This is a genomic window from Planococcus massiliensis, assembly GCF_000821325.1.
Classification (GTDB): domain Bacteria; phylum Bacillota; class Bacilli; order Bacillales_A; family Planococcaceae; genus Planococcus; species Planococcus ruber.
In genome coordinates this window covers 80,001-137,671 of the sequence record NZ_CCXS01000001.1, presented here as the reverse complement: position 1 = coordinate 137,671, position 57,671 = coordinate 80,001, and the positions used below count along the sequence as shown (strand labels likewise).

The 57,671-nt window shown below is 46.2% G+C and carries 54 protein-coding genes and 1 pseudogene (2 of these 55 cut by a window edge); 9 read left to right on the top strand and 46 right to left on the bottom strand.

The annotated features are described in order from the left end of the window. The 3 genes from BN1080_RS00635 to BN1080_RS00625 form a co-directional block, all read right to left on the bottom strand. Positions 1–425: the start of a malate:quinone oxidoreductase gene (locus BN1080_RS00635; protein ID WP_052649596.1), read on the bottom strand. The gene continues 1,090 nt to the left of window position 1, outside the view; the window shows 425 of its 1,515 coding nt (coding positions 1–425); its start codon is at positions 423–425; the stop codon falls past the left edge of the window. 268 nt (positions 426–693) lie between these two features. After that, on the bottom strand, positions 694–2,259 hold the full coding sequence (locus tag BN1080_RS00630) for a sensor domain-containing diguanylate cyclase (protein WP_052649595.1): 1,566 nt from the start codon (positions 2,257–2,259) through the stop codon (positions 694–696). 247 nt (positions 2,260–2,506) lie between these two features. Beyond that, positions 2,507–3,004, bottom strand: coding sequence for an LURP-one-related/scramblase family protein (locus BN1080_RS00625; RefSeq protein WP_052649594.1), 498 nt, complete (start codon positions 3,002–3,004; stop codon positions 2,507–2,509). Positions 3,005–3,276: 272 nt separating this feature from the next. Here BN1080_RS00625 and BN1080_RS00620 point away from each other — a divergent pair, with 272 nt between their 5' ends. Continuing rightward, positions 3,277–4,191 carry an EamA family transporter gene (locus BN1080_RS00620; protein WP_052649593.1) on the top strand — a complete coding sequence of 305 codons (915 nt, stop codon included), beginning with the start codon at positions 3,277–3,279 and terminating at the stop codon, positions 4,189–4,191. A 118-nt stretch (positions 4,192–4,309) separates the two neighbouring features. After that, a pseudogene (locus tag BN1080_RS00615) lies at positions 4,310–4,879 on the top strand (YdeI/OmpD-associated family protein). Positions 4,880–4,942: 63 nt separating this feature from the next. Here the strand turns inward: BN1080_RS00615 and BN1080_RS00610 are convergent. The 28 genes from BN1080_RS00610 to rpsF all read right to left on the bottom strand — a co-directional run bounded on the left by BN1080_RS00610 (position 4,943) and on the right by rpsF (position 34,390). Further along, positions 4,943–6,136 (bottom strand): DUF4317 domain-containing protein, encoded by a 1,194-nt coding sequence (locus BN1080_RS00610; protein ID WP_052654277.1) that lies wholly within the window; start codon positions 6,134–6,136, stop codon positions 4,943–4,945. A gap of 137 nt (positions 6,137–6,273) precedes the next feature. Next, positions 6,274–6,891: an NAD(P)-dependent oxidoreductase gene (locus BN1080_RS00605; RefSeq protein ID WP_052649592.1), complete on the bottom strand. Its 618-nt coding sequence runs from the start codon at positions 6,889–6,891 to the stop codon at positions 6,274–6,276. A 131-nt stretch (positions 6,892–7,022) separates the two neighbouring features. Beyond that, positions 7,023–7,496, bottom strand: a complete 474-nt coding sequence (locus BN1080_RS00600; protein WP_052649591.1) for a GNAT family N-acetyltransferase — start codon at positions 7,494–7,496, stop codon at positions 7,023–7,025. Positions 7,497–7,556: 60 nt separating this feature from the next. Then, positions 7,557–8,363: a hypothetical protein gene (locus tag BN1080_RS00595; protein WP_052649590.1), complete on the bottom strand. Its 807-nt coding sequence runs from the start codon at positions 8,361–8,363 to the stop codon at positions 7,557–7,559. Positions 8,364–8,400: 37 nt separating this feature from the next. Beyond that, entirely contained in the window at positions 8,401–8,883 is a 483-nt protein-coding gene (locus BN1080_RS00590; protein ID WP_052649589.1) for a nucleoside deaminase, read from the bottom strand. A gap of 46 nt (positions 8,884–8,929) precedes the next feature. Then, positions 8,930–9,421: a GNAT family N-acetyltransferase gene (locus tag BN1080_RS00585; protein WP_199876565.1), complete on the bottom strand. Its 492-nt coding sequence runs from the start codon at positions 9,419–9,421 to the stop codon at positions 8,930–8,932. A 36-nt stretch (positions 9,422–9,457) separates the two neighbouring features. After that, positions 9,458–9,871 carry an NAD(+)--rifampin ADP-ribosyltransferase gene (gene arr / locus BN1080_RS17300; RefSeq protein WP_267882920.1) on the bottom strand — a complete coding sequence of 138 codons (414 nt, stop codon included), beginning with the start codon at positions 9,869–9,871 and terminating at the stop codon, positions 9,458–9,460. A 396-nt stretch (positions 9,872–10,267) separates the two neighbouring features. Continuing rightward, positions 10,268–11,851: a histidine kinase N-terminal 7TM domain-containing diguanylate cyclase gene (locus BN1080_RS00575; protein ID WP_110925533.1), complete on the bottom strand. Its 1,584-nt coding sequence runs from the start codon at positions 11,849–11,851 to the stop codon at positions 10,268–10,270. A gap of 197 nt (positions 11,852–12,048) precedes the next feature. Next, positions 12,049–13,557, bottom strand: coding sequence for a DUF1846 domain-containing protein (locus BN1080_RS00570; RefSeq protein ID WP_052649586.1), 1,509 nt, complete (start codon positions 13,555–13,557; stop codon positions 12,049–12,051). A gap of 257 nt (positions 13,558–13,814) precedes the next feature. Further along, a complete protein-coding gene (locus BN1080_RS00565; RefSeq protein WP_052654273.1) occupies positions 13,815–16,070 on the bottom strand; it encodes an ATP-binding cassette domain-containing protein in 2,256 nt (751 codons plus the stop codon). Between the two features lie 134 nt (positions 16,071–16,204). Further along, positions 16,205–16,684, bottom strand: a complete 480-nt coding sequence (gene rlmH, locus BN1080_RS00560; protein WP_052649585.1) for a 23S rRNA (pseudouridine(1915)-N(3))-methyltransferase RlmH — start codon at positions 16,682–16,684, stop codon at positions 16,205–16,207. A gap of 89 nt (positions 16,685–16,773) precedes the next feature. Further along, positions 16,774–16,938 carry a CxxH/CxxC protein gene (locus BN1080_RS16905; protein ID WP_110925532.1) on the bottom strand — a complete coding sequence of 55 codons (165 nt, stop codon included), beginning with the start codon at positions 16,936–16,938 and terminating at the stop codon, positions 16,774–16,776. A gap of 302 nt (positions 16,939–17,240) precedes the next feature. After that, on the bottom strand, positions 17,241–17,747 hold the full coding sequence (locus tag BN1080_RS00555) for a DinB family protein (RefSeq protein WP_052649584.1): 507 nt from the start codon (positions 17,745–17,747) through the stop codon (positions 17,241–17,243). A 187-nt stretch (positions 17,748–17,934) separates the two neighbouring features. Continuing rightward, positions 17,935–19,137 carry a S1C family serine protease gene (locus BN1080_RS00550; RefSeq protein ID WP_052654271.1) on the bottom strand — a complete coding sequence of 401 codons (1,203 nt, stop codon included), beginning with the start codon at positions 19,135–19,137 and terminating at the stop codon, positions 17,935–17,937. Positions 19,138–19,372: 235 nt separating this feature from the next. Beyond that, positions 19,373–20,161 carry an MBL fold metallo-hydrolase gene (locus BN1080_RS00545; protein ID WP_052649583.1) on the bottom strand — a complete coding sequence of 263 codons (789 nt, stop codon included), beginning with the start codon at positions 20,159–20,161 and terminating at the stop codon, positions 19,373–19,375. Between the two features lie 12 nt (positions 20,162–20,173). Then, complete coding sequence (locus tag BN1080_RS00540) at positions 20,174–20,983, bottom strand: two-component system regulatory protein YycI (protein WP_052649582.1); 810 nt, start codon at positions 20,981–20,983, stop codon at positions 20,174–20,176. Further along, positions 20,970–22,307, bottom strand: a complete 1,338-nt coding sequence (locus tag BN1080_RS00535; protein WP_052649581.1) for a YycH family regulatory protein — start codon at positions 22,305–22,307, stop codon at positions 20,970–20,972. Before BN1080_RS00535 ends, BN1080_RS00540 begins: the two co-directional genes overlap by 14 nt. Next, positions 22,304–24,130 (bottom strand): cell wall metabolism sensor histidine kinase WalK, encoded by a 1,827-nt coding sequence (gene walK / locus BN1080_RS00530; RefSeq protein WP_052649580.1) that lies wholly within the window; start codon positions 24,128–24,130, stop codon positions 22,304–22,306. Before walK ends, BN1080_RS00535 begins: the two co-directional genes overlap by 4 nt. Before the next feature lie 5 nt (positions 24,131–24,135). Then, positions 24,136–24,843: a response regulator YycF gene (gene yycF, locus BN1080_RS00525; protein WP_052649579.1), complete on the bottom strand. Its 708-nt coding sequence runs from the start codon at positions 24,841–24,843 to the stop codon at positions 24,136–24,138. A 214-nt stretch (positions 24,844–25,057) separates the two neighbouring features. After that, complete coding sequence (locus BN1080_RS00520; RefSeq protein ID WP_052649578.1) at positions 25,058–26,485, bottom strand: LysM peptidoglycan-binding domain-containing M23 family metallopeptidase; 1,428 nt, start codon at positions 26,483–26,485, stop codon at positions 25,058–25,060. 389 nt (positions 26,486–26,874) lie between these two features. Beyond that, positions 26,875–28,161: an adenylosuccinate synthase gene (locus tag BN1080_RS00515; protein ID WP_052649577.1), complete on the bottom strand. Its 1,287-nt coding sequence runs from the start codon at positions 28,159–28,161 to the stop codon at positions 26,875–26,877. 133 nt (positions 28,162–28,294) lie between these two features. Next, entirely contained in the window at positions 28,295–29,650 is a 1,356-nt protein-coding gene (gene dnaB / locus BN1080_RS00510; protein WP_052649576.1) for a replicative DNA helicase, read from the bottom strand. A gap of 12 nt (positions 29,651–29,662) precedes the next feature. After that, positions 29,663–30,112, bottom strand: a complete 450-nt coding sequence (gene rplI / locus BN1080_RS00505) for a 50S ribosomal protein L9 (RefSeq protein ID WP_052649575.1) — start codon at positions 30,110–30,112, stop codon at positions 29,663–29,665. Then, positions 30,109–32,085, bottom strand: a complete 1,977-nt coding sequence (locus BN1080_RS00500) for a DHH family phosphoesterase (protein WP_052649574.1) — start codon at positions 32,083–32,085, stop codon at positions 30,109–30,111. The genes rplI and BN1080_RS00500 overlap by 4 nt, the downstream gene beginning before the upstream one ends. A 13-nt stretch (positions 32,086–32,098) precedes the next feature. Then, complete coding sequence (locus BN1080_RS00495; protein WP_052649573.1) at positions 32,099–33,049, bottom strand: YybS family protein; 951 nt, start codon at positions 33,047–33,049, stop codon at positions 32,099–32,101. Between the two features lie 251 nt (positions 33,050–33,300). Further along, entirely contained in the window at positions 33,301–33,537 is a 237-nt protein-coding gene (rpsR, locus tag BN1080_RS00490) for a 30S ribosomal protein S18 (protein WP_052649572.1), read from the bottom strand. 51 nt (positions 33,538–33,588) lie between these two features. After that, on the bottom strand, positions 33,589–34,059 hold the full coding sequence (ssb, locus tag BN1080_RS00485; RefSeq protein ID WP_052649571.1) for a single-stranded DNA-binding protein: 471 nt from the start codon (positions 34,057–34,059) through the stop codon (positions 33,589–33,591). Between the two features lie 43 nt (positions 34,060–34,102). Further along, positions 34,103–34,390, bottom strand: coding sequence for a 30S ribosomal protein S6 (rpsF, locus tag BN1080_RS00480; RefSeq protein ID WP_052649570.1), 288 nt, complete (start codon positions 34,388–34,390; stop codon positions 34,103–34,105). 176 nt (positions 34,391–34,566) lie between these two features. Between rpsF and BN1080_RS00475 the strand changes: the two genes are divergently transcribed. Next, the gene (locus BN1080_RS00475; protein WP_052649569.1) at positions 34,567–35,124 is read left to right on the top strand and encodes a DUF3267 domain-containing protein; all 558 of its coding nucleotides are present in this window, start codon (positions 34,567–34,569) and stop codon (positions 35,122–35,124) included. Positions 35,125–35,141: 17 nt separating this feature from the next. Here BN1080_RS00475 and BN1080_RS00470 read toward each other — a convergent pair whose 3' ends face one another. The 15 genes from BN1080_RS00470 to rpmH form a co-directional block, all read right to left on the bottom strand. Next, positions 35,142–35,513, bottom strand: a complete 372-nt coding sequence (locus BN1080_RS00470) for a gamma-glutamylcyclotransferase family protein (protein ID WP_052649568.1) — start codon at positions 35,511–35,513, stop codon at positions 35,142–35,144. 111 nt (positions 35,514–35,624) lie between these two features. Beyond that, positions 35,625–36,725: a redox-regulated ATPase YchF gene (gene ychF / locus BN1080_RS00465; protein WP_052654269.1), complete on the bottom strand. Its 1,101-nt coding sequence runs from the start codon at positions 36,723–36,725 to the stop codon at positions 35,625–35,627. Positions 36,726–36,838: 113 nt separating this feature from the next. After that, positions 36,839–37,042 (bottom strand): DUF951 domain-containing protein, encoded by a 204-nt coding sequence (locus BN1080_RS00460; protein ID WP_052649567.1) that lies wholly within the window; start codon positions 37,040–37,042, stop codon positions 36,839–36,841. An 18-nt stretch (positions 37,043–37,060) separates the two neighbouring features. Continuing rightward, positions 37,061–37,897 carry a mechanosensitive ion channel family protein gene (locus tag BN1080_RS00455; RefSeq protein WP_407674794.1) on the bottom strand — a complete coding sequence of 279 codons (837 nt, stop codon included), beginning with the start codon at positions 37,895–37,897 and terminating at the stop codon, positions 37,061–37,063. A gap of 131 nt (positions 37,898–38,028) precedes the next feature. Continuing rightward, complete coding sequence (locus BN1080_RS00450) at positions 38,029–38,742, bottom strand: DUF554 domain-containing protein (protein ID WP_052649566.1); 714 nt, start codon at positions 38,740–38,742, stop codon at positions 38,029–38,031. A gap of 131 nt (positions 38,743–38,873) precedes the next feature. Continuing rightward, entirely contained in the window at positions 38,874–39,707 is an 834-nt protein-coding gene (locus BN1080_RS00445; RefSeq protein WP_052649565.1) for a ParB/RepB/Spo0J family partition protein, read from the bottom strand. Continuing rightward, positions 39,700–40,461: a ParA family protein gene (locus tag BN1080_RS00440; protein ID WP_052649564.1), complete on the bottom strand. Its 762-nt coding sequence runs from the start codon at positions 40,459–40,461 to the stop codon at positions 39,700–39,702. The genes BN1080_RS00445 and BN1080_RS00440 overlap by 8 nt, the downstream gene beginning before the upstream one ends. A 169-nt stretch (positions 40,462–40,630) precedes the next feature. Then, positions 40,631–41,485: a nucleoid occlusion protein gene (gene noc, locus BN1080_RS00435; RefSeq protein WP_052649563.1), complete on the bottom strand. Its 855-nt coding sequence runs from the start codon at positions 41,483–41,485 to the stop codon at positions 40,631–40,633. Positions 41,486–41,586: 101 nt separating this feature from the next. Then, entirely contained in the window at positions 41,587–42,300 is a 714-nt protein-coding gene (gene rsmG / locus BN1080_RS00430) for a 16S rRNA (guanine(527)-N(7))-methyltransferase RsmG (protein ID WP_052649562.1), read from the bottom strand. 130 nt (positions 42,301–42,430) lie between these two features. Beyond that, positions 42,431–44,320, bottom strand: coding sequence for a tRNA uridine-5-carboxymethylaminomethyl(34) synthesis enzyme MnmG (gene mnmG, locus BN1080_RS00425; protein ID WP_052649561.1), 1,890 nt, complete (start codon positions 44,318–44,320; stop codon positions 42,431–42,433). Between the two features lie 22 nt (positions 44,321–44,342). Continuing rightward, complete coding sequence (mnmE, locus tag BN1080_RS00420; RefSeq protein WP_052649560.1) at positions 44,343–45,728, bottom strand: tRNA uridine-5-carboxymethylaminomethyl(34) synthesis GTPase MnmE; 1,386 nt, start codon at positions 45,726–45,728, stop codon at positions 44,343–44,345. 371 nt (positions 45,729–46,099) lie between these two features. Beyond that, complete coding sequence (jag, locus tag BN1080_RS00415; protein ID WP_052649559.1) at positions 46,100–46,831, bottom strand: RNA-binding cell elongation regulator Jag/EloR; 732 nt, start codon at positions 46,829–46,831, stop codon at positions 46,100–46,102. Then, entirely contained in the window at positions 46,828–47,607 is a 780-nt protein-coding gene (gene yidC, locus BN1080_RS00410; RefSeq protein WP_052649558.1) for a membrane protein insertase YidC, read from the bottom strand. Before yidC ends, jag begins: the two co-directional genes overlap by 4 nt. Before the next feature lie 61 nt (positions 47,608–47,668). Then, positions 47,669–48,010, bottom strand: coding sequence for a ribonuclease P protein component (gene rnpA, locus BN1080_RS00405; protein WP_052649557.1), 342 nt, complete (start codon positions 48,008–48,010; stop codon positions 47,669–47,671). A 157-nt stretch (positions 48,011–48,167) separates the two neighbouring features. Further along, a complete protein-coding gene (gene rpmH / locus BN1080_RS16900; RefSeq protein WP_006830546.1) occupies positions 48,168–48,305 on the bottom strand; it encodes a 50S ribosomal protein L34 in 138 nt (45 codons plus the stop codon). 489 nt (positions 48,306–48,794) lie between these two features. On the opposite strand from rpmH, the gene dnaA reads away from it, so the two are divergent. The 6 genes from dnaA to gyrA all read left to right on the top strand — a co-directional run. Further along, positions 48,795–50,141: a chromosomal replication initiator protein DnaA gene (dnaA, locus tag BN1080_RS00400; RefSeq protein ID WP_052649556.1), complete on the top strand. Its 1,347-nt coding sequence runs from the start codon at positions 48,795–48,797 to the stop codon at positions 50,139–50,141. A gap of 171 nt (positions 50,142–50,312) precedes the next feature. Further along, positions 50,313–51,449 carry a DNA polymerase III subunit beta gene (dnaN, locus tag BN1080_RS00395; protein ID WP_052649555.1) on the top strand — a complete coding sequence of 379 codons (1,137 nt, stop codon included), beginning with the start codon at positions 50,313–50,315 and terminating at the stop codon, positions 51,447–51,449. Between the two features lie 107 nt (positions 51,450–51,556). Then, entirely contained in the window at positions 51,557–51,796 is a 240-nt protein-coding gene (gene yaaA / locus BN1080_RS00390; protein WP_052649554.1) for a S4 domain-containing protein YaaA, read from the top strand. Continuing rightward, positions 51,786–52,898, top strand: a complete 1,113-nt coding sequence (gene recF, locus BN1080_RS00385; protein WP_052649553.1) for a DNA replication/repair protein RecF — start codon at positions 51,786–51,788, stop codon at positions 52,896–52,898. Before yaaA ends, recF begins: the two co-directional genes overlap by 11 nt. Before the next feature lie 263 nt (positions 52,899–53,161). Further along, positions 53,162–55,090, top strand: a complete 1,929-nt coding sequence (gene gyrB / locus BN1080_RS00380) for a DNA topoisomerase (ATP-hydrolyzing) subunit B (RefSeq protein ID WP_052649552.1) — start codon at positions 53,162–53,164, stop codon at positions 55,088–55,090. 30 nt (positions 55,091–55,120) lie between these two features. Next, on the top strand, positions 55,121–57,671 hold the 5' portion of the coding sequence (gene gyrA, locus BN1080_RS00375; protein WP_052649551.1) for a DNA gyrase subunit A. Its footprint extends 32 nt past the window's final position; only the first 2,551 of its 2,583 coding nucleotides appear in the window; it begins with the start codon at positions 55,121–55,123; its stop codon lies off the right edge, out of view.

Genomic DNA, 57,671 nt, shown 5'->3' with positions numbered 1-57,671 from the left:
AAAAGCGGAATATCAGCCAATGCTTTGAAGCGGTTGTTTAAGAATTTTACGTTGTCTTCCCCTTCTACTAAACTCATATGAGGAATCGATTTAATGAAATCTTCCGGGTTGCTGATCCGGCCATTTTTCACCAGGTAGGACCAGAATTGCCGGGACAGCTGGAACTGTTCATTGATTTTAATTGCTTTGTTGATATCAATGGATCCGTCAGAGTTCTCAGGTGTGTAGTTCAGCTCGCACAATGCGGCGTGGCCTGTACCTGCGTTATTCCATTCGTTGGAGCTTTCAGCCCCTGCGTTTGGAAGCTTCTCAAACACTTGGATCTCCATCTCAGGTGCTACTTCTTTCAGCATTGACCCTAAAGTTGCACTCATGACTCCAGCACCGATTAAAATAACGTCTGTTTTCTTCTGTAGGTTGCCCATTATAACCTTCCTTTTCTAACCGATTATTGCAGAAAACTTGGGGCATCGCTTTCTTGGTGACTAGCGCCGCCAAAGCAACTGCCGATTTCTGCTTTACTATTAACTATATCATACTGGTTCGTAGTTATTTACAATTCAAAACATTACTATTATAAGACATTTCAAGAGAAAAGTCCGTCCAAAAGGCTTCAAATTGCATAAAAATAAAGCCTTTTCCTATTTTCTTTAGGAGAAGGCTTTTGAACTTTTATGGATCTCTGCCGTGCGCCTATACGAGCTGTTCGGCCGCATGGGTTTTGACCTGGTTGCGCCCTTCGTGTTTGGCTGCGTATAAAGCGAGATCCGCTTTGTTTAAGAGCTGATAGAGGGTTTCTCCTTGCATCGCCGAAGCTTCAGCCACGCCGCTGCTGATGGTGACGGAAATCCGGTTCCCATCCACATGTAAAAAGCTGGTTTCCACTTGGCGGCGCAGCCGTTCTGCAACTACGGCCCCTTCCTCCATATTCATCCCGTCTAACGCCAATACAAACTCCTCGCCGCCGTAGCGCGCGAATAACATATTTTTTTTCAATTCCGCTCGGCAAATGTCGACCACATGTTTTAACAGCTGGTCGCCTACTTGATGCCCGTATTTGTCGTTTACTTGTTTAAAATGATCGATGTCAATCAGCATCACCGTGAAAGGAGCTTCCATTTGCTTCGCTTTCGCAAATTGCTGCTCACTTGTTTGGAAGAACGCCCGCCGGTTGAAAATTCCGGTCAGCTCATCGTAATAGGCTTGATGCTCAAGCTTTCGCTGCAAGCTCTTTACTTCCGTAATATCGGTGAAGATGATCAGCAAGCCTTTGTTTTCACTGCCATGCCGCAACGGAGAAATGCGGACTTGGTAAACGCGTTCCAAAAGTCCGTTCTTCAGCTCGATTTCCTGCAGCGACTCTGCGGCTTTTATTTCAAAAGGAAACGCTGTTTCTGATAAGCCTTTCCATACACTTTCAAAATGCATGCCGAACAGCGATGCGTTGAGCGAAGGAAACATCTTTTCAGCCGACTGGTTGAATTCGATGAGATTGAGTGATTCGTTCAGCACAAAAACGCCGTCGCTTATGCTATTGAATATGGCATCTTTGGCAATCGGCATAACCGCAAATAATTGCGAGCGGTTGATCACCCAGAGATAGAGAATGGAAGAAGCGCAAATGACCATCGGCACTGGGTCAATTCCTTCGGGCGTTAAGCCGATCAAATAAATAAATGCAGTGGACATTGGAATCAGCTGGCCGATTGATAAGGCAAAGATTTGTGGACGGTAAGCTTTCGCCGTTTCCCGCCAGCGGAAAATCACGAGCAAGAATGCGGCCAGCATACAGCCGAAGGTATAAATTCCGTGGATAAGGTACCAGAGACCGATTTCCTGATGAACGAAAGGGGCGCCTAGCGAAGGGTCAATTTCAAATACTTTGTAATGAAGATGATGAACATCATTGGTTGCTACCATCAAGACACTGATGGCAGGTATAGCAAGCATCGCTGCAATTCGTTTTTTCGTCAGCTTTATGCCCAAGTAATGCATGACGAACAGCAATCCTAAAGGCGCCGAAGCTGCCATGCCGATATAGAGCAAAATGTTCCAAAGCTTCAATTGCCCAATGGTGTCGGCGGTTAAACTAAAAGCGGAAGCGAAGCAATAGATGGTGATAGAAGCTGTATAGATCATAAAAAAATTAGCGATTTTCTTGTATTGCTGCCTTTTCGCAAAGACATATGCGCCTAAATATAAATTCAATACACCGGATGTGCAGATCAGCGTAATATAGGTCGTTAATTGAGAACTCATCCTATTCCCTTCTTCAAACTTTACATTTTTTCATATAATGTAGCACATGTTCACGTAAAAGTAGATAGAAAGTAGAAGGAAATCCCAAAAAAATTAGCACATTTTTCCTATAATGATGGATTCCGATTTTTTTCTCTAGCGTCCGAGCTCCCGTGCTCCTGCAAACCGGGTGAAGCAAGCGGACTTCGGATTTTTTAAGCCCACTGGCCTAGGGCAAACATTCTTTGCAGCTTTTCCTGCCACATCATTACCCCGCTCCTCCAGCAGCCGCAGCAGACTGGTCCGATTTGACGCAGTCAATGGCCACCACAATGGCAATCACCACTGTTTCCATTTCTTCATCCAGAATCTCTACTTTGTAGCTGTCTCCCCAAGTAAACCATTCCTTGCTGACCTGCCCCACCACTTCTCCGTGTTGCAGGATTTGAAAATTCATATCCCACCAATTGCCTTGAACCTGGATGCCTGTGCCTTCAATCCTATAGCGGGCTTTCAAGAAAGAAAACTCTTTTTGGATTGTCAGCCGTTCCTGCCCGTTCACTTCCACGAAAAACTTCGGCAGGAAGCTGAACGTCTTCTTCGTGATCAGCGCCACTTCCTCTCTTTCCGGGTTCATGAGGCTGAAGGTTTTAGGGATTTTCATAAAGCTGCCTTCCACATAATACACATCGTTTTCTGCTGAATCTTTTACCGTGAATTTGCCGCTCAGGCTGAAGACTTTCTGTTTGATGTAGAACTGTTTCATTGTTGGTCCCCCTCTTATCATCGTGTTTTCTGTGAATGTTCGTACCGTATTCAGGCAATGTGATTCTCCTCTTCTTTAATTCCATACAGCTTTTGAAAATGCCTGCAAGGCGAGAATAACAACCCCAGGAAGTGCGATTCGGAAAGTGTCCCGCTATTTGTCCAAACCATGTCGCCGTCCTCTATTTTTGGGCTCCAAGTGTACTGGAAAACCCTATCTGCCGCTTATCTATGCTAAGATAATCTAATTGTGCTCATGCAGGAGGTTATAGGATGAAATTCAATAAAGGAATTTTATTTATTTTATTAGGTGCTTCATTTTTTGGTTTTACCCCCATCTTTGCCAAAATCGGATTTAGCCATGGATATACGCTTGGCCAAATCAATATTGTTCAAATGATGGTTTCTTTCGTTTTGCTGTGGGGATTTACGCTGATCAAACGGGCCAGTTTCAAAGGGCTTCATGTGAAAAACATTCTTCAAATCATGGCGACCGGCTGTCTGATCGGTTTAACCAGCATTTTTTATTACGGATCGATGCAATATTTGCCGGCTTCGCTGGCTATCATTTTGATGTTCCAATTTGTGTGGGTCGGGATCATTTTGGAATGGATTTTCATGAAGATGAAACCAGCACGCATCACAGTATTATCTATCGTTCTGATTTTATTCGGCGTCTTCTTTGCTTCGAATGTTATCGGCGGTGAGATTCAGAGCCTGCCGATTAAGGGATTGATTCTCGGCATTCTTTCCGCCTTCACCTATGCCGGCTTCATTTTCTGCAGCGGCAAAGTCGCTGTAAAAGTCGATGCCTGGACCCGCAGTTCAATCATGGTTACCGGTTCAGCTATTTTGGTGCTTATTTTGTTCATGGGTGAAATTCCATCGGTTCTGCCGTTAGAGAGGGACTTGTTTGCTTCGGCAGCAGGCGTGTCGTTATTCGGAGCCGTGCTGCCTCCGCTGTTTTACGCGGCCGGCGCTCCGTTGGTTTCCGGAGGTGTAGCAAACATCCTGACTTCCGTTGAACTGCCCATCGCCATTCTGTCAGCGAGCCTCTTTTTGTCTGAATCCGTCGCTCTTTACCAGTGGTTCGGCATCGGCATTATACTGGGCGCGATTGCTTTAAACGAGCTCGGCCCGAACTGGATCCGGAAAAGGCGGCAAAATCGCGCGCCGTCTCGTGAATAAAACTTGAGACGCTGGTCCTTTTCGTTCTTGATTTAACGGGCTCAAATCGATTTAATAGGAAATATATAAGCCAATAGGAACTGAACAGGAATTTCTAAAGCGAAAGGATCTGTCCAAATTGGAGATGGAAAATCTACTCCCTGTTAAAACCCGGCAGGAACTGCGAACTTGGCTGGAAGAGCACGCAGCCACTGAAAAATGCTGCTGGGTGGTCGTCAGCGTCAAAGAGCGGCCGAATACGCTTCTCTATTTAGATGTGGTGGAGGAAGCCCTGTGATTCGGCTGGATTGACAGCACCAAAAAAAGGATCTCGGATACCGAAGTGGCCCAAAGGCTTTCGCCGCGCCAGAAAAAGAGCAACTTCACAGAGTTGAATAAAGAACGTGTCCGACGGCTTGAGAAACTGGGCTTAATGACAGACCAGGGCCGGAGCGCCTTGCCGGATATGCGTCCGGAAGCCTTTGTCATCGATCCGGAAATCCAAGCTCGCTTGAAAGAAGACACACAAGTCTGGCAGCATTTCCTCGACTTTCCGGATGCCTACAAACGAATTCGCATCGACACGATCCAAAGCGTTAAACGCGACCCTGAACTGTTCAATAAACGATTGGCGAAGTTCATCGAAAACACACGGGAAAATAAATTGTACGGCCAGTGGCATGACAATGGGCGTTTGATTGACAGCTAGAAAGAAAAAGGCCCCAAGCTTCTCGGATGAGAAGTTCGGGGTCTGTATTTTTGTAATTTTTCTCTATTCCAGCTGTTCTTCTTCCAGCAGCTTAAAGCCCTCGATCATCGTGTCTTCTTCCACTTCGATCAGGATGCAGCGTTTGCCGTTATAATTGACGCCTTTGACGTAGCGCAAGTCTTGCGGGCTGATTTTGATCTCCGCCACTTTTGTGTTGATCTTGATGGATTTCGATGCATAGCTTGGCACGACATGGCTTGCTTTCATTTCATAGTTTTTGTCTTCCACAACCTGCTGGAAAGCGCGCTCCACTTTTTCAGCGCTCACTTCTTTCACGCCGCTCGCCTTCAGTACCCGCGTCACTTCCACCGTATCCAAAACCGGGATCTCCACCTCTTCTTTCTCCGCTTCTTTTTCCACTTCGAGCATGAGGTTGATTTCATCGTAGAGGCCGGCTAAGGTCCGGGAATTCACTTCTTCGCCGATTACCGCTTTGACGATTTCCTCGAACACCGCTTTGTCTTCTTCCGCCGTGATGATTTCGTCGCCATTCAATACATTTTCGATAAACTGGAAATCGGGTTTATTCGCTTTGCTCGCCGAATAGACGATGTGGTTGACGTCTGCAGCATTATCCGTAAAGCCCGGGAACAGGAAACCGCCGACCGGTGAAGTCAATTTGATGACCGGATCGAGCAGGATGTTCGATTTGAATTCCTTTTTGGCAAAATCAAACACGAGCGAGCTTTTCGGCAATTCGGTCTGGTTCATGCTGCCGAGGATGAACGGCGTCGTGTACACTTCATCGCGCATGTTGATTTCCGTTTCATCCGCTTCGCGTTTCGTCGTCTTGAAATACGTCCCGCGGATAAATGTGATGACCATATCCTTTTCAAACGGCTTTTCTTCAATCATTTTCAGGGCAATGCGCTGCATGTTCTCTTGCCATTCCGCGGCATCTTCCGTCTCAAGCCCTTCATACAATAAGCGCTGCGTATGGTCCGCCTGCCCTTCTTCCTGCGGCAAAAATTTCACTTCAAACAGCTTGGCATCGAGCTTCCCGCCCAATACTTTTTTAAAACTGGCGAGAAACAGCTCTTGCTGCTCCCGGTCAAGCAGCGAAAACGACCGGCTGTCTTCGTGGAAAATTTCCGTCGCTTCCCCTTGGATGTAGACATTGTATATCTCCGCGATTTTTAAGAGGTCCGTATCGAGCTTAAATCGTTTGCGGATATCGGCTATATCTTTATTATTCATTTTCAATTCCAACTCCCTGGTTCATAAAATCCGTATGGTGCAAAAAAAAAGAGCAGCCAAAGCGAAATTCCGGCTTTTGGCGCTCTTTTAGTATACCAATAGTTTGGGTAAATGAATGGCTTCACCTTTTCAGCCTTTTAAGTGGCGATCCCAAACGATGTGTTTTCATAGCTTGGGTCTTTCAGGGCTTTTAAGAGGAAGTGCGCCACATCCGCACGCGGGATGGTTCTGGATTTTTCCGGAACGCCTTCTTTTGCTTCGCGGTAGACGCCTGTAAAATCGCCGTTGGTCAACCCCATTGGACGGGCAATCGTATAGACTAATCCATGCGATTCAATCCAGTCTACAGCCGCCCGGTGGTCGATAAGCGCGTTCTTCAGCATGCCCATCATCAGCTTGCCGTTCATACCCGGAAGCTCATTGTTGATGCCGGCTGAAGCCGTATAGACGATCCGTTTTACGCCGTGCTCTTGCATCCCTGCGACAATGTGCTTCGTCATTTCTTCCAGTTCCGATGATTTCTTCATGCCTTGGCTCGAACCGAGGCAAGACACCACGGCGTCATGTCCGGCAATGGCTGCAGACACTTCTGCCGGTTTAAAGGCATCCCCTTGGACTACCGTCAAGTTTTCATGAGACGTTTTCAATTTTTCCGGAGTCCGGACAAATGCCGTCACTTCCAGTCCGCTTTCCACTGCTTGTTTGACAACCGCTTGCCCGACTCCGCCGGTTGCGCCGAAAACGATGATTTTCATTACAGGTCCCTCCCTTTTCTCGTGTAGTTTATAGCGCCAAATAGCCTGCTCTTATGAATCTTTTGCTCACTCCCATTATACATGCATCTGCCATTTCGATTTTGAAATAAGCGGAGCGGGGCTGCCTCCCCTTATCTGCCTGATTCAAGTTCAACTTCATAACGCCACATTTGTTCATTTTCCTCACGCTTTTTATAACGATACCCACATCGTGGAATGAGTTTTTCCCAATACTTCACTGCAGCATCATTTCGTTTCAATACATGCAAGGTACAGATGCCTGTATGTTTGTTCCAAAACTCTGTGCAGATTCTTTCGCTTATTCCCTTCCCCCTGCTTGTTTGCACCAAAAAAATTTCATCGATAGAACATTCCTTTTCAGAAGAGGAAAATACGGCCATGCCAATCGGCCTCCCGTCTTCTATTATGCAAAACGCCTCCTGGCTTACACCCGTCAGCAATTGGCTTACAGCTTCTGATAAATAATTCCCCTCCCTATCGATTTGTGTTCCGATCCAAGGGTTATGCGCCGAAAGTTCATGGGCATAAAGATTAAACATTTGAATAAAGGCATGTTTCATTTCCGCAGCTTTTGTAAATTCCATAGACTTCTCCTTCAGAACCATTCTTTATCTTACACTTTCAAATTCTTTTATTCCGTCCAGCTAATAATGCAAAACCAGTGCTTCAATCACAATGAACAGCCAGATGCAAAACGAAGCGCCGCAAATAATCAGTTCAAAAAAATGAATGAACAAGACTTTCATCCCGTTTTGCTTGGCTTTGCGAATTCCAAACAGGTCGCCGTTGTTTATGATGTAGATAAAGCCGCTGACGATTAATAGGCTGGAGAGGGAAAAGGCGAAATTCGGCAAATCCGTGGCGTAGCGCGGATCGCCGCTAACTTCCATATAGAAAGGAATGCCAAATTCCTTGCTCAACACAAAACTTCCCACGATCAAGGTAAATAAAATCAGGGAAAGGCTGAACGGATGCCGCCGGTAGTCAATGACATCCAGAAATTTTTTCGTTTTTCCCTTAAAATTCAAATCGTCCGGCCCTTCCACTCGATCGCCTTGCATGACAAAAAGAAAACCGGCCGCTACCATGCCAATGAAAAAATACAGGAAGAACAAGTCGAACACAAGCGACCAACTGGAGAAAGCAGCGAGCACCAGCGTTACGAGTGCGATGCCGATGAATCCGTTCTCCAGCCGTTTCCTATGCCGCTCCCACTGATTGATTACGTCCCGGTTGTCTCTTCTGTCCGTGGGCGGAACTTCGTGGTAAGGGGAAAGGATATTTAAGATGTAGGCGCATACAATCAGGAGCCAGCCGACTCCAAACATTATGGAGAGGGATTTCGGATAAAGGGAAAGAGTATCGTAATGTTTCAGCACCCAATTTCCGCTTAAGGCCACGATTACAGTGCCGATTAGCACGATATAGGAAGAAAAAGTTTTCATGTTCACCCGTAAAAGACGCTCCTTTTGCTATGGATAGTTATTTTCATCCTTTTGCCACGTGAAGCCGGCGGTGAAGTTCACGGACCTGCTCTGCCAGTTCGGGAACCGGCCCTTCCACTTGGGCGTCTCTGATCACTTCTTCAATGGCCAGATTGTAGACAGGCCCCTGCTCCACCCCAAAATCGCGGAGCCAAGTGGCCAATTGCTTCGAAGAACTCGCATAGATGATCTTCCCTAACCCAACCATCCCATGAGCCGCTGAACACATCGGGCAATGCTCCCCCGATGTATAAACAATTGCCTTCCTTCTGTCGTCAGGCGCCATATGGCTGGCAGCCCACCTTGCAATCGCAAACTCCGGATGCTGCGTGTAGTCGCCGCCTGCCACATGATTGTGGTCTTCAAACAGCACTTCCCCCTCAGCTGACACCAATACCGAACCGAATGGCTCGTCCCCTTTTTCTAACGCGGTTTCTGCAAGTTCCACACACCGCCGCAGATGTTTTAAATCCGTTTCAGTTAGCATGTTTGCATCTTCTCCCGTCTCATTCGTTCTATCTAATGACTTTCGGTTAACTGCCGAAGGCTTTAGAGTCTTGGCAATAAACCACTTCCACCTCGTTCGCTTCCACTTTTGAAAACCCCAATTTCTCGAGTAAGCGAATGGAAGCGATATTTTCCGGCGCGGCCCCGGCCCGAATGCTGTAATCACCTTGCTGCCGGATCCAATCAATCAGCGCACGGACAATTTCAGTTGCATATCCCTGTCTTTTGAAGGCCGGGCTCACCGTATAGCCGATCCAGAACGTGTCTGCTTCTTTTTTGAGGTAGACATCTCCAATCAGCTGCTGGTCGGCTTTTCGGATAATCGCAAACTGCGCCCCGCTTTCCATAGACGAGTCTGCCAATAGCGCTTCTTCATATTCTTTCTTTGTACGGCCTTTGAAATATTGATATTTCATCCATTCGGAATTGTTGCGATAGGACATGAAATCATCCAGATCATCCGCATGAAATGGACGGACAAAGCATCTTTCTGAGTTGAACAACGGTGCTGTCTCCACTTTTCGAACCTCCTCGCCGCATTAACTGACAACCGCTCAGTTGATAATCTCCCCTGATTTCTTCGCAGAACCTTCCCGCATCCTTTGCAGTTGAGCGGCGGGCAATGCTGTCCATTCCGTCTCTTCTCCAATGATTCGCAGCGGTTCTTTCGAGCGGTACGAACGCGTTAAGTTTCCAGGGAATTTTTTGTCCGTTACATTGGGGTCATTTTCAAATTCGCCTGTCGGTTCCACTCGGTAAACGCGCTCTTTTCCGTCCCCTGCCGCAAGTGCCGCTGCAAGGCCAGCTCCGTCAGCATTCGCTGCGAAATAAATATGGTTCATCTTCAGCCCGTCTATATAATTGGAATTGCCGCCCGGCGTCAATAAATCACCGACTGCCAAATCCGCTTTCGTTCCGTGATAAAACGGGCCCGTATCTGTTGGCGGCCCTTCAAATGATTTGGCCAATTCTTCCTGTCTTTTTGCGCTTTCCAGATCACCCAACTCCCTCTGGCATTCGGCAATGGTTCGGTATAGCGTGGAATACGCGCTTTTGACGTTCCCATCGTTGATTGCCTGTGCACATTGCAAGGATTTTTCCGTCCACTCCAATTTTTCGGCAGGGTTCTGTTGGACACGGCCGAAGTGGTAAGCTGCGATAAACCGTTCAAAGTCATCAGTGGCTTCCTTCCAGGCTTGCATAAAAATTTCGGCGGCTGCTTCTTTGTTGCCGCTGTCTTCCTGAGCCATTCCCTTCATGCAAAGCTGCACGACGGCGTTCGCCGGACTGAATTTTGTCTCCATAGAAGTTCCCTCCAAATAAAATATGAGTTCATACGAGCCGATTCCGGAAACTGGATGTTTTTATACATAGAATGCTTTTGTCTTCTTTTTATCCTTATACATGCGCGTATCGCACGTATGGTAGAGATGCTCATAATCATTGCCGTCTTCTTCCACAAAAGCTGCGCCAATACTCGGGACCACTTCAATTTCGATTCCGTCTTGCCTGAATAAGTTCTCTTGAAAAGCGGAGCGCACCTCATGGATTTGCTTCATAAATGTTTCTTTGGATGCTATATGCTCAAAAAACATGATGAATTCATCGCCCCCTAAACGGGCAAGGATGCTGGGCTCCGGCAATTGTTCACGCCAGCAATTGGCTGTAAACATCAGCACATGATCTCCTGTCAGGTGGCCATATACATCATTGATTTCTTTAAAAAAGTTTAAATCACATAGCACCATTGCGGCATTTGCTTTGCCGGGCTGAGCCAGTTTTCGTTTTACTTCCTCTTCAAAATAAGTGCGATTGTATAACCCTGTCAAAACATCATGGTGGGCCAAATATTCAAATTGCTTTGATTGTTCGAGCAGACTTTTCTCATACTTTATAGATTCCGTTATGTCATGAAGGATAAACATTTTGCCTATCGGCTGATGATTGCTTCCCTCCACATATGAAAAGTGAACCGTATAATACTTATCCTTCAGTTGCATGGATTGGGCAGCTGCACTGGTTTTCGTTGAGCGCTCAATAAATTGGACGAGGGATGGGAATTGGGACAGCACTTCTGCAGCCGGGTGGCCAATCAACTTCTTGTCCGGCAATTGGGCTAACAATCTTTTGGCAGATTTATTATAGAGTTTTAGCTGATTGTCCGTATCAAAAATAACGACCGCATCGTTAATGGATTCAAAAACTTTTTTCATGGCCAGCGGAGAAAGCTTCAGCAAATTAAATCGGTTAATTCCCCATAAGTAAAACAAAGAAGAAATGACAAGCCCAAAAGGAGAAATATCGATTGGCACTTTGACCGCGCCAATGGAATGGATGAACGGCACACCAAATACAAATAATGAGCCGATCATCATCAAGGCTGCCTGCTTTTTCCTTTCTTTATTCGACTTCAAATACAAGTTAACCAGCAAACCGAGGCCGATTAAATGGTAGCTGTACATGCAGCCGATATGGATGTAAAACAACGGTCCCCTGTCGAGATCGATCAGCGGAAATCCGAGGGAATTGTCCAAGCCGGCACTCCTATAAAACAAATGGTGCCATTCGTTTGTAAAATGGGCACTTAATGTGTAAATCGGGCCAAGAAGCCACAATGCGAGCCATTTTTTCTTCAAAAATCGGCGATTTCCAGTGAATTGCAAGACCATCACGATCCAAACGAACGGAGCGAAAGCGATGCCAAAATATTGAATGTGGATCCAAAACATCATGTGCTCCACGGTCGTACTTAAAAGCTGAAAAGCGTAGCCAAAGGTATAGAAAAAAGCAGCCATGACACCTAAGCCATAACTAATGGAAATAGGGGTGGCTCTATTTTGCCATGCGTAATGGAGCAGCACCATGTAGCAAAAAGTGAAGAGAAATAAAATGGATGAAAGGATAAAATTAAGGCTGATAATGTGAATTCCCCCGATAATGTCTTTCAATAGCTTCTGCAGATGACTGGGAAAGGATGCAAATTGAAATTTAGTTTTGGTCTATCTAATCGTAATATTAGCATGCAGTTTCTTATTTACACTATCCTTTCTTTTCTTAGCGGTTGAAATTTTCAAAATAAATAACATTAAAAAAAGGCGTCGAGAAAGTTTCTCGACAGCCTGAAGAAGCGATGATTTTTTAAACTTTAGTTGTAATACAAGTTCTCAGTCGGATAGACCGGATCATTGGTGATGTCGATGCCAAGCTTCTTAAAGGTTTGTTCATTTTCTCTATTCAATATCACCGTGGAATGCGCTTGCGTGTCTTTTAAGTTTGGCAATTGCTTATAAGCGAGCTCCGAAGTCGGATTGGTGACGGCACTGATCGCCAGTGCAATCAGCACTTCATTGGCGCTCAATGTCGGGACGCGGCTGTTCAAGTCCTCTGTTTTCAACCGTTGAATCGTTTGCAGAATCATCGGCGACAACAAATCAATTTCATCAGAGATATTGGTCAGTTTCTTCAACCCGTTTAAAATTGCGGCTGCCGAAGCATCCATCAACGTGGTCGTCCGGCCCGTGATCATCTCGCCGTTCGGCAGTTCAAGCGCAATGACGGCTTGTAAATTCGTGCTGTCCAGCTGTGCTTGGATGGCTTTCGCATAATTGCGGGCTGGCAATACCGGTGCCCGGTCCTCTTTCTTTAAACCGGTCTCTTCCAGAATCACTTGCATGTGGCGGACACTGTCCTCATTGGCAAGCCCTTTTTTATAGTCGTTCTCTACGACGAAGCTGCGCCGAATGATTTCCTGCTTGGCCGCTTCCTGGACAACGTTATCATCGGTGATGCCCGATTTCAGGCGATTCACGCCCATATCCGTCGGTGAGCTGTAAACAGACGCTTTGCCGGTAATCCGTTCGATAATCCGTTTGATGACCGGAAACGTCTCAATATCACGATTGTAATTGACCGCTACTTTTTCATATGCTTCAAAGTGGTAATTATCAATCATGTTTACGTCTTTCAAATCGACCGTAGCGGCTTCATAAGCGATGTTGACCGGGTGCTTTAACGGCAAGTTCCAAACGGGGAACGTTTCAAACTTGGCATAGCCGACTTCATTCCCCAGCTTGTTCTCGTGGTACATTTGGTTAAGGCACGTGGCAAGCTTTCCGCTGCCCGGGCCCGGGGCCGTCACGACCACGATCGGCTTGGTCGTCTCAATATAAGGATTCGTCGCAAACCCTTCTTCTCCAAGGACCGCGTCCACGTTTGTCGGATACCCTTCGATTTCGCGGTGAATGCAGACGTTGATGCCGTTTCTCTCAAGCTTTGTCATAAACACTTTAACGGTTGGCTGCCCTTGGTAGCGCGTGATCAAGACACTGTTGACCGAAATGCCGTAAGCCCGGTATTCATCAATTAAGCGCAAAACGTCTTGGTCATACGTGATGCCATAATCTTCACGGACTTTGTTCCGTTCGATGTCTCCAGCGTAGACACAGATGATGATTTCCGCATTTTCCTTCAATGTGTGCAAAAGTTTGATTTTGGCATCTTCATCGAATCCGGGCAAGACACGCTTCGCGTGCTTGTCGCCGATCAATTTTCCGCCAAATTCCAAATAAAGTTTATCATACTGCTGCACCCGTTCCAGGATGTAAGCTGATTGTTCCTGCAAATATTTCTCCGAATCAAATCCAATGTTTTTCATTAATTTCCGTCCCGCCTTCTCTGCTTCAAGCTTTCTCTTAATCCAGTATATAAAAACCATCTTAAGAGAAAATCTCAAATAAAAATCCATACTTTATCATTATAAAGCTTTTTTTAAAAAAGAAAAATCGGTTCAATTGTTCATTGACCGGTTATCCTGATAAGCGCAGTTTGCTTGCCATGGATGTATTCGAAGATAATAACGGAATTCAAAACAATGTTCAGCGAATTTAATCAGCAGAAATCTTGGTCCACCGCTCACTCAAACCACTTTGCTGTCGGTGTGGCGGCATTCAGCATTTCCTCCGGCGTTCCTTCGAAAATGACTTCTCCGCCATGTTTTCCTCCGCCCGGTCCAAGTTCAATCACCCAATCACTCGCGGCAATAAAGTCGAGGTTATGCTCAATAATGATGACCGAATTTCCATGATCCACAAGACGTTGAAACAAAGTTACCAGTTTGTCGTTGTCCTGGGCGTGTAAACCGGATGACGGCTCATCCAAAATATAGATTTGCCCTTCTTTTTGAAGATGACTCGCCAATTTCAAGCGCTGCACTTCGCCGCCGCTTAACGAACTCGTCGTCTGCCCGAGAGTTAAATACTCCAGCCCGACATCTCTTAACGTATTGACACGGTTGATGATCTTTGGGCGATCAAAAAAGTCCCTGGCCTCCTCAATCGTCAGCTGCAAAACCTTCACGATATTTCTTCCTTTGTACGTATAGGAAAGAGCTTCGTCCGAATACCTTGTCCCACCGCATGCTTCACAAGTCACCGTTACCGGATCGGCAAAAGCCACATCGGGCTTTGTCACACCTTTTCCGTCACAAACCGGACAGGCGCCTGCCGAGTTGAAGGAGAACAAACCTGCAGGTTGACCTGTTTCGCGGGAAAAAATCGCCCGGATATCATCCATGATGCCCATATACGTCGCAAGTGTCGAGCGACTGGAAAGACCGATCGGCGACTGGCTCACCATAATCGCTTCAGGATATTTTTCAGGAAACGCTTCAAGCATTAACGAACTTTTCCCTGACCCCGAAACGCCGCAAACAGAAACGAGGACATTTTTTGGAATAGCCAATGCTATATTTTTCAAGTTATTCATCGACGCGTGCCTGATAGAAAAAGACGCGTCAAATGAACGGGGATACGAATTGATCTTGAGTGTGTGCTGAAGAGTTGTTGCAGCACGCGAATGTTCCAAATCCCTTTGCGTCCCTTGAAAGATCACTTCCCCGCCGTGCACACCGGCACTTGGACCCATTTCAATGATTTCATCAGCAATCTTCATGACCGATCGATCATGTTCAATCACGATGACCGTATTATGCTGTTCCTTGATTCGCTTCAACATTTGCAGGAGCAAATCCACTTCTCCGGGGTGTAAACTTGCGGTAGGTTCATCGAAAATATACATCATATTATTCAGACTGCTGCCCAAGTGACGCGCAATTTTCACACGCTGGGCCTCTCCTCCAGAAAGTGTCCCCATTTTCCGCGATAAACTTAAATAGCCCAATCCCAGATCAATGAGTTGTCTGATCGAAGGAATGGCCTGGCCAGCAATTGCGGACCCAATTGAATCCTTTATTTTTTCAAGCTCTGCCAATAACTCAGTCAGCTCGAACGCATCATAATCAGCAATATTGAAGCCGTTGATTTTACATGCAAGTACTTGGGGATTCAGCCCGGAGCCTTGGCACACCGGGCATGACGTACGGGAAGTCATCGCCAGGACCTCATCCAGAGAGGTTTGGGCAAGCTTTGAAACGTCCCGGTTAATATACAAGCGCGTAAATCTCGGCAATAATCCATCCCATTCATGGGGCTGCGGACCATTTTTCGTATGGAACGGCGCAAAGATCCGCTCGCCTTCAGGAGGACCATAGACGAATAATTGATAGTCTTTCTCTGAAAAGTCCTTCACCTGGATGTCCGGATCGAACAAGCCTCCCGTAATCATCCATCTTCCTTGCCAGCCAGACGGAGATAACGGTTTGAACTGTACCGCATAATCCCTTAACGATTTCTCAACATCGAGCAATTTGTGGATGTCCGGGGCAACGATTTCCCCGAATCCATTGCACGTTGGACAATGGCCGAATGAACTGCTTCTCGAAAAGTCAGTGGCCGATCCTATCGGTGGGTCGCCGATGCGTGAAAACAGCAGTCGGATCAATGGATCAATATCCATATACGTACCAACCGTCGAGCGGGCATTTCCACTGATCGGCCGTTGTTCAATCACGACGACCGGATTCAAATGCTTCATCAAATCGGCTGGCGGGCGAGCGTACCGGGGCATTTGATTTCTGACGTACATCGAATAATTCATCGTCATTTGCCGCCTGCTTTCCGCCGCAAGCGTATCAAAAACAACCGAGCTCTTTCCTGAACCGGAAACTCCTGTAAATACGGTAATTTGCTTTTTTTTGATAGTGAGATCAATATCTTTCAAGTTGTTCACTTTAAGACCGCGTAAAATGATTTCGTCCTCTGTGTTCGGCATGTAATCATCCTTTCCCATAAATCTCAGGCGCTGATTGCCTGCCAGCATTTTGGCATACTTCTCCGAGAGAACATAGGCAGACATACAGGCTATCCATTACAAAAAAATTATGACTTTCGGGGACCTTTGCAAACTTACTTATGATATGGTTCACCCTTCATAATCCGGAAAGCCCGGTACACCTGCTCCACCAAAATCAGCTTCATCAACTGATGCGGGAACGTCATTTTTGAAAACGACAGCTTCTCATCCGCGCGCTTCAATACTTCATCGTGGAGTCCGAGCGAACCGCCGATGACGAAAACGATCTTGCTGCGGCCGTAAGTCATCAGCGATTCGATGTCTTTGGCGAGCTGTTCGGATGTTTTCATCTTGCCATCGATAGCGAGGGCGATGACATAGGCATCCGGTGAAATTTTCGCCAAGATCCGTTCGCCTTCCTTCTTCTTGACGATTTCCATGTCCGCATCGCTCAATTGCTCCGGCGCTTTTTCATCCGCTACTTCCACTTCATTCACTTTTGCGTAGCTTCCCAGCCGCTTTGTGTATTCTTCAATTCCCGATTTCAAGTATTTCTCTTTCAGTTTTCCCACACTGACAATTGAGATATTCACAACTTATCCCCCTTTACACGATCTTTACAAACAACTTATTAACAGAAGTTATACACATATCCACAGAATTTCCTATATCTTGTGCCCGCTCATTCGTTCGCCACAAGATACGTTGCACCCTCTTCACAGTAGTCGCATTTTGTGGATAACTTTTCGTCATCTGATAATTCTGTAAGAATAGGATAACTTTTTGTTTCCGCCACAAACATGTCTAACGCATGCTCCACGTGGGTTTTGCATGATTTGATCTCCATATTTTCCGCCTCCTTTAAATTCCGAATATTCCACACAGTTATACACAATTCGTTCACGTTTATCCACAAGCTATTTTACCAGAAGAAAACGGTTACTGAAAGCCGGGGTTTTAAATGCCTGTGGATTGTGAATAGATTGGCTTTTCTAAAAAAGTTATCCACATGTTATTTTTATGCTTTCCCGAACGATGCAGAGTATTTTCATTAAAACTCTTTACAAAGATTACAATAGCATTACAAAATTTTATCCGTAAAAAAACCATCTTCCGGTTAAAAATGAAAGATGGCTTCCTAAAACTTTATTAAATTTTTGGCGGCTGCCCGCCAATTGCCGTCCATTCCTCTTTTGACGGACCGTATAATCCTGGAACTTTCAAGCCTGCTTGCCGCATCAATACGGTCATCTGCGCCCGGTGATGAATTTGATGGGTAAAGAGCACTTTCAACACCGTTTCAATCGTCCACATCTCACCGTACATGTCCCGTTCTTCGGTTAAGGTTTCGTCTGTCCATTGGTCGCGAATGGCTCCGATCATCGATTCATTCGTGCGGCGGTATGCATCTGCAATTTCCTTAGCCGTTGCCGGAACCGGTTCTCCGAATTTAGCAGCTTCAAATTGGAGCCCTGTATGCCCAGCCACCATTTCATCAAAAGTCGTCGTCAAATGCCAGGCGAGCCTCCCCAGAGTCCGGTGATCCGCTGTGACTTGCTGGGCAAGCGACGCATCCGTTAAGTTATCCAAAACCTTCTGAGTGCCTTCCGCTTCCGGCTGCCATTCCCGCAAAAATTCATCAATGCTTGCAAACATGGAATCCCTCCAAAAATTTAATGTGTTACTGTGTTTTATTCGGTATGGAGGATTGAATTCCTGCCACACACAAAAGAAACTGTTTTCTCCATTTCTCTGGAGAACTTTTCAGCACCGGCACGGTGATGTAATTAGTTTCGCAATAGCCTAAAAAAGAAGCTGTTGCGAAAACAGCTTCTTTCAAAAATTATAAAGCGGAATTATCCACAAGCTCCAATTCAAAATCCATGAGCTTTCCGTTGCGGTAAGCTTTGACGGCCAACGTATCGCCGATTTTCTTTTCATTGTATAAATGTTTGCGGAGTTCGATAATGTCGCCGACCGCTTCTCCGTCCATTTCGACAATGACGTCAAATTGCTCCATTCCCGCTTTGGCAGCAGCCGATCCTGCCACAACGGAATTCACCACGACACCTTCCGTCACATCTTCCGGCAGTTTCAACGTTTCCTCCCGATAAGTCCTTGGCACTTGCGCCAAATCGAGTAAGGTAACGCCCATTGCCGGACGCACCATTTCCCCATTCGCCTCCAGCGACTCAATCACCGGGCGCGCGGAATTGATCGGAATGGCGAAACCGATCCCTTCTACAGCAGAAGTGGCAATTTTCATCGAGTTGATGCCGATAAGCTGGCCGGCTAAATTCACGAGCGCGCCGCCGCTGTTCCCTGGATTGATCGCTGCATCGGTTTGAAGAACTTCAGCTTGCCAGTCTTCCTGGCCGTCCCCGTCCAAATCCACCGGAACCGCACGATCCGTTCCGGAAACGACGCCTGTCGTCACCGATCCCGAAAAATCAAGGCCGAGCGGATTTCCGATGGCAATAACGGTTTCGCCCTGCTTCAAGACGTCCGAATCGCCGAATTCAGCTACATCCGGCACATTGGCGCCATCCATTTCAAGCACCGCCAAATCGGTCCAAATATCGCTTCCGACCAGGTTCGCTTCCACTTTCGAGCCATCCGAAAGCGTGACTTCAATTCCGTTGGCTCCTTCAATCACGTGATGGTTCGTCACCACGTAAGCGGTCCCGCCTTCATTTTTGTAAATGACGCCTGAACCTGTCCCGACGGCTTGTTCCTGTCCTGGCGTCTGCGACCAGAAATCAGATCCCGCTTGTAGATTCGTAATCCCGACCACCGCATCCGCCACTTCTTCCACGGCTTTCGTAACATCTGTCGTAATTTCCACTGCTGATGACGACTGTTCTGTAGAGCTGTTTGTCTTTACCGCTTCCGACGTGTTCGCCGATTCTTCCTTATTGCCAGGCGCTAAACCGGGCACTGAATAAAACAAAAGCCACACAAGAAGCGCACCGACCGCGACACCCGCTGCTCCTGCAAGGAACGTTCCAGCACGGCTCGGCTTCTGTGGGCTATTATAGTATCCCATGGCGTTCATCCTCTCTTTCTCTCTTCAACTACTCTTTATATAACCTTAGTTTAAGAATCCGAAACGGACAATGCAAGGCTGCAGCAACCTGGATTTGATCATGCTCCAGTTGAATTCAAAATACGCTCGATAACGCTGGAAATACGCACAGTAATTCCCAAAATACGCTCCGTTGCCGACAAAATACGCTCCAAACTAAAAAAGCCGGAAGCATCAAAGCTTCCGGCTCTCCCAATTATACAATCACTAACTCGGTTGGGATATTCGCATCCGTGTGGAGCAGGTCCACATATTCGCCGACGATGATGCCTTTTGACTGCAAGGTCTGTTCAACGCTCATCCGTGCGAGGTCTTTCATATTATTGTCTTTGCTCAGGTGGGACAAGTAAATGCGCGTCGGTTTTTCCGCCATCACTTCACTCATCGCCACAGCGGCATCTTCGTTCGATACGTGGCCGACATCGCTCAGGATGCGCCGTTTGACTGACCACGGGTAACGGCCCATTTGCAGCATCCCGACATCGTGGTTGCTTTCAAAGACAAACGCATCCGATGCCTGAATAATGCCTTTCATGCGGTCGCTGACATAGCCGGTGTCGGTGATCAACGCCAGTTTCCGGCCGTTTTCGTGGAATACGTAGAACATCGGATCCGCCGCATCGTGGGACACTGCAAACGATTCGATATCAATCGAACCGAAGGTTTTCACCGTTTCCATATCAAAATGGAATCGCTGCTCCACCGGAATCGCACCGACCAAGCCGTCCATGGCTTCCCATGTTTTGGCGTTCGCGTAGATCGGCACTTTATGCTTTCTGGCAACAATCCCGAGGCCCTTGATGTGGTCGCTGTGTTCATGCGTCACCAAGATTCCGTCCAGGTTGCTCATGCTTTTGCCGATCGAAGCGAAAAGCTCTTCCATTTTCCGCCCGCTCAACCCCGCATCCACAAGAAATGAATGCTGATCGTTTTCTATATAGATAGCATTGCCGCTTGAGCCGCTTGCTAACACACTAAAACGCATAATAAAAACTCCTTATTCTTCGAGCTCAATCTCATCTTTCTTGACTTCCACTACACCGTCTTTGATGGCATTGACAAAATATTCATCTTTGCTGCCATCTGAAAGCGTAGCCCGAATGCGCCAGGTCGGCAAAAACATCACTGTGTTTTCGGAAACCGTGACATATTCCGTGTAGCCAAGCGCTGCCGAATCAATATGCGTATCCGGCTTTAAAACTTGTCGCTGATAAAGGGTATGGATCGCTTGAAGCGGCGGAATCACTTTCTTCTGCAGCTCCGCTTCTTCCACATTTTCAAACAAGGTCTGTTCATAATGAGTGACTTTCGCATCTTTATTAAAATGCAGCGTCAGCAGCCCATTGTCGCTGTAAAACAACGGCTTCCCGTTCAGCTCTTGGAAAAAGACCGCTTCTTGCTCTTCTTCATCCATTTTCCAGAAGACATAATCGTTCCCCGCATAGATGGTTTCTTCTACAAATTCGGTCAAAACTTCTTCACTCGGGTCTCCGCTGAGTGGCAGCGGTTCGTCGAATGTCACGATTAACGCATTTTCATTCGTCGTGTTCATCTGTAAGTCTACACCCGGAACGTCATTCGCTACAAATAATTTCTTCTTGCCGGTCAAATAGGCTTGGTTTTCCACATTTTCCGGCAGCTCATCGTAGGTGATATTCTCCAGTTCCAGCTTTTCATCAATCGATGGAATCGTCAGCTCTTCCAATCGCTGGCCGGCGTTATACCGTTCCAAATACAGCGAATATAAAAAGATGTTCAAAATAGCAAAGACGATGATAAAGATGGATTTCGTTTTACTCCAATCCAAATTTGCCACCTCCCAGCATTTCTTTTGAAAGGTGATGCCATTTGCCGTCGGCTTTGAAATACCAAGCCGGCTCCAAGCTTAATAGCCGCTCGGGCTCCCGGTCATCACGTCTTAGTTCATAGCCGGGTACAATGTCCGTAATGGTCGCTAAATCCTTTTCATCCAAATGGTTGAACGCCTTCAAAATGGATTCGCCGGCCTCCATCTTCGTCGTGCCGGTTTCTCCCCAGGATTCCAGGATATAAAATGGCCGTTCGTAGCGGAAAATCTGCTCCACTTCCGAATCAATGCCCCAATTCAGCTTTAAATCGGTGGCAAGCGGCCCAAAGACCGGCGCCCCGTCGACAAACAGGCGGTATTCGATCTGCTGGTTCAGCGGCACCATATTGAAATAGCGGTAATCATTCGTCCATCCGCTGTGGCTGTTGATGAAATCCACCGTTTTAAAAATCAAATCGGACGGAATCGCGGGATCGGACGTTTCCGCTTTTGGCTGGACATACGTAATGCTCTTATTTGTATCTTCGACACCCATGATCGCATCCGACTCGTCGCTGTACTCTTTATTGGTGATGGCGCCGGTTGATTGGACGCTGCCCGGGTTTTCAAACAGGCCGTCGACAAACCGCTGCGGCGGGATATCTTCCTGCAAATAGCGGTAAGTCGTTACATCTTTGGCATCTCTTTGGATGTAAATCGGCAATTCTCCAATGTTTTCATTCGTCACATAAGGAGCGTACTCAAATGCGCGCTGGACAATTGTCGATTCGAACCGCTTCAATTGAATGGCCGAAACGCTTCCGGTGTAAATGCGCTTCGATTTGCTGTTCACAAAATACAGGTTAAAGTTATTGCCCTCTATATTGCCCCAATCAATAACGACCCGGTCAAAAGACGCTTCCGGAATGGTCTTGTCCGTGATATCCATCATGTCATCATAGACGGGAAATGGAACAGGTGCCGGATAGTAGAGGACGGCCCGGTTTATATCGTGAAGATAGGCTCTCAATGTTTCAAGCGGCGCATCTTCCACCACAACCGCTAAATCATGGATTTGCCATTGCTCCATCTCGCTCAGCAGCAGCGTGATTTGCTCCTGCTCGCTGGTACCAGTGATGTTTTCATCACTGAACTGATAAAGCACATTGGTTGGCTGGATCACTTGATCCACAATTTTCTTTTCGCCCAACTCCACTTCAACAGCCGAAGTCGTCTCAATTGTTTCAAGTGTCGGGGTAAACGTCCAAATGGTAAAAGTCAGGGCTAAACTCAGGAAAATTAATAAGGCTAAGGCAATGGATTTGATTTGTTCAATATATTTCATTCCCATTCATCTCCATCATCAAGTTCATAAGGCAAGGTGAAATAAATCGTCGTCCCTCTGCCATATTGGCTTTCCGCCCAGATTACGCCGCCGTGCGCATTGATCATCTCTTTTGAAATCGCAAGGCCAAGGCCTGTGCCGCCCATTTCCCGGGAACGCGCGCGGTCGACACGATAGAACCGGTCGAAAATCTTATCGATATTTTCTTTCGGAATGCCCATTCCCTGGTCGCTGATGCGGATCATGATGTATCCATCTTGCTCCATCATGTCAAAACGGACTTTTCCGCCTTCAGGCGAATATTTCAATGCGTTGGAGATGATATTGTCGATTACTTGGGTGAGTTTATCGGGATCGATCTCCACGAAATACTGTTCTTTCGGCAATTGGCGTTCAAAATGGACGTTTTGGGATTTCGACATTTCAAAACGGTCAATGATGCGGTTAAAGAATACATTGAACTCAACCATTTCTTTGTTCAATTCCGTTTCATTGGAATCCATTTTCGAGAGTTTCAGCAAATCGTTGACAAGCCGAATCATCCGCTCGGTTTCCGTTTGGGTGACGTTCAAGAAATTCGGAGCCAAATCCGGATCTTCCCATGCACCGTCTGCCAGTGCTTCCAGGTAGCTTCTCATCGTCGTAAGCGGTGTCCGCAATTCATGCGACACGTTCGCCACAAATTCACGGCGTTCCATATCGATTTTCTCCTGCTCGGTATTGTCATGCAAAACTGCGATAACCCCGTTGACAAAGCCCGTTTCTTTTTGGATGACCGAGAAGCTTGTCCGGAGCAGCGTGCTTTCTTCATACGTGCTGAAATCAAGCGTAATCGCTTCTTTGATATGGATCAAATCTTCAAATGTATATTCAGATTCCAAGTTTAAAACCGACGTAATCGGCCGGTTAATGACCGTTTCACGTGAAACATTGAGCAGGCGAAGGGCTGGATCGTTAATCAGGATGACACGCCCTCTTCTGTCAGTCGACAACACGCCGTCTGTCATATTCGACAGGACCGATGCCAATTTTCTACGTTCACTTTCCGTCGATTGCTGCGACTCCTGCAGCCGGTTCGTCAAATTATTAAAAGCACGGGCCAATTGGCCAATTTCATCTTCTCCGTAAACGCGGACTTTCCGTGAGAAATTGCCTTTTGCCATTGCCTGGGCCTGTCTTCTCATATCGGAAATCGGTTTTGAGATCGTCTGCGCCACTAGGACACCGAGGATTGCCGTGATCGCCATCGAAATAGCGGTTCCAACAGCCAAGATGGAGTTGATTTCGTTCATTTGTTCGTAGACGTTTTCAATATCCGCTTCCATATATAAAGTGCCAAGCACTTCGCCGCCTGCTGTCATAATCGGCAGCGTCCGGATCCAGATGCGCCGTTCGGATTGGCGATTGATTTTCGTCCGGTCGAGCGGCGTTTCGCCGACAATCGACTGCATGACCAATTCATCGGTCGAGCGCTGCCCTACCAAGGATTGATTTTCAATCGCTGAAGAGGCCAGGATCCGATAGCTCGAATCGATGACCCGAATTTCGTCAATATCCTCCGACTGGAATCCGTACAGGACGGAATACAAGCTTTGTTCCAGCGTTAAATCTTCTTCTGACCGGACCTTGATCATTTCTTCCCGGACACTGAACTCCACAATGTTCATACGGTCTTCGATGGAGTCCTTAAAGTTTTTGCTCAATGTCTCTTCCAGTTGCTGCGCGAAATACAAGCCGATAATCTGCATCGCGAGTAAAATGAGCAGAATATAGATCAGCACAAATTTCACGTGAATCGATTTAAAAAATCCTACCTTGTGCATTCAACCTACTCCTGTTCAGGATTCCGCAAGTAATAACCGACTCCTCTGCGGGTGACGATCCAGGCCGGGTGGCTTGGGTTGTCTTCAATTTTTTCACGAAGGCGGCGAATCGTCACATCGACAGTGCGGACATCGCCAAAATAGTCATAGCCCCATACCGTCTGCAATAAATGCTCGCGGGTCATCACTTGGCCAATATGCTTTCCGAGGTAATGCAGCAATTCAAACTCGCGGTGCGTCAATTCGATTGTTTCATCGCGCTTCTGAACCAAATAAGCGTCCGGCTGAATCGTCAAAGAACCCACCTCGATGTCGTTTGAGCTTGGCCCTTCTTCGTCTGCAGGCGTGACATTCTGACGGCGCAAATTTGCTTTTACGCGCGCGATCAATTCACGGGTAGAGAACGGCTTTGTGACATAATCATCCGCTCCCAGTTCAAGTCCAAGCACTTTATCAATTTCCGAGTCTTTCGCCGTCAGCATAATAATCGGAAAATCGAATTTCTTGCGGATTTCCCGGCATACTTCCATGCCGTCACGGTTCGGCAGCATGATATCCAACAGCATCAAATCCGGCTGAATTTCTTCTGCAATCTTGACAGCTTCATCCCCGTCATACGCACAAACGACATTGAAGCCTTCCTTTTTCAAATTAAACTGCAGGATGTCTGCAATCGGCTTCTCATCGTCTACAACCAAAATCGTTTTACTCATCAGTTTTTCTCCCCTTTTTATTCCAGCTTTCGATGGAATTTCCTTCGCTGTACATTCTTTTCTACCCTTTACTTTATCATTGTTGAAGAGGTTTCGCATCTATGACTCCCTCTCCGGTATTCCCCGGGAAATAATGATGGCTGTATTTCCGCTAATTTGGAAACTCCCATAAAACAATAAAAATCGATCCACGGGGGTGGATCGATTCAAACGTTCATTTAATATAATTTAACGGGTTTTTGGTGACGCCTTTATAAGAAACTTCAAAATGCAAATGGAGGCCGGTAGAACGTCCGGTCGAGCCCATGACGCCCAGCTTTTTGCCTTTCGGGACTTTTTCGCCCACTTTGACATCGATGGATGAAAGATGCGCATAGATGGTCTCATAGCCGTTTTTATGGTCTACTACGACGCGGTTGCCAAAAGTTCCGGCCGCTCCGGCTGCTTTTACTACACCGTGGTCGGCACTTTTGATCGCCAGTCCGTCCGGGCGGGCTATGTCGATGCCATTATGCAGACGGCCCCACCGTTCGCCTCTGCCGCTTGAGATATAGCCGCCTTCAGCTGGCCAAGCAAATTTTCCGGTCCCGACACTCGGCAATGGCTTTGTGCCTTCGAGGACGATCCGGTCAACCGGCTCTTTCGCCACAGCTTCTGCTGCCAATGTACGCCCGGTCCTCTTGCCGTTTTCTTCCCGGATTGCATAGGTTAATTGCTTTTCCCCGGCCGCGCCTTTTTCTTTCACTTTTTTCTCGCCGATCAGCACATGCTTGTCTTTTTTCGTGACGGTTTTATTCGGAATGGCTTTTGCCGTCTTTTCTTCACGTTGAACGTACACGGTCACTTTCGGCCCTTCTTCAGCAATCTTTATGGAAGTGCCGGCGTCAAACGCAGCCAAATTCAGATTCGGATTCATTTCCTTCAAATCTTCTACGGTCACATCAAATTTCTCCGCGATCATTTGGGCAGATTCCCCATTTGCCGCTCGGTGGAACCGTTCACCTTTCAGCAAGTAGCTCACGGCTTGGTCCACCGTCATTACTTCCGAAGGATCGACTTGCTGGGAAGTGCCGGAAATTTTCTCGGCAATAGCTAAATCCATTAGCCGGCTTTCGCCGACTCCGATTTCTGCAGGTGCTTTCCCTGTCTCCATCCGCTCTTCCCATTCCGCCAACTCCTCGGGCGATACAAATGCCAGCTTCACTTGCTTAATGGTTTCATTGTAGGCTTCCCGGTCTTTCACATACACTGCCGTCTCATCGCCCGCAGCCAGCCTGAAAGCAGCTGCTTTGATCGGCAACGCTGCCGCTACCCGGTCGAATGCTTCACCATCCCTTGAAATAGGCGAAGCGAAGACTTTCTCCTCGATTACCTTCACGCCACGGTCCACTTGGAGATCTAATTCTTCATAAGACGTTTGTATATGGTCGATTCGCTCTGCTGCTGCGGTTTTCAGCGATGCGCTGTCGCTGACAGCACCTAAGTATTCGCCATTGTTATAAACATGGTAAACGGGTTCTAGCCCGGATTCTTCAATCGGTTTTGCTGAAACGGTAGTAATCCCAAAGCCCGTCACTAATAAAATAGATGCAGCCGCCCATTTCAATTTGATCGATTGGCCGGCTTTCTTTATTTCTTTCATTGTATCGGTTTTCCTCCTGCTTTTATCTGTATAAATTCCTGTACGGTTTCCGCTCTTTTTCGAAGCTTTTACCACTCTAGCACATTCTTATTTTGAAATAACACCAATTGCCTTTTTGTAAAACAGCTGTCGCATTCTTGGCAATAAATTCTAATTACTGGCTATTTTTATGTATTTTTTCGCGCTTTTCCCGCGTTATTAGAAATATTTTCTAATATATTTTTGTCTAAATGATGTTTTATTGTCACAAATGTTACATAGGAGCTCTTTCCAGCCTCGATAAATGTGTACATTTTGTTAAAATAACAAAAAAACGCAAAAAAGAGTTGAAATGGAGATCCACTTCAACTCTTTTATCCTATTTTTTACTTAACAGGCGTTGCCGTTTCTTAGCGCCAAACGCTTGTAACGATATTTGTCTGGTTGCGGTCGGGTCCGACGGAGAAAATCGAAATCTGTACCCCTGTCAACTGGGCAATGCGCTCCAAATAGTGGCGGGCATTGGCTGGAAGTTCATCCAGTGATTTGCATTTCGTTACGTCTTCTGACCAGCCTGGCAGTTCTTCGTAAACCGGTTCGCAATCTGCAAGCATGCGCAAGTTCGCCGGATATTCCGTGATCAATTCGCCCTTATAGCGGTACGCTGTACAAATTTTCACCGTTTCAAGGCCCGTCAATACGTCGATCGAGTTGACCGTCAAATCCGTTAACCCGCTGACGCGGCGTGCGTGGCGCACGACTACGCTGTCGAACCAGCCGATGCGGCGCGGACGGCCTGTAGTCGTCCCGTATTCTTTGCCGACTTCGCGGATCTGCTGTCCGACTTCATCAAAGAGTTCAGTCGGGAACGGACCGTCTCCAACGCGTGACGTATAGGCTTTGCATACGCCAATGACGTGCTGGATCGTAGTCGGTCCAACGCCTGCTCCGATGGTTACACCGCCCGCTACCGGGTTGGAAGAAGTAACAAACGGATAAGTTCCTTGGTCGATATCGAGCATCACGCCTTGAGCGCCTTCGAAAAGAACGCGTCGACCGTCATCGATGGCATCATTCAATACTTTCGACGTATCGGTTACGTATTTGGCAATTTCCTGGCCATATTCGTAGTATTCTTCCAGAATTTCTTCTACTGTAAATCCTTCAGTTTCGTAGAATTTCTCGAACATCCGGTTTTTCTCATTCAAGTTCATGCGCAATTTTTCTTCGAACACGACATGGTCTAAAAGATCCGCCATGCGGATGCCGACACGTGCTGCTTTGTCCATATAAGCAGGTCCGATGCCTTTGCCAGTTGTTCCGATTTTATTCGCTCCGCGGCGCGCTTCTTCCACTTCGTCTTGCTTGATGTGGTAAGGCAAGATCACGTGCGCGCGATTGGAAATGCGCAGATTTTCAGTTGTGACGCCGCGTTCATGCAAAGCTTTCAGCTCTTTTACCAACGCTTTCGGGTCTACAACCATTCCGTTGCCGATCACTGAAATTTTGTCTTTATAAAAGATCCCCGATGGAATCAAATGCAATTTATACGTTTCACCGCCGAAAATGATGGTATGTCCAGCATTGTTTCCGCCTTGGTAACGCGCAATCACTTCTGCGTGCTCAGATAGAAAATCTGTGATTTTCCCTTTTCCTTCGTCTCCCCATTGCGTTCCTACTACTACGACTGATGTCATTGTCCGCACCTCCGTTAGGCCTCTGCCCTATCTCAAACAGTCTCCATTGTAGCAGTGAAATGCCCTTTCGTCAATAAAACCCCAAAGAAAAACGAACAATAGACGAAATTACTCATCTATCGTTCGCTTTTTTCTAGAAATCCGGACCGCCTTCGTGCTGGCTCCAGTCAATGGTCACGAATTTATTGTATTCTTTCACAAATGCCAATTTCACTGTACCGGTCGGGCCGTTACGCTGTTTGGCAATGATGATTTCAATCATGTTCTGGTCTTCGGTTTCTTTATCGTAATAATCTTCCCGGTAAAGGAAGGAAACGATATCGGCATCCTGCTCAATACTTCCGGATTCCCGCAAATCGGACATCATCGGACGTTTGTCTTGCCGCTGCTCAACGCCCCGCGACAGCTGGGACAAAGCGATAACCGGAACTTCCAGTTCACGCGCCAAGCCTTTCAGCGAGCGGGAAATATCCGATACTTCCTGCTGCCGGTTTTCCCCTGATTTGCCGGGGCCCTGGATCAGCTGAAGGTAATCGATCATGATCATGCCAAGGCCGTATTCCTGTTTCAAACGGCGGCATTTGGCGCGGATATCGTTGACCCGGATTCCCGGCGTGTCATCGATAAAGATTCCGGCGTTCGACAAGCTTCCCATCGCCATCGTGAGTTTGCGCCAGTCTTCGTTCTGCAGCGCACCGGTCCGCATAATTTGCGCATCGATGTTTCCTTCTGCACAAAGCATACGCATGACCAGCTGCTCAGCACCCATCTCGAGGCTGAAGATTGCGACGTTCTCATCGGTTTTTGTTGCTACGTTCTGGGCCACATTCAAGGCAAATGCCGTCTTACCGACAGAAGGCCGTGCAGCGACGATAATCAAGTCGTTTCGCTGGAACCCTGCAGTTACCTTATCCAAATCCCGGAAGCCGGTAGGAATGCCTGTAACGTCGCCTTTTCGGGTATGAAGCAATTCGATATTATCATACGTTTTTACGAGTACATCTTTGATGTGGATAAAGTCGCCCGCGTTCTTGCGGTTCGACACTTCCATCATCTTTTTCTCAGCTTCCGACAGCAAGGCTTCCACTTCATCTTCGCGTGTAAACCCGTCTTCCACAATCGAAGTCGCCACCCGTATCAAGCGCCGCAGCAGCGACTTTTCTTCGACGATATGGGCGTAATGCGCCACGTTTGCCGCTGTCGGAACCGCGTTGGCGATCTCTGTCAAATACGACAAGCCGCCAACATCTTCCAGTTCTTTCTTGACCGATAATTCTTCCGTCACGGTCACGACATCAATCGCTTTCCCGTGGTCTGACAAGGTCAGCATCGTCTGGAAAATCTTTTGATGGGCAATGCGGTAAAAATCTTCCGGCATGACAATTTCTGCCACCGTGATCAGCGATTGCGGTTCTAAAAAGATGGCCCCAATAACCGATTGCTCGGCTTCATGGTTATGCGGAGGGACGCGATCCAGTGTTTCGTTCATCGGTTCATCACCTTACGCTTCTTCTGTTACATGGACTTTAAGAGTAGCTGTGACGTCGTGGTGCAATTTTACAGGCACGTTCGTATAGCCAAGTGCACGGATTGCATCATCTAATTCCATTTTGCGCTTATCCACTTTGATGCCATGTTTCTTCTCAAGTTCTGTTGCCACTTGCTTTGTTGTAATCGAACCGAATAAACGGCCGCCTTCCCCTGATTTCGCTTTTAATTCGACGGTCAGGTTTTCAAGTTTTGCTTTCAGCTCTTTTGCTTCCTGCAATTCTTTTTCCGCTTCTTTTTCTTCTTTTTTCTTCTGGCCGGCCAATTGGCTGATTGCTGCCTGGTCGGCTTCTTTCGCTAAGTTGTTTTTCAATAAAAAGTTATGTGCGTAGCCATCCGCCACATTTTTGATCTCGCCTTTTTTGCCTTTTCCTTTAACGTCTTTCAAGAATATCACTTTCATTCCGTTGTGCCTCCTTCAAATTGTTCGGTAATGACTTCTTTTAATTGGGCAACCGCCTCTTCGATCGTCGAGCCGGGGATTTGCGTCGCAGCATTCGTTAAATGCCCGCCGCCTCCCATATTCTCCATGACGACCTGCACGTTTACTTCTCCAAGGGAACGCGCCGAAATGCCAATGCCGCCTTCGCTTCTTTCCGCAACCACGAACGACGCATTGACGTCTTTCATGGTCAGCAGGATGTCCGCAGTCTGGGCAATCAGCACCGGGCTATAGATGCGGCCCGGTTCGCCTTTCGCAATCGCGATGCCGTCTCCGACAAACTCGACAGTCTGGACGATTTTCGCCCGTTCCACGTAAGTATCCAGGTCTTCTTTTAGTAAACGCTGCACCAGCACCGTATCCGCGCCATTCGAGCGCAAATACGAGGCCGCTTCGAACGTTCTTGCCCCGGTACGGAGCGTAAAACTTTTCGTGTCGACGATGATGCCGGCAAGCATGGCCGTCGCTTCAAGCATCGACAGTTTTTCGTATTTCGGCTGATACTCGATCAATTCGGTCACCAGTTCTGCCGTCGAAGACGCATATGGCTCCATATAGACGAGCATCGTATTGGTGATGAATTCCTCGCCGCGGCGATGGTGGTCGATCAAAACAACCCGCTCCATGCGCTGCAGCAGCCGCTCATCAATGACCATCGAAGGTTTGTGCGTATCGACGATGACAAGCAGCGAATTGTCCGTCATATCGGCAAGCGCTTCTTCCGGCGTGATAAAGCGGTCGAACAGATCCGGATCCTGTTCAATTTCTTCCATCAAGCGCATCACGCTGCGGTCGTACTCATTGAAATCCAGAACGATGCGTCCCTGGACTTTATTCATCGCAGCCATTTTCGCAACGCCGACTGCCGCCCCGATGGCATCCATATCCGGCATTTTATGGCCCATGACAAAGACCTGGTCGCTTTCCTGCATCAAATCACGAAGTGCATGGGAAATGACGCGCGCCCGCACCCGTGTACGTTTTTCGACAGGGTTGGTCTTGCCGCCATAAAATTTCACTTTTCCGCTTGGGTGCTTGATCGCCACTTGGTCGCCGCCGCGCCCAAGAACCAGATCAAGCCCGGATTGTGCCATGCTGCCAAGCTCCACTAAAGAAGCCGATCCGGCACCGACTCCGATGCTCAAAGTCAACGCCAAATTATCTTTCGACGTCACTTCCCGGATATTGTCCAGAATCGCGAATTTCGACAGCTCCAGCTCTTTTAGAATGGATTCGTTGAACACGGCCATAAACCGGTCCGAAGAAATGCGCTTCACGAAAATTCCGTGGTCGGCGCCCCATTCATTGATCAGCGATGTGACCAGGCTGTTCAAATTGCTTCGCGTCTGGTCATCCATCCCTTGGGACAATTCATCGTAGTTGTCGATAAAGAGAATCCCAAGAACCGTCCGATCGGCATAATAGAGCGTTTCAATTTCCACTTGTTCGGTGATGTCGAATAAATAGAACAAGCGGTCATCCGCTTTATAATAGACCCGGTATTTCCGTTCGCCCAGCGTAATGATGGTTTCTTTCGCTTCTTCTGATTTTATCATCGTATGGAATTCATCCGATAACGTATAAATCGATTCACCAATTAAGGTGTCGTATTCCAATTCAGTTGTCATATAGGGATTGGCCCATTCAATATCAAAATTTTCATTGACGAGCAAAATCCCGATCGGCATTTCCAGCAGCGCTTCTTCGCCCACTTTTTTGACGCGGTAAGATAGCGTTTCGATATGCTTTTCCGTTTCTTCGTACACTCTTTTTTCTGTCATCCAGGCAGCGGCAAATGCTGCCGCAAAAAGCAGGACAAATCCTCCTGCTGCCCATTCCGACCACAGTGAAATCAGAATTGCGGCTGCGATCCCGAGGATCAGCAGCGCTATAAGCGGATATCGAAGTTTTCTTTTCCTAAAAAAAGCCGACATTCTCTTCAGCTCCTTATTTTCCTTTAAACTCGTGTGCCCGCTTCACCCAGCCCCGGATATCAAATCCAAGGTCCACGATTCCAACGATGCTCGTAAATGATTGCAGCGGAATGGCTAAAATGGTCACGATGACCGTTACCCATTTTGGCCAGCCTTCCTGCTTGATGTAGAAATGGTAGAACGATATCCCTTGCAGGAACAGCAGGAATTGAAGCATAACAGTGGCATTCATCAATACCATATAAGGCATGGTTCCCGGCTGAAATTCGCTGAATGCGGAAACCACGATAACGATTAAGTAATACCATAGGACCGATTTCGGCAATTTCATCTCCCGGAAAGGCGGAAATGCCGGAACTTCAGTTCCAAGCCGCTTCAAAACCGGCAGCAGGAGGAGAAACAGGACCCATGTCCCCATAAATACGCCCAATACCAACCACGTTGGCATTAAGGTTTCCATCGCCAGCAAAAGCTGATTCACGTTTTCATTGTAATCCTCCGGCAGCGTGCCGAAACTTTCCATTAAAGCGCTCGTCTGCTCAAATGAATTTTTCATCTCGGTCATCGCTTCTTCTAAGATATTGATCCCGAGCAGCGCAATGGATGCGACATATTGCACAATGATCGAAATCAAAAGGACAATGCTTGCTCCCATAAACATAAAAAGCTTGCTTTTTCGGTTAAAAATGGACAAACCGATGACCAAGCCGAGCGGGATATGGATCAGTGCTAGCGGCAGCGACAGGAGTCCGCCGACGATAAACGTCAAAATCAGGCAGACGGCTGAGAAAAGCGCAGAAGCTTTGCCGCCGTATTTTGCACTATACCAAGCGATTGGCAGTGCCAGAAATAGCGAACTGACAATCTGTAAAAGAGGCACATAAACAGAAATCGCCAGCAGCACGGTAAAGACTGCGGCCATCATGGCACCCTGTGTAAGTTGTCTTGTTTGTTGATTCTGCATTCGAGTGGTTGTCCCCTTCTTTCGGGTTTATTTCATCCTTGTAATTGTAACATGATTGAAGTGAAGGAACAAAAAACGCCTCTTCCAAAGAAGCGGAAGAGGATGAAAAGAAGAGTCTACTTGATGAGACGAGAAATCGCCAAATAAAAAAAGGCCGGTTTCCCGGCCTTTCTTATCATATGAAAATAGCTTAAAAGGAGAATGTTTTGTCCAGACTCCAACACCTGATCAGGTGCTTCCGCTTTTCTTATTTATTTTTCTTCCGCAACAAACGGTAGAAGTGCCATGATACGAGCGCGTTTGATAGCGATTGTCAACTTGCGTTGCCATTTAGCGCTTGTGCCTGTAACACGACGTGGCAAGATTTTTCCTCTTTCAGAAATGAATTTCTTCAATAGGTCAGTATCTTTATAGTCGATGTACGTAATGTTGTTTGAAGTGAAATAACAAACCTTTTTGCGTTTTTTGCCTCCGCGACGTGGTGCCATATCGAATTACCTCCTTTATACTAAATTTGTGTCCGTCAGTTCAAGCCGTTCTTAGAATGGCAAATCGTCATCCGATACTTCGATCGGGCCGCTGCCGCTTGAGAATGGGTCTTGGTCTACACGGGTATGGTTTTGTTGACTTGGCGATTGGTTCTGCTGATAAGATGGCTGCCCTTGTGAACGATCTGCACCAGCACCAGAATTTTTAGGTTCAAGGAATTGAACACTGTCTGCTACTACTTCAGTCGTGTAAACGCGTTTTCCGTCTTGTCCCTCGTAGCTGCCAGTTTGAATGCGGCCTTCTACACCAGCGAGGCTTCCTTTTTTCAGGAAGTTTGCTGTGTTTTCAGCTTGCTTGCGCCAAACCGTACAATTGATAAAATCCGTTTCCTTCTCACCTTGCGCATTGGAGAACGTCCGGTTTACAGCCAGTGTAAAGCGAGCGACTGCCGCTCCGCTTGGCGTATAGCGAAGGTCAGGATCTTTTGTCAGTCTTCCGACTAAAACAACTCGGTTAATCATCAGAATTCAACCCCCTTTTAGTCAATATTTACAGGTTTACCGCTTACGCTTCTTTGTTGATCGCGATATGACGGATAATGTCTTCGTTAATGTTCGCAAGACGTGTGTATTCGTTGATAGCTTCAGAACCAGCGTTTACTTTTACGATATGGTAGAAACCTTCACGCAAATCGTTGATTTCGTAAGCTAAACGACGTTTACCCCACTCTTTCGACTCGATGATTTCAGCACCGTTAGAAGTAAGGATGTCGTTAAAACGCTCAACTAGAGCTTTTTTCGCTTCCTCTTCAATTGCAGGCTGAATGATATACATTAATTCGTATTCTCTCATCGTGTTTTCACCTCCTCATGGACTTGGGCCCTGCTGTTTCCAGCGGGCAAGGAGCAAGCAATTCATAATATTACTCACATCACTGTATTGTATCACACAGCTATTGCTTCTGCAAGTGTGTTTTCGCATTCCCATAAGCTATAGTGGAGATAGAAAATAATAAAGGAAGTGGTCAAATGGAACCTTCTCGCGTTATCGACATCAACTTGGAAGAGATTGCCCCTAAACTGTTATGGATCAATATTTTGCTGTTGGCTGTTTTTGCCGCTGCTTATCATGTTTTCGCGGAACCTCTGTCTTTTGGCTTTTCTCTTTCCGCTATTCTTTATTTCATCATCGGCTATGCCCTTTTGATTGTGCTGCATGAACTTTTTCATTTAATCGGCTTTCTGCTCTTTGGAAAAGTCTCGTTCGCTTCTTTAAAATACGGGCTCAATTTAAAATTGGGCATCGCTTATGCCACGACCAGCACCCCGCTGCCCAGTTCGGCCATGAGAAAAGCGCTGCTGCTGCCCTTTTGGACGACCGCTGTCCTTCCGACCCTTATCGGCTTTTGGATCGAGAGCCAAACCCTGGTGCTGCTTGGCGCCATGCTGGCTGCCGGAGCGGCCGGCGATTTCATCATGTACCGTGAACTTCTGAAAGAAAAGAAAGATATTTGGGTGCTGGACGATCCGGAACTTCCGCGCCTTCACCTTTATGACAGCAAGCCGATAAACGAAAGCCCCGAGTGAATCACTCAGGGCTTTTGTTATGCATATGCGATTTCCCAGTTGCCTGAAGAAATCTTTGTTTTCAATAAATCCTGTTGTTTTGCCTCGTAAACGACCGCCTCTAGCGTACCGTTTTCTGTTTGGACAGCTATCGCCTTTTTCTCGTAAAGATCGCTTTCTTCGCCCACACAATCCTCTAAAAAGTCGAGGGCCGGCCACAAGACGTCCGGAATATCGTAGACTTCTCCTGCCACCTCATCGTTTCCTACCAAACTAAGGGCTGGATAGCCAAGTCCTGTGTCATAAAGCGCTCCTTTTGCTGATGCATGCTTGGCTACTAAATTCGCTTCTTCCAAATACGCATGATACTTGCCGCCTTGTTTCAATGTTCCGTATACAAATAATAACATTTTGATATGCCTCCCCGAAAAAAAGCCGGATGCGGTTGAGGCATCCGGTTTTTTTTATTTTTATCGCTGCTGCGACCTTGTATTCTCATCATTGGTGTTGAAATTAACTTTTTAAACGTTAAATCTGAACAGCATTACATCGCCGTCTTTTACGATATACTCTTTGCCTTCTTGGCGTACTTTCCCTGCTTCTTTTGCTGAAGCCATCGAACCTAACTCGACTAGATCTTCGTATGCCACTGTTTCAGCGCGAATGAATCCGCGTTCGAAGTCCGAGTGGATGATCCCCGCACATTGCGGTGCTTTCATTCCTTTTTTAAAGGTCCATGCACGCACTTCCTGAACGCCTGCTGTGAAGTAAGTAGCCAGTCCAAGCAAATTATAGGAAGCTTTGATCAATTGATCAAGCCCTGACTCTTGGATGCCGAGCTCTTCCAGGAACATTTCTTTTTCCTCATCTTCCAATTCAGCCATTTCTTCTTCGATTTTCGCACAGACGATGATCACTTCAGAATTTTGTTCTGCTGCGTATTCACGCACTTTTTGAACGTATTCGTTGTCTTCTGCATCTGCGATTTCATCTTCAGAAACGTTGGCTACATAAAGCATCGGCTTCAGCGTCAGCAAGTTCAAGTTCTTCGTGATTTGCAATTCATCGTCGGTAAAGTCGATGGAACGCGCCATCTGCCCTGCTTCAAATGCTTCACGCAGCTTCATCAATACAGGCTCTTCTGCCACCGCATCTTTGTCCCTTTGTTTGACCAGTTTTGCAGCACGCGCAATGCGCTTTTCAATGCTTTCCATATCCGCCAGGATCAATTCCAAATTGATGACTTCAATATCGGAAACCGGATCTACTTTTCCGGATACGTGCGTCACGTTTTCGTCAGCGAAGCAACGGACCACTTGGCAAATGGCATCAACTTCACGAATATGCGAAAGGAATTTATTTCCAAGTCCTTCCCCTTTGCTTGCGCCTTTAACGATTCCGGCAATGTCGGTAAATTCAAATGCGGTTGGGATGGTTTTTTTCGGTACGACTAATTCAGTCAATTTGTCTAAACGTTCGTCCGGAACTTCTACGATTCCGACGTTCGGGTCTATTGTACAAAACGGATAGTTGGCTGCTTCAGCCCCCGCTTTTGTGATAGCGTTAAATAATGTGGATTTCCCCACGTTTGGTAATCCTACAATCCCTGCAGTTAATGCCATAGGATTCACGACCTTTCCTCTATATCAAACGAATTATTTTTATGCAACCATTCCATTATAGGAATGAAACACGAATCTGTCCATTCTTCAAAACTGCATCAAAACCGAGGAACCTATTCCTGTACTTCCGCTTTGACTAAAACCTTTTTCATTTTTTTATTGAACTCGACCCGCGGAATCATCACGCTATGCTGGCAGCCTTCGCATTTAATGCGGATATCTGCGCCCATGCGAATGATTTTCCAAGCGTTGGCCCCGCAAGGATGCCCTTTCTTCATTTCCACTACATCATTTAAGCCAAATTCTTTCATTTCCATCCGTGTTAGTCTCCTTTATTATTTTTTATTAATAACAGAAGGATTGGATTCTTCCGGCGAACGCTGCACCATGACCATCCGTGGATACGGAATCTCTACACCTTTGCGGTCCAGGTATTCTTTCAAATCTCTCCGGATGCCGCGGGAAACGGCAAAATGCTGCATCGGCAGCGTTTCTGCCGTGATGCGCATAATGATTTCTGTTGTCGTAATATTTTGGACGCCGAGCAATTCGGGCGGCTTGATGATCTGCTCGTATTTTTGAGGCAGATCCACAAGAAATTCCTGAATCAATTTTTCCACTTTCGCAATATCCGATTCGTAGGAGATGTTTACATCCACTACGGCAATCGAGTTGTGAATGGAAAAGTTCACAACGTCGGTTACATTGCCATTCGGAAAGATAAACAGCTCTCCCGTGAAGCCTTTTATTTTCGTGGTACGAAGGCCGATTTCTTCAACCGTTCCTTCCGCTTGGCCCACCCGGACATAATCGCCGACTGAAAACTGGTCTTCAAAGATGATGAAAAATCCAGTGATCACATCACGAACCAAGTTCTGTGCGCCAAAACCGATTGCGAGCCCGAGCACCCCGGCCCCGGCAATCAGACCGGTCACATCGATGGTAAAAGCCGACAGCACGGCGATGATCGCCACAAAATAAACAACATAAGCGACCACATTTTCGAGCAATTTCGATAGCGTCTGCTGGCGGCGCTCGTTGTAATGCAGCGGCCCTTTAATCCGCACTGAAAACGTTTTTCGAATCAATGGACGGGCGATTTTCACGACGATCATGGCCGCGATAATGATCAGCATCACTTTAATCGCCACAAACCCGACGCCGACCCACATTGCTTCATCGGTTAATATTTCTTTCACATTTTCCGTAAATGTACTTACTGCACCTACCGGATCCATTGTTTCTAATGGATCTTCAATTTCTTTTGTATCTACTGCCACTGTTTCACCTTCCTTGCAAACAATTATCCTATGTTCATTTTAAACATCACCGTGACAATCAACCCAACAACGACAACACCCGGCAATAGATTTGCCACGCGCATTTTTGTCAGCCCCATCAAATTCAATCCAATGGCGACAATCATGACGCCTCCGGTCGCGGTCATTTCCGTAATGAACATATCCAATGCCGCTTCCGGTACGATCAAACTGATTTGAGTGGCGAATAAAGCGATCAGCCCTTGGTAAACAAATACCGGAATGGCCGCTAAAAGCACGCCGATTCCAAGGGTAGACGCCAGTATAATCGATGTAAAGCCATCTATCAAACCTTTTGATATCAATACGCCATGTTCGTTGCTCAAGCCGCTTTCAAGCGCCCCGATAATGCCCATCGCGCCAATTACAAATATGAGCGTAGCGGTCACAAATCCTTGGGCAATGCTGTCTTTGCTTTCTTTAGCCCCTAGCTTTACTTCGATCCATCGGCCGAAATCGTTTAATTTTCTATCCAGGTTCATCCATTCGCCGATTACCGCACCAAACACCAAACTGATGATGACAACAATGAAGTTTTGGCTTTCCAACCCCATCTGCAGCCCCAATACCACTACAGCCAAGCCAATCACATACATTACCGTTTCTTTCATCTTCTCGGGAATGTTCCGAAGCGCCCTGCCGATCACCGTTCCCACTACGATCAAAATCGCATTTACCAATGTTCCTAAGAGAACCATCGCTTTACTTCCCCTTCCCCGGTGCTATGTAATTTTCAAACGCTTCCTCTTTTTGTCGGGCCTATACGGGAACCTCCGCTTTTCTTCTGACAAAACAGAACCTATTTCCCTTTTCAGGAAATAGGCGCTTGTCAGTTTAAAAGTTCAAGTATGCGTTCCAAGTCTTCTTCAGAGAAAAATTCAATTTCAATTTTTCCTTTGTTTTTTGATTTCTTGATTTGGACATTGGTCCCAAAACGGTCTCTCAATTCGGACTGCTTTTCTTCGATAAATAAATTCTTTTTCTTTTCCACTGTTTCACGTGGAACATCTTCATTCAAGCGCTGCACCAAATTTTCCAATTGGCGCACATTCATGCTTTCTTTTACCACTTTTTCAGCGGTTTCTGAAATGAGCTTTTTCGTCCTTAGCCCGAGCAAGGTCCGGCCATGGCCCATCGTCAATTTCTTATCGGAAATCATTTGGCGGACGGGTTCCGGCAAAGCAAGCAAGCGAACGTGGTTTGCAATGTGCGGACGGCTCTTGCCAAGTCGGAAAGCCAGCTGTTCTTGCGTGAGATTTAAAGCTTCCATCAACTTCTGGTAAGCTTCCGCTTCTTCAATCGGCGTTAAATCTTCCCGTTGAAGGTTTTCTAATATAGCTAATTCCATCATTTGCTGATCATTTAAGTCTTTTACAATCGCTGGAACTTCCTTCATTTTCGCAAGTTTGGCTGCCCGGAACCGTCTTTCTCCTACTACTAATTCAAAATGGGTGCCGACTTTCCGGACCACCACCGGCTGCAGGATGCCGTGCTCTTTGATTGACTCGGACAATTCTTGCAATGCCGCTTCATCGAAAATTTTACGGGGCTGGTATGGGTTCGTCCGTAACTGGCTGATGCTGATCTGAGTGATTTTTTCGGATTCACTCACTGTTTCGCCCGGAAACAATGCATTGATTCCTTTGCCTAGTCCTTTAGCCATTACGAATCACTTCCTTCGCTAATTCTAGATAGACTTCGGCCCCTCTAGATTTCGGATCATAGATGATGATCGGTTCTCCGTGGCTTGGTGCTTCGCTTAACCGTACATTCCGCGGAATGATCGTCCGGTAAACTTTATCCTGGAAATACTTTTTCACTTCTTCAATCACTTGTATCCCTAAATTTGTCCGTGCATCCAGCATCGTCAATAACACGCCTTCGATCATCAAGTCATGATTCAAATGCTTCTGGACCAAACGGACGGTGCTTAGCAGCTGGCTTAACCCTTCAAGCGCATAATATTCACATTGTACCGGAATAATAATGGAATCAGAGGCGGTAAGCGAATTGATCGTCAGCAGCCCGAGTGATGGCGGACAGTCAATAATGATGAAATCGTATTGGTCTTTCACTTCATTTATGGCATTTTTCAGCCGAACTTCTCTTGAAATTGTCGACACCAGCTCAATTTCTGCTCCTGCGAGTGAGATGGTCGCAGGCACAATATGAAGGTTCTCCACTTTGGTTTCCATAATGGTGTCTTGGATATTGACATCATCAATCAGCACTTCGTAAATGCACTGGTCGACATCGCCTTTGTTGACCCCTACTCCGCTTGTCGCGTTTCCTTGGGGATCGATATCTATTAAGAGAACTTTTTGGCCTAAATAAGCAAGGCAGGCACTCAAGTTCACTGAAGAGGTTGTTTTTCCTACGCCGCCTTTTTGATTGGCGATCGCAATAATTCTACCCACACTTGCACCAACTTTCTTTCATACTTCTTCCATTTTACTGCGGTGGCACGCTTAATACCATTAGAAACCTAGAAATAATGATAGTTCTTTATCTATTGTAGCAAACCTTTGTACTTTTTATGATTACATTCCTATTAAAAAAGCCCTTTCTGTAAGCAGAAAGAGCTTTTTACGTTTTTTTCTTTGGTATTTTTACGGTGATTTGATAATAATCGTCATGGTCTTCTTCTTCTGTTGTCAATTCGATGCCCGTTTTCGTCACCATATTCAGCGATTCCTTGATCGTGTTCATCGCAATGCGGACGTCGCGGCTTACCGTTTTTCTCCGCTGCTTCGGCTTTTTCGGTTCATCAGACAACAGCTTAGCCACTTTCGCTTCCAACTGGCTAACGTTCAACCCCAGTTCAAGGATTTCATTAAACAACTTTTGCTGAAGTTCCGGATCTTTTATCTTCAATAAAGCCCGGGCATGCCGCTCCGTCAATTGCCGGTTCAGCAACGCTTCCTGGATTTCAGCCGGAAGCTTCAAGAGTCGCAGCTTATTGGCCACCGTCGACTGCCCTTTGCCGAGCCGCTGTGCCAATGCTTCTTGCGTAATGCCGTGGATTCCTAAAAGATTGTGATAAGCATTCGCTTCTTCGATCGCTGTCAGTTCTTCTCGCTGCAAATTTTCAATCAAGGCGATCGAAGCGGTTTCTTTATCGCTCAATTCCCGGACAATGGCCGGAACCTCTTCCCAACCAAGAGAGCTCATGGCACGGAAACGGCGCTCCCCTGCAATGATTTCGTACTGGCCGTCTTCGCCTGTTGTGCGAACGACAATTGGCTGAATCACGCCGTGGATATGAATCGTTTTTGCCAGCTCTTCTATCTTTTCCTGATCAAAAACGGTTCGCGGCTGAAATTTATTTGCGCTAATTTTTTCAATCGGCAATTTCACGACATTTTCTGTCGTTTCATTTGCTGCCTTCACCGGTTCTTCTTTATCGCCGCCGCCGAAGAAACGGGAAAAAGGACTCTTCATCCTCAAGCACCACCTTTTAAAAGCTCACTTGTTCATTATTCGCTGCATTATATAAAAATACCTTTATGAATGAATGTTCCACGTGAAACATTGGCATCGATTTAGCTGATTGGGGATTTATTCGGCATGCCCGCTTTTCTTGGATACTTTTTCGGAGTATCCTTGAACTTTTTAAACACTTGAATATAGCGGTCGCTTTCTTCTACTGGCAGTTTAAAAGAATGCACTTCTTCCAACTTTACTCCCAATTTTTGTAAAGCACTTTCAGCATCCTTCAATTCATCCGGAGCCGACGCCGCTTTCATCGCTGCAAACACTCCGCCTTTTTTAACAAGAGGCACGCAAAGTTCTGCAAGCACCGACAAACGCGCAACTGCTCTTGCTGTGACAAGGTCAAAGCTTTCACGTTGAGCAGATTGGCCAAAATCTTCTGCTCTCGCATGGACAAATTCGACGCCTGACAGATTCAGTTTTTCGCTTAAATGCGTGAGGAATTGAATGCGTTTGTTAAGCGAATCCACAATCGTCACGTTGATTTGAGGGAAGCAGATCTTCAGGGGAATGCTTGGGAAGCCAGCGCCTGCCCCAACATCGCAAACTTTTAACGGATTGCTGAAGTCCAGGTAAAAAGCGGCCGTAATAGAATCATAAAAATGCTTTAAATAGACATCCGGCTGATCGGTGATGGCCGTTAAATTCATTTTTTCATTCCATTCAACCAATTCCTCGAAATAAACACGAAACTGCTCTAACTGGGTATCCGTCAAATGGATCCCCTTTTCGCTGAGGGCTTCTTTAAATTGCTGTTCGTTCATTTTTTCTTCCTCCCTCTTTTTTTCATGTATGCTGTATGGCTTTAGGGGTTATGTGCGGCTATAAAGCCTGTTTCGTTTCTCCTATGTAAAAATGGGCTGGTCAGCGCCAGCCCATTTATATTTATCCTGTTTAAACGGATACTTTCGCAATTCTACCTTGTTCAATATACACCAAAAGAATGGAAATGTCAGCAGGGTTTACACCGGAAATCCGGGAAGCTTGTGCAATGGAAAGCGGACGCACTTCTGATAATTTCATGCGGGCTTCTGTTGCAATCCCAGAAATCGAATGATAATCGATGTTTTCTGGTATTTTTTTGTCTTCCATTTTTTTGAGTTTCGCCACTTGCTGAAGCGATTTTTCGATGTATCCCTCGTATTTCACTTGGATTTCGACTTGTTCTTTCACTTCATCTTCCAATTCGGTTTCCGATGCCGTCAATCGCTGGATCATGTCGTAGTCCATTTCCGGGCGTTTTAATAGATCCGCCCCACGGATGCCGTCTTTCAACTCGCTGCCGCCAGCGTCGCGGATCATTTGCTGAGTGGCTTCGTTCGGCTTGATCATGACGTTTCTCAAACGTTTGATTTCTTCTCCAATGCGCTCTTTTTTCGCCAGGAATTTCTCGTAGCGATCATCTGAGACCATTCCGATTCGGTGCCCTAATTCCGTCAAACGCATATCTGCATTGTCATGGCGCAGCAATAAGCGGTATTCCGCACGGGAAGTCAATAGCCGGTAAGGTTCGTTCGTTCCTTTAGTCACCAAATCATCGATCAGTACGCCGATATAAGCATCAGAACGGCTCAAAATCACTTCTTCTTTGCCCAGCACTTTCGCAGCTGCATTGATGCCTGCCATCAAGCCTTGGCCAGCAGCTTCTTCGTAGCCGGAAGTTCCGTTGATCTGTCCAGCCGTATAAAGGTTTTCGATTTGTTTCGACTCGAGTGTCGGCCATAATTGCGTCGGTACGATTGCATCGTACTCGATGGCGTAGCCGGCACGCATCATTTCCGCTTTTTCAAGCCCGGGAATCGATTCGAGCAATTGTCTTTGGACGTGTTCAGGCAAGCTCGTGGAAAGCCCTTGTACGTAAACTTCCCGCGTATTGCGCCCTTCCGGCTCCAAGAAAATCTGATGGCGCGGTTTGTCGTTGAAACGCACCACTTTATCTTCGATGGATGGGCAGTAACGCGGACCGGTTCCTTTGATCATGCCGGAGTACATCGGCGATAAATGAAGGTTGGCATCGATGATCTGATGCGTTTTTTCATTCGTATACGTCAGCCAGCAAGGAAGCTGGTCCATGATAAATTCAGTCGTTTCGTAGCTGAATGCCCGCGGCACGTCGTCGCCCGGCTGGATTTCGGTTTGGCTGTAATCGATTGAATTGCTGTTGATCCGCGGAGGTGTCCCTGTTTTGAAACGCACCGTTTCAAAACCGAGTTCTTCCAGATTTTCGGCCAATTTGATCGAGGGCTGCTGGTTATTCGGTCCGCTTGAGTAGCGAAGGTCGCCAATAATGATTTCTCCGCGCAAAAACGTTCCGGTTGTGATGACAACGGAATTTGCCCGGTAAATTCCGCCAACTTGGGTGATCAATCCTTGGACTTTCCCGTCTTCCACTAACAGTTTTTCGGCAATTCCCTGATGGAGCGTCAAATTCTTTTCTTCTTCCATCAGACGCTTCATTTCCTGTTGGTAAAGCACTTTATCAGCTTGTGCGCGAAGTGCGCGGACAGCCGGCCCTTTGGCTGTGTTCAGCATTCTCATTTGTATATGTGTTTTGTCGATGACGCGTCCCATGGCTCCGCCAAGTGCGTCGATTTCGCGTACAACGATGCCTTTTGCAGGTCCGCCGATTGACGGGTTGCATGGCATGAACGCGATCATATCCAGATTCATCGTCAACACAAGTGTTTTGGCACCCATGCGGGCAGAAGCAAGTGCGGCTTCAGCTCCTGCATGCCCTGCTCCTACGACGATGACATCGAACGTGCCTGCTTCGTATTGTGGCATGTTCGTTCATTCCCTTCGAGTTTTATTTCCCTAAACAGAACTGTGAGAATAATTGGTTGAGGAGTCCGTCATCCGCTGTATCGCCGATGATTTCCCCAAGGATTTCCCAAGTTCGAGTGACGTCTATTTGAATCATATCCACCGGCACTTCCATTTCGGCCGCTTCAATGGCGTCTGAGATGGTTTGGTGCGCTTGGTGGAGCAGCGAAATGTGGCGGGCGTTCGAGACATACGTCATATCCCCCGCTTCAATTTCCCCTTCGAAGAACAAATCGGCAATGGCTTCTTCCAATTGGTCAATGCCTTCTTCTTCAATTAACGAAGTGGTGACCAGCAACCGGCTGCCGGCTAAAGCCTGGACTTTTTCCAAGTCGATTTTCTGCGGCAAATCGGTTTTATTGATCACAACGATATAATTCATATCTTTTACCGCTTCGAATAATCGTTCATCTTCTGCTGTTAGCGGCTCAGAATAATTTAACACATAAAGGATCAAATCCGCTTCTTTGAGAACTTTTCGAGAGCGCTCAACGCCGATCCGCTCCACGATATCTTCGGTTTCACGAATCCCTGCTGTATCTACGAGGCGAAGCGGCACGCCGCGGACATTTACGTATTCCTCTATTATATCACGGGTAGTTCCCGCTATTTCTGTGACAATCGCTTTATTTTCCTGGACCAAACTGTTGAGTAAGGAAGATTTTCCGACATTCGGCCGTCCGACAATGACTGTCGACAACCCTTCCCGCAAAATTTTCCCTTGCGAAGAAGTCTGCAGCAGCTTGTCAATTTCGCTGCGCACCCACATCGATTTTTCGAGCATGATCGGACGCGTCATTTCTTCAACGTCGTCATATTCGGGATAATCGATGTTTACTTCCATTTGGGCAATCGATTCTAGCAATGCTTGGCGGAGCGTACCGATCAGCTTCGACAGGCGGCCTTCCATTTGGTTAAGCGCCACATCCATGGCCCGGTCCGTCTTCGCCCGGATCAAATCCATCACCGCTTCTGCCTGAGACAGATCGATGCGGCCGTTTAGGAATGCCCGTTTTGTAAATTCTCCCGGCTCAGCAAGCCTTGCACCTGCCCGCAAAACGAGAGCCAACACGCGGTTTACTGACACAATGCCGCCATGGCAATTGATCTCGATGACATCTTCGCGCGTGAACGTTTTCGGCGCTTTCATAAACGACAGCATGACTTCTTCTACGGTCTCTTCCGTCCACGGGTCTACTAAATGGCCATAATGGATAGTATGGGAAACTTGTTCAGCCAATTTCTTTCCGCTTGGCGCCTGGAATAGCTTGTCTGCAATCGGGATTGCTTCCGGCCCGCTTAAACGGACGATCGCAATCGCTCCCTCTCCGCTTGGCGTAGAGATTGCAGCTATTGTATCGAACTCCATGATAATCCTCCTTCTATATGAAAAGCACAACGAACGTTGTTGCTTAACATGGACCTACTTAAAATCTATCCACAAATTCATTTTCAGCTCAAACTATTTTTACTCTTAAAAAAAAGTTGTCCACATGTGGACAACCAGTAAAAGCACATGACTTTCTAACATATTACAATAGCACAAAGTGCTCCAATCTGAAAGGTACAATGCTTAGGCCAATAAAACCAGAATTCTCCGCCCCCAAAGATCGATGCGGCTCCTGATCGGCCCATTCAGCTGCATCATTTCCATTATTGAGTTTGCATAAGATTTGTAGAGCTGTTTTATCGCCAGAAACCATAAAAAAACGGCATGCATATTTATGCATACCGTTTTGATTAGCGCAGCGGTTCAATTACTAAATAACGATTTGGATCTTTTCCTTCAGAATACGTATCAATGTCAGTTCTCCGGGATAACGCTTGGTGTATGACTTTCCGTTCGTAGGAAGGCATCGGTTCGAATTGAACGCGCCCTCCTGTCCGGATTGCTTTGTCCGCCATTCGGTCTGCCAGCTGCTCAAGCGTTTCCTGGCGCCGCTCACGATAATTCTCCGCATCCAGTTCCACCATCATGAATTGGTTCGAGTATTTATTGGCGACAAGCTGAGCCAGCTGCTGAAGCGAATTTAAGGTATTCCCGCGCTTCCCGATCAGCATGGCCACTTTTTCGCTTTCTAAATAGAAGCGGACCTGTTTGCCTTTTTGGCTATGGGTGATGGTCAGATCTTCGATCGTCATTCCTTTTGCAATCGCTAGGAGATAATCTTTCGTTTCTTGAATGGCGCGTTCGTTTGTTGGAGTTGGCGCTTCTTCTGCCAGTTCCTCCAGAATCTCTTCCGGTTCGGCAACTGGCGTTTGTGTTTCAGGCGCTGCCGCTTCAACCGGGGCAGCTTCCATTTCCTTAACTTCGACTTCCACCTCTGCAGGTTTTGCTCCGAAGCCAAAAAAACCTTTTTTCTCTTGCTGGATGATGCGGATGTTTACTTCTTCACGTGTGGCTTGAAGTTTTTTCAATGCTTCTGAGATCGCGTTTTCAACAGTTGTACCCGTTTGCGTGATCTGTTTCACTTTTTAGCCCCTCCTGCTTTCGTTTTAACAGGTTGCTGCACTTCTTTCTTTTCCCACGGACGGTAAATAAACATGTTTTGGATAAGGGAAATGATATTTCCGATTACCCAGTAAAGCGTTAATGCAGATGGCAAGACGATACCAAATCCGATAATCATGATTGGCATGAAATACATCATGATTTTCATTTGCGGATTGTCCATCGCAGGGCCTGTGCGAAGCACTACAAACTGCATAAGGCCGGCAATCACTGCCAAGATGATGCTTGGTTCTGCAAGCGGGAATATAAGAAAAGTCCCGAGATCGATCGACGGTGTATTGTTCATCCGGCTGATCGCGTGGTAAAAACCGATTAAAATTGGCATCTGGATCAATACCGGCAAACATCCCGCCATCGGGTTGACGCCTTTTTCCTGGAACAGCGCCATCATTTCTTTTTGGTATTTCTGTTGGGTTACTGCATCTTTGGATTTGTATTTTTCTTGCAAAGCTTTCAGCTGCGGCTGCACTTCCTGCATCCGTTTTGAACTTTTTGTCTGTTTAACCATCAACGGCAATAATGCCAAACGGATAATGATCGTCACAGCAATAATTCCGAGCCCGTAAGTTCCAAGCAAGCCTTTAAAATACGTAATCACTGAAACTAAGGGCCAAACGATAAATTCATTCCAAAATCCTTCGCTATCTCCACTGATCGGCTGATCAAATTCGGTACAGCCCGAAAGCAGCAATGCAACTGCGATCAGTGAAATAAGCATGACTATTCGCTTATTCAACCTTCTTCCCCCAAACTAATTTTCGATTACTTCTATAATAACATCGATTCGTAAACGCTTTCTACTTCTTGGGCAAAGCGCGTGCAATTTTTAAAACGTGCTCTAAACTCTTCTTGCTTTCGTGAAAATCCATTTCGGCCGCCTGTTGCCGGGCGATGATAACATAATCGGTATTCGGCTTTAATTCATCTTTCAATTCCAAGAAAGTTTGCCGGATATAGCGTTTGATACGGTTTCTTGTCACCGCATTTCCTACTTTTTTGCTGACAGATAAGCCTAGGCGAAATTCCGGTTGATCACTTTTCAAGACATAGACGATAAACTGGCGGTTCGCAAAAGACTTCCCTTTTTTAAAAATTTGCTGAAACTCTTTGTTTTTCTTAATACGTTGCTGCTTGTTCATCTTTTCACCTGCTTATTTTGGTTCATTTCTGCTCAATTCTTGAAGAAAAAGGTGGAGTGATCGTCCAGTGAGCGGCATTGAACACTCCATATACGCTAGAATCCTTTTTTCAAATTCGGCAGAAAAGAAAAAAAGACCACTGATGCGGTCAGTGGACTTAAGCTGATAGTACTTTTCTTCCTTTGCGACGGCGTGCAGCAATTACTCTACGTCCGTTCTTTGTGCTCATACGTGCTCTGAAGCCGTGTACTTTGCTGTGTTTACGTGTATTTGGTTGGTATGTGCGTAATGTCATGTAGTGACACCTCCTGAATAAAAGTAACTCTTTTCTCAAAGACAGTCTTGACTATTATAAAGCCCTCTTGTATGAAATGTCAATGTCTTATTAAAAAAGACAAGGATCCGCCTCGCACTTTCTCTATAGAAGTTATCCACATTCGTTTCCCAAAATAAAAAATTCCATGTGCATCAAACTTTCTCGAAATTTTTTTATCCACACCCCTTATCTACAACTTCTGCACATAGGAACCCCGTGTGGATAGCTTCCGTGTGCACAAGAAAAGAAATGTGGATAAGTTTAAGAACTTCTTGTAATGTCTCAGTTTTTTTGTTAACATTAACTTGTTTTCACTTGTTGACAATTTTATTCACAAAATACTTATCCACAAACTGTGCATAAGGTGTGGACAGTTATTTCACAGCTTGTTTGCAAAGTTTATCCACAGACTGTGGTTTTGTGTATGATATACTTATAAAATATTTTACATATAAAGGAGAAGAGCTATTGGAACACTTAGACGAACTATGGTCAAGTGTCTTAGCCCAAGTTGAAACCAAAATCTCCAAACCTAGTTTTGAAACTTGGTTGAAATCGACAAAACTTTTATCTTATCAGAATGAGACAGTCACAATTTCAGCACCTAATTCGTTTGCACGTGATTGGTTGGAAAACCATTACGTGCATTTAATTACTGGAATCTTATCAGACCTTACTGGTGACGATCTGCTGATAAAATTTGTCGTGCCCAAAGATCAAGATATGGATGATTTTCAACTTCCTGCACCTCGCGTTAAACCCGGCCAGAATGAGCATCAGGAATTTCTTCCTGGCATGCTGAATCCAAAATACACATTCGATACGTTTGTTATTGGATCCGGGAACCGCTTTGCCCACGCTGCATCACTCGCCGTGGCCGAAGCGCCGGCGAAAGCGTATAATCCGCTGTTTATCTATGGGGGAGTAGGTCTAGGCAAGACACATTTAATGCATGCAATTGGACATTACGTCCTCGAACACAACCCCGATGCCAAAGTGGTTTATTTGTCATCTGAAAAATTCACGAATGAGTTCATCAACTCGATCCGTGACAACCAAACCGTCGATTTCCGCAATAAATACCGGAGCGTCGATATTCTTTTGATCGATGATATTCAATTTTTGGCAGGCAAAGAGCAAACGCAGGAAGAATTCTTCCATACGTTCAACACGCTCCATGAAGAATCCAAGCAAATCATCATCTCAAGTGACCGCCCTCCAAAAGAAATTCCAACTTTGGAAGATCGGCTTAGATCCCGCTTTGAATGGGGCCTTATTACCGATATCACACCGCCGGATCTGGAGACGCGCATTGCAATTCTCCGCAAAAAAGCGAAAGCGGACGGTTTGGATATTCCAAACGACGTGATGACTTATATTGCTAACTCGATCGATTCGAATATTCGTGAATTGGAAGGGGCTTTGATCCGTGTAGTGGCGTATTCTTCCTTGATCAACCGGGATATGAGTGCCGAACTTGCGGCCGAAGCCTTAAAAGACATCATGCCGAACTCAAAACCGAAAGTCATTACGATTTTGGACATCCAAAACGCTGTCGGCAGCCAGTTCAACGTAAAATTGGAAGATTTTAAAACGAAGCGCCGGACAAAAGATATTGCTTATCCACGCCAAGTCGCCATGTATTTATCGAGGGAAATGACCGATTTTTCTCTGCCTAAAATCGGGGAAGAATTCGGTGGGCGAGATCATACGACGGTGATCCATGCGCATGAAAAGATTTCTACGATGCTAAAGGACGATCAGCAGCTTCAGCAAGATGTAAAAGAAATTCGAAACGCGCTTGGCAAAGGGTGATTCCGCCTGTGGATAACCCGATAAGTTACAAAGCAGTTTATGCACATTCTGTCTACATGTGGATAAGCTGCTTTTATTCACTATTTCAGGGTTATCCACATATTCACAGCCCCTACTACTATTATTACTTTAAAGATCTAAATAAAATATATATATAAGCGAGGTTCCATAATGAAATTTGAGATAAAGCGTGAACGTTTAGTTGAAGGTTTAAATGATGTAATGAAAGCAGTCAGTTCAAAAACAACGATTCCGATTTTGACCGGGATCAAAATGGATGTCTCATCAGAAGGGATGCGTTTAACAGGAAGCGATTCAGACATCACGATCCAGACATTTATTCCAGCGGAAGAGGATGGCGAGCAGATCATTGGAGTTTCCCAAGGAGGAAGTATCGTGCTTCAAGCGAAAGTATTCGGTGAAATCATCCGGAAACTGCCGACAAATGAAGTCGAAGTGGAGATTACAGGAAATTTCCAAACGCATATCCGTTCTGGCAAATCCGAGTTCCATTTGATCGGCCTGGATGCGATGGATTATCCACAATTGCCGGATATCCAAGACGACCGTTTGTTTTCAATTCCTGCAGATCTGTTGAAAACCATCAATAGAGAAACAGTTTTTGCCGTTTCAAGTTCTGAAACGCGTCCGGTATTGACAGGCGTACACTGGGTAGTAAAAGACGGGGAACTGGTTTGTGTAGCAACCGACAGCCACCGTTTGGCTCGCCGCAAAACAAAATTGGAAACTCTGCCAGAAGGCGAATACAGTGTCGTTATTCCCGGGAAGAGCTTAAACGAGTTGAACAAAATCCTTGATGACACGTCAGAGCCGGTCGAAATCGTCATGACCAACCAGCAAGTCCTGTTCAAATCCAAACATATTTTATTTTTCTCCCGCTTGTTAGAAGGGAATTATCCGGATACTTCACGCCTGATTCCTTCCGAATACAAAACGGAAGTTGTCGTAAATGGCCGTTCGTTGTTGCAAGCGATTGACCGTGCTTCTTTATTGGCACGTGAAGAGCGCAATAATGTGGTCCGTTTCTCGACAAATGCCGGCAATGAAGTGGAAGTTTCTTCTAACTCACCGGAAGTCGGTAAAGTAGAAGAGCAGCTGCAGGCGCAAAATATTGAAGGGGAAGAATTGAAAATCTCTTTCAGCGCGAAATTCATGATGGATGCGTTAAAAGCGATCGATGGACAAGATGTCTTGATCCAATTCACAGGCGCTATGCGTCCGTTCATTTTGAAATCGGCATTGGACGACTCGATTTTGCAGCTGATTCTTCCTGTCCGGACCTATTAAATTTGAAAAGCACCCTCGAGGATAGCCTATATGGCTATCCTTTTTACTTTTTACCCTAAATAGGGTAAAATAGAGGGATAGACTACGAATCGAAGGATGAGTGCATTTTGAAGGAAATCGGAATTGAAACAGAATACATCACATTAGGCCAATTACTGAAAATGACCGACACCATTAGTTCGGGCGGAATGGCCAAGTGGTTTTTGAGTGAACATGAAGTGTTTGTAAACGGGGAAGCGGAAGATCGCAGAGGCCGGAAACTTCGTCCAGAAGACACCGTGGCGATTCCGGAAGTTGGGGAGTTTCGTATCGTTGTCGCTGAAGGCATGAGCTTCGATGCGGATTGACCGTCTCGAACTATTAAATTACCGCAACTATGAAAACTTGGAATTGTCGTTTTCACCGGAGATTAATGTATTCATCGGTGAAAATGCCCAAGGAAAAACCAATATCATGGAATCGCTGTATGTTTTATCCATGGCAAAGTCCCACCGTACGTCAAATGATAAAGAATTGATACGCTGGGAAGCCGAATATGGTAAAATAAAGGCTGATGTGCACCGTAAATACGGGAAATTGCCTTTAGAAATAACTTTGTCAAAAAAAGGCAAAAAGGCGAAAGTCAATCATTTAGAGCAGCGGCGGCTTAGTGATTATATCGGTCAGTTGAATGTGGTCATGTTTGCTCCTGAAGATCTCAATTTGGTCAAAGGCAGCCCTCAAGTACGGCGGCGATTCATCGATATGGAAATTGGCCAGATTTCTCCTGTCTATTTGCATGATCTATTGATTTATCAAAAGCTTTTAAAGCAAAGAAATCATATATTAAAGCAGCATTACGGCAAACAAACGATTAGTGACGTGATGTTTGACGTCTATACCGAGCAGTTTATTGAAGCTGCCGTTAAAATTATCCGAAAAAGGTATCAGTTCATGGATTTATTGCAAAAATGGGCAGAACCGATCCATCACGGCATTTCCCGCGGGCTGGAACAACTTCAAATCCGCTATCAACCGATCAGCGGTTTAAAGCCCGAATGGACGCCTGAAGAAATGGCGTCTTTTTTAGAGCAGAAACTGGCAGAATTAAGAAAACGGGAAATCGAACGGGGGTCTACGCTTGTCGGTCCGCACCGGGATGAATTGCAGTTTTTCGTTAATGGCTACGATGTCCAAACCTATGGCTCTCAAGGCCAGCAGCGGACAACAGCCTTATCGCTGAAACTTGCAGAAATCGAATTGATCAAACAAGAAGTCGGAGAAGCGCCCGTCCTGTTATTGGATGATGTGTTGTCCGAACTGGATGATTACCGCCAATCCCATTTGTTGAATACGATCAAAGGATCGGTCCAAACGTTTGTTACCACGACCAGCGTTGAAGGCATCCATCATGAAACCATCCAAAATGCCTTGCTTTTCGAAGTATCGAAAGGGACCGTTAAGGAGTGAACGCTCATTTACATTTCAATCAGTAAAGAGCAAAGCATCCGGATAAAAGAAATCATCGCTGTCATTCATTATGAAAATTACGTGCCGGCCGCTTTTGTGCGGCTGCTCGTGCCGATAGAGCATGTCAAGTCATACGTAGTCACTGACGATTTTGTTTATGGTTCGCCTTTAAAGGCGCAAGCGATCTTAAAGAGTCTTAACGAACGAATTTATAGCACGCCAATTAGGAAATAGAATGTTGTAGGGAAGAGCAGGTGAACGGAATGGCAATGGAAGAAAATGAACTTAAACAATCTTATGATGCAAATCAGATTCAAGTTCTTGAAGGATTAGAAGCTGTCCGCAAAAGACCCGGAATGTATATCGGTTCGACAAGTTCAAAAGGGCTTCACCATTTGGTTTGGGAGATCGTGGACAATAGTATAGACGAAGCTTTAGCCGGCTACTGCGATGAAATCCAAGTAACGATCGAGCAGGACAACTGGATCCGTGTAGAAGACAACGGACGCGGAATTCCTGTCGGCATGCAAGAAAAAATGGGCCGCCCGGCAGTCGAAGTCATCATGACGGTCTTGCACGCAGGCGGTAAATTCGGCGGCGGCGGATATAAAGTGTCCGGCGGACTTCACGGCGTAGGGGCGTCAGTTGTAAACGCCTTGTCTGAAGTGACTGAGGTTTATGTCAATCTTGACCAAAAGAAGCATTACATTAAGTTTGAACGAGGAGCGGTTACGGAAGAACTAAAAGTAATCGGCGAATCTGAACATACAGGAACGACGATCCGCTTTAAAGCGGATGCGGAAATCTTCAAAGAAACGACGGTCTTCGAATTTGATATTCTAGATCACCGTTTGCGCGAACTTGCCTATTTAAACCGCGGTCTGCGGATTGTGATCCGCGATGAACGCGAAGGCGAAGAAAAAGAAAAGGTCTACCATTTCGAAGGCGGTATTAAATCGTATGTGGAGCATCTGAACAAATCAAAAGATCCGCTTCATGAAGAAGCGATTTTTGTAGAGTCTGAAAAAGACGGCATTTCAATTGAAGTGGCGATGCAGTACAACGCTGGATATGCAGCGAATATCTTTTCATTTGCGAACAATATCAATACCCATGAAGGCGGCTCGCACGAATCCGGTTTTAAAACGGCTTTAACGCGTGTCATCAACGATTATGGCCGCAAAAATGGCATGTTGAAAGAACAGGATGCGAATTTGACAGGAGATGACGTGCGTGAAGGACTGACGGCGATCATTTCGGTTAAACACCCAGATCCGCAATTCGAAGGGCAGACGAAAACAAAACTAGGGAATACGGAAGTCAGTCCAATCGTCAATAACTTGTTCTCAGCCGGTTTTGAACGATTCCTTTTGGAAAATCCGTCGGTGTCGCGCAAAATTGTGGAAAAAGGGATCATGGCTTCCCATGCCCGCATGGCGGCTAAAAAAGCACGTGAATTCACGCGCCGCAAATCGGTTCTTGAAGTTTCCAGCTTGCCGGGTAAATTGGCTGACTGTTCTTCACGCGATCCGAAAATCAGTGAAATTTATATCGTAGAGGGCGATTCGGCAGGCGGATCAGCAAAATCAGGGCGAGATCGCCATTTCCAAGCCATTTTGCCTCTGCGCGGAAAAATTCTTAACGTCGAAAAAGCCCGTTTGGACAGAATCCTGACGAACGCGGAAATTCGCAATATCATTACAGCACTTGGCACGGGAATCGGAGAAGAATTCAATTTGGACAAAGCCCGCTACCACAAAGTCGTCATCATGACCGATGCCGATGTCGATGGGGCCCATATCCGTACATTGCTGCTGACGTTCTTCTTCCGTTACATGCGGCCATTGCTTGAAGCGGGCTATATTTACATCGCTCAGCCGCCTTTATTCCAAATCAAACAAGGCAAGCATGTGGAATATGTATATACTGATGCCCAACTAAAAACGGCGCTTGAAAATTTATCAAGCACGCCGAAACCGAATGTCCAACGCTATAAAGGGCTTGGAGAAATGAATGCAGAACAGCTATGGGATACAACGATGGATCCGGATGTCCGGACATTGCTTCAAGTTACATTAACGGATGCTATGGTGGCAGATGAAACGTTCCATACTTTAATGGGCGATGATGTTGAACCACGCCGGAACTTTATCGAAGAAAACGCAAAATACGTGAAAAACCTGGACGTTTAAGTGATGTAGAGTTGAGAGGAGGCTGCGGATATGGCTGAACGGCCTAGCAGTGGTGTTGAAGAAATAAATATAAGCACGGAGATGCGGACCTCATTCTTGGATTATGCGATGAGTGTTATCGTTTCCCGCGCTTTACCGGATGTGCGAGATGGGCTAAAACCTGTTCATCGCCGCATCCTTTATGCAATGCATGATTTAGGGATTACTTCAGATAAAGCTTATAAAAAATCAGCGCGTATCGTCGGAGATGTTATTGGTAAATACCATCCTCACGGAGATACAGCTGTTTACGAAACCATGGTACGGATGGCGCAGGATTTCAGTTACCGCTATATGCTGGTAGACGGCCACGGAAACTTCGGATCGGTGGACGGGGATGCAGCAGCAGCCATGCGTTATACTGAATCAAAGATGTCAAAAATTTCCATGGAATTATTGCGTGATTTGAATAAAAACACAATTGACTATCGCGACAACTACGATGGCCAAGAAAAAGAACCGATTGTTTTGCCGAGCCGATTCCCGAATTTATTGGTGAACGGAACTTCAGGGATTGCTGTTGGTATGGCAACCAATATTCCGCCGCATCACTTAGGTGAAACCATTGACGGCGTCTTGGCATTGGCGGAAAATCCAGCCATTACAACGGAAGAATTGATGGAATTCATCCCGGGCCCGGATTTCCCGACAGGCGGGATCATTCTAGGGCGAAGCGGAATCCGCCGAGCTTACGAGACAGGCCGCGGTTCAATCATGATCCGTTCTGTCATTGATATTGAAACTAAACCAAACGGCAAGGAAGTCATTATCGTAAACGAACTTCCTTACCAGGTGAACAAGGCCCGCTTGATCGAAAAAATTGCGGAACTTGTGCGTGACAAGAAAATTGATGGCATTACAGATTTGCGCGATGAATCGGACCGCAACGGAATGCGCATCGTTATTGAAGTTCGCAGAGACGCCAGTGCAAGTGTTCTATTGAACAATCTATACAAACAAACGGCGATGCAAACAAGCTTCGGGATCAATATGCTGGCGCTTGTCGATGGCCATCCGAAAGTTCTTGGCTTGAAAGAAGTTCTTTATCATTACTTAGAACATCAGAAAGTCGTCATCCGCCGCAGAACTCAATTTGATTTGACAAAAGCGGAAGACCGCGCACATATTCTTGAAGGTTTGCGTATTGCGTTAGACCATATTGATGCCATTATTGCATTGATCCGCGGGTCACAGACTACCGAAGAAGCCCGCAATGGCTTGATGAGCAACTTCAATTTATCGGAACGCCAATCCCAAGCGATTTTAGACATGCGTTTGCAGCGTTTAACAGGACTTGAGCGCGACAAAATTGAAGAAGAATATCAAGGATTGGTGAAACTGATCGACGAGCTACGTGAAATTTTGGCGAATGAATACCGCATCCTTGAAATTATCCGTGAAGAATTGCTCGAAGTAAAAGAGCGCTTCAGCGATAAACGCAGAACCGAAATCACTTCAGGCGGAACCGAAATGTTTGAAGACGAAGATTTAATTCCTCGGGAAGATTCTGTTTTAACGTTGACTCACAATGGGTATATTAAACGTTTGCCTGCGAACACCTACCGCAGCCAAAAACGCGGTGGCCGTGGCGTACAAGGAATGGGAACCAACGAAGATGACTTTGTTGAACACCTTCTATATACGTCTACACACGACACCATCTTGTTCTTTACCAACAAAGGGAAAGTCTACCGCAAAAAGGGATACCATATTCCGGAATACGGACGGACAGCTAAAGGCCTTCCTTTAGTGAACTTACTGGAAATCGAGAAGAACGAGAAAGTTACAGCCGTAATCCGCGTCGAAGAATTTAAGGAAGATGCTTTCTTCTTCTTTACGACACGTGAAGGGGTGAGCAAACGGACCCCGGTTTCGAATTATGCAAACATCCGTCAAAACGGTTTGATTGCCATCAGCTTGCGTGAAGAAGATGAGTTGATTTCGGTCAAACTGACAGACGGATCCAAAGAGATTGTCATTGGTACACGCGACGGTGCTTTAATTCGATTCCCTGAAACGGATATTCGCAGCATGGGACGGACGGCAAGCGGCGTACGAGGCATCCGTTTACGCGATGGCGACAATGTAGTCGGCATGGAAATTCTGGAGCCGGGCGACAACATTCTGGTCATTACGGAAAAAGGATACGGTAAACAAACAAAAGAAGCCGAGTACCGTGTTCAATCCAGAGGCGGCATGGGAATCAAAACTTGCCAAATCACCGATAAGAATGGTCCATTGGTTGCTGTTCGTACTGTAAACGGCACAGAAGATATTATGCTTATTACAATTAACGGCATTTTGATCCGCATGGATGTGAATGATATCTCTACTACTGGAAGAAGCACGCAAGGCGTCCGGTTGATACGCTTGTCTGAAGATGAGACCGTCGCTACCGTTGCTAAAGTGAAAAAAGATATCGATCTGCCGGAAGAATCTGAGAATCCAGATGAAAATATCGAAGCAACTTTGATTGAAGAAAGTGCTGAAGCGGATGTGTATACAGAAGCGGACGATGTAGTTGCTGATGAAAATATCGAAG

What these genes read in the sequence shown, in the direction of transcription:
- BN1080_RS00630 (WP_052649595.1), bottom strand. Translation starts at nt 2,259, where the DNA reads ATGAGTTCTCAATTAACGACCTATATTACGCTGATCTGCACATCCGGT.
- BN1080_RS00625 (WP_052649594.1), bottom strand. Translation starts at nt 3,004, where the DNA reads ATGAAACAGTTCTACATCAAACAGAAAGTCTTCAGCCTGAGCGGCAAA.
- BN1080_RS00620 (WP_052649593.1), top strand. Translation starts at nt 3,277, where the DNA reads ATGAAATTCAATAAAGGAATTTTATTTATTTTATTAGGTGCTTCATTT.
- BN1080_RS00610 (WP_052654277.1), bottom strand. Translation starts at nt 6,136, where the DNA reads ATGAATAATAAAGATATAGCCGATATCCGCAAACGATTTAAGCTCGAT.
- BN1080_RS00605 (WP_052649592.1), bottom strand. Translation starts at nt 6,891, where the DNA reads ATGAAAATCATCGTTTTCGGCGCAACCGGCGGAGTCGGGCAAGCGGTT.
- BN1080_RS00600 (WP_052649591.1), bottom strand. Translation starts at nt 7,496, where the DNA reads ATGGAATTTACAAAAGCTGCGGAAATGAAACATGCCTTTATTCAAATG.
- BN1080_RS00590 (WP_052649589.1), bottom strand. Translation starts at nt 8,883, where the DNA reads ATGCTAACTGAAACGGATTTAAAACATCTGCGGCGGTGTGTGGAACTT.
- BN1080_RS00570 (WP_052649586.1), bottom strand. Translation starts at nt 13,557, where the DNA reads ATGAAAAACATTGGATTTGATTCGGAGAAATATTTGCAGGAACAATCA.
- BN1080_RS00565 (WP_052654273.1), bottom strand. Translation starts at nt 16,070, where the DNA reads ATGCCGAACACAGAGGACGAAATCATTTTACGCGGTCTTAAAGTGAAC.
- BN1080_RS16905 (WP_110925532.1), bottom strand. Translation starts at nt 16,938, where the DNA reads ATGGAGATCAAATCATGCAAAACCCACGTGGAGCATGCGTTAGACATG.
- BN1080_RS00555 (WP_052649584.1), bottom strand. Translation starts at nt 17,747, where the DNA reads ATGTTTGCAAGCATTGATGAATTTTTGCGGGAATGGCAGCCGGAAGCG.
- BN1080_RS00550 (WP_052654271.1), bottom strand. Translation starts at nt 19,137, where the DNA reads ATGGGATACTATAATAGCCCACAGAAGCCGAGCCGTGCTGGAACGTTC.
- BN1080_RS00545 (WP_052649583.1), bottom strand. Translation starts at nt 20,161, where the DNA reads ATGCGTTTTAGTGTGTTAGCAAGCGGCTCAAGCGGCAATGCTATCTAT.
- BN1080_RS00535 (WP_052649581.1), bottom strand. Translation starts at nt 22,307, where the DNA reads ATGAAATATATTGAACAAATCAAATCCATTGCCTTAGCCTTATTAATT.
- walK (WP_052649580.1), bottom strand. Translation starts at nt 24,130, where the DNA reads ATGCACAAGGTAGGATTTTTTAAATCGATTCACGTGAAATTTGTGCTG.
- yycF (WP_052649579.1), bottom strand. Translation starts at nt 24,843, where the DNA reads ATGAGTAAAACGATTTTGGTTGTAGACGATGAGAAGCCGATTGCAGAC.
- BN1080_RS00520 (WP_052649578.1), bottom strand. Translation starts at nt 26,485, where the DNA reads ATGAAAGAAATAAAGAAAGCCGGCCAATCGATCAAATTGAAATGGGCG.
- BN1080_RS00515 (WP_052649577.1), bottom strand. Translation starts at nt 28,161, where the DNA reads ATGACATCAGTCGTAGTAGTAGGAACGCAATGGGGAGACGAAGGAAAA.
- dnaB (WP_052649576.1), bottom strand. Translation starts at nt 29,650, where the DNA reads ATGAACGAAACACTGGATCGCGTCCCTCCGCATAACCATGAAGCCGAG.
- rplI (WP_052649575.1), bottom strand. Translation starts at nt 30,112, where the DNA reads ATGAAAGTGATATTCTTGAAAGACGTTAAAGGAAAAGGCAAAAAAGGC.
- BN1080_RS00500 (WP_052649574.1), bottom strand. Translation starts at nt 32,085, where the DNA reads ATGTCGGCTTTTTTTAGGAAAAGAAAACTTCGATATCCGCTTATAGCG.
- BN1080_RS00495 (WP_052649573.1), bottom strand. Translation starts at nt 33,049, where the DNA reads ATGCAGAATCAACAAACAAGACAACTTACACAGGGTGCCATGATGGCC.
- rpsR (WP_052649572.1), bottom strand. Translation starts at nt 33,537, where the DNA reads ATGGCACCACGTCGCGGAGGCAAAAAACGCAAAAAGGTTTGTTATTTC.
- ssb (WP_052649571.1), bottom strand. Translation starts at nt 34,059, where the DNA reads ATGATTAACCGAGTTGTTTTAGTCGGAAGACTGACAAAAGATCCTGAC.
- rpsF (WP_052649570.1), bottom strand. Translation starts at nt 34,390, where the DNA reads ATGAGAGAATACGAATTAATGTATATCATTCAGCCTGCAATTGAAGAG.
- BN1080_RS00475 (WP_052649569.1), top strand. Translation starts at nt 34,567, where the DNA reads ATGGAACCTTCTCGCGTTATCGACATCAACTTGGAAGAGATTGCCCCT.
- BN1080_RS00470 (WP_052649568.1), bottom strand. Translation starts at nt 35,513, where the DNA reads ATGTTATTATTTGTATACGGAACATTGAAACAAGGCGGCAAGTATCAT.
- ychF (WP_052654269.1), bottom strand. Translation starts at nt 36,725, where the DNA reads ATGGCATTAACTGCAGGGATTGTAGGATTACCAAACGTGGGGAAATCC.
- BN1080_RS00460 (WP_052649567.1), bottom strand. Translation starts at nt 37,042, where the DNA reads ATGGAAATGAAAGAATTTGGCTTAAATGATGTAGTGGAAATGAAGAAA.
- BN1080_RS00455 (WP_407674794.1), bottom strand. Translation starts at nt 37,897, where the DNA reads ATGTGGGTCGGCGTCGGGTTTGTGGCGATTAAAGTGATGCTGATCATT.
- BN1080_RS00450 (WP_052649566.1), bottom strand. Translation starts at nt 38,742, where the DNA reads ATGGTTCTCTTAGGAACATTGGTAAATGCGATTTTGATCGTAGTGGGA.
- BN1080_RS00445 (WP_052649565.1), bottom strand. Translation starts at nt 39,707, where the DNA reads ATGGCTAAAGGACTAGGCAAAGGAATCAATGCATTGTTTCCGGGCGAA.
- noc (WP_052649563.1), bottom strand. Translation starts at nt 41,485, where the DNA reads ATGAAGAGTCCTTTTTCCCGTTTCTTCGGCGGCGGCGATAAAGAAGAA.
- rsmG (WP_052649562.1), bottom strand. Translation starts at nt 42,300, where the DNA reads ATGAACGAACAGCAATTTAAAGAAGCCCTCAGCGAAAAGGGGATCCAT.
- mnmG (WP_052649561.1), bottom strand. Translation starts at nt 44,320, where the DNA reads ATGCCACAATACGAAGCAGGCACGTTCGATGTCATCGTCGTAGGAGCA.
- mnmE (WP_052649560.1), bottom strand. Translation starts at nt 45,728, where the DNA reads ATGGAGTTCGATACAATAGCTGCAATCTCTACGCCAAGCGGAGAGGGA.
- rnpA (WP_052649557.1), bottom strand. Translation starts at nt 48,010, where the DNA reads ATGAACAAGCAGCAACGTATTAAGAAAAACAAAGAGTTTCAGCAAATT.
- rpmH (WP_006830546.1), bottom strand. Translation starts at nt 48,305, where the DNA reads ATGACATTACGCACATACCAACCAAATACACGTAAACACAGCAAAGTA.
- dnaN (WP_052649555.1), top strand. Translation starts at nt 50,313, where the DNA reads ATGAAATTTGAGATAAAGCGTGAACGTTTAGTTGAAGGTTTAAATGAT.
- recF (WP_052649553.1), top strand. Translation starts at nt 51,786, where the DNA reads ATGCGGATTGACCGTCTCGAACTATTAAATTACCGCAACTATGAAAAC.
- gyrB (WP_052649552.1), top strand. Translation starts at nt 53,162, where the DNA reads ATGGCAATGGAAGAAAATGAACTTAAACAATCTTATGATGCAAATCAG.